The sequence below is a fragment of the Jatrophihabitans fulvus genome, from assembly GCF_054781375.1.
Genome location: NZ_BAAGUN010000008.1, coordinates 69,948 through 124,534, shown reverse-complemented (window position 1 = coordinate 124,534; position 54,587 = coordinate 69,948). Strand labels below are relative to the sequence as shown.

Sequence of the window (54,587 nt, the reverse complement as noted above, 5' to 3'; positions counted from 1 at the left end):
GGCGTCGACGTAGGGGAGCTCCCGCTGCACGAGCGAGGCGGCGCGCACGCTGCGGGTCACGATGGGCACGAACGACAGTCCGATGACGAGCACGAGCACGGGAGTCGACCGTCCGAGCAGTGCGACGAACAGGATGCTCGCGATGATCGCGGGGAAGACGAGCACCACGTCGAGCACCCGCATGATCACGGCGTCGACCACGCCACCGAGGACGCCCGCGAGCAGGCCCAGCAGCGTGCCGCCCGCGACGGCGATCAACGTGGCCAGGGGAGCGACCTCGAGCACCGGGCGCGCCCCCGCCAGCATGCGCGAGAACGTGTCGCGACCGAACTGGTCGGTGCCCAGCAGGAACTCGCTACCCGGCGCCGCGAAGCGGCGGGCGCTGAAGTCGGCCGGGTCGTGCGGCACCAGCCACGGCCAGGCGATCGCCACGACCACCCACGCCATGACGACCGCGAGTCCCGCCGACAGCGCGACCGGACGCCGACGCCGGGTTGCCGGCGTGACGACCTCCGGCACCGCCACCGGGGCGTCCTTGTTGAGCACCACGCTCACGACGTCACCCCCGCCGCGCGGATGCGCGGGTCGAGCAGCCGGTAGGCGACATCGACGGCGAGCATGACCAGCAGGAACAGCAGCCCGAGCACGATGGCGGACGCCTGCAGCGTCGGCAGGTCCTTGTCCAGGGCCGACGACAGCAACAGCGCCCCGATGCCGGGATAGTCGAACAGCAGCTCGACCGCGACCAACCCGCCGAGGAGGAACTGCGCCTGCACGCCGAGCGCGGCGGTCGCCGGGACGGTGGAGTTGCGCAGCACGTGCCGTCGCACGACGAGACGCCACGACAGGCCGCGCAACACGGACGCACGGACGTACGGACTCTCGACGGTGGTGATCGTGCTGGCGCGGACGTGCCGGGCGACGTAACCCGTGCACAGGAGCACGAGGCTGATCGCGGGCAGCACCAGGTGGTACAGCCGGTCGGGCAGGTTCGCGCCGTCCGGCGCCTGCCCGGACACCGGGAACCAGTGCAGCGACACCGCGAAGACCACCAGCAGGATCACGCCCGTCACGAACTCCGGGATCGCCGCCAGCGCCAGCCCGACCGTCGAGATCACCCGGTCCAGCGGACGGTCGTGCTTCAGCCCGGCGGCGACGCCGAGGGCGAGCGACACCGGGATCAGCAGCACGAACGCCACGCCGGCGAGCAGCAGGCTGTTGCCGAGGCGGTCGAGGACGAGCGAGCGCACCGGCACCTGCAGCGTGTACGAGGTGCCCCAGTCGCCGGTCAGGAAGTCGCCCAGCCACCGCAGGTACTGCGAGGCCAACGGGTCGTCGAGGTGCAGTTGCCGGCGCAGAGTGCGGACCGACTCGTCGGAGGCATCGCGGCCCAGCACGACACGGGCGACGTCGCCCGGCAGCACCTGCGTGGCCACGAAGACGAGCGCCGAGACGGCGAGCAGGACCACCGGCAGCGCGAGCAGCCGGCGGGCCAGCATCCGCACCACGGGTCAGACCCGGGAGACGTCGGTGAGGTCGAGGTACGACGACGGGTGCGCCCGGACGCCGCGGAACGTCGTCCGGTCGTAGGCACGCGCGGCGCCGTTCCACACCGACACGATGACGGGGACGTCCTCGTGCAACGCCTTCGCGATGATCGCGGCCTGCGCATCGCGTTCGCCCTGGGACGTCGCCGCGTCGTAGGCGAGCAGTGCGTCGTCCAGGGTCTTGTTGGCGTACTTGGAACCGTTCCACACGCCCTTGCTCGTCACCATCGGCGCGATGAGCGGACTGGGGATCGCCCGTCCGGCCCAGCCGACGAGGTTCGCCGTGGTGAACAACCACGGGGTGTCCTTCTCCTGGTCGCCGCCGTAGAACGCCTGTGACGTCTGCTGGTCCAGCTCGACGGTGATGCCGACCTGCTTGAGCTGGTCCTGGATCGCCAGCGCCCAGTTCTTGTTCGGCGGGTCATAGGTGAGTGTGAACGACAGGTTCCTGACGCCCGCCTGCTGCAGCAGCTCCTTCACCTTCGCGCGGTCCTGCGCCCGCTGCGCGATGTCCTTCGGCGCGGCGGGGAACAGCGGGGCCAGCAGGTGGTCGTTGCCGATCTGCCCGATGCTGTTCTGGGCCGCCAAGTTCACGCCGGGCCGGTTGATGCCGAAGGCGACGGCCTGCCGCACCTCCTTCTTGTCGAAGGGTGCCTTGTCGGTGCGCAGCGTGAAGGTGGTGAGGGCGGTGCCGGGCGTCTTGTCGATCGCGATGTTCCCGCCCGCCGGGATGTCGGCGATCTGCGTGAGGCCGAGGATGTCCACCGAACCGCCCTGCAGCGCCAGCGTCTGAGCCTGGCTGTCGGCGTAGAACCGGATCCGGACGCCGTCGACGTACGGCTTGCCCTTCTGCCAGTACGACGGGTTGCGGGTCAGGGTCGCCCCGGCCGACGTGTCATAGGTCTTGAGCAGGAACGGCCCGGTGCCGACGGGGTTCTTCGTGAAGTTGCCGGCGTAGTCCTCCTTGAGGATCACCGCGTTGTAGTTGCCGGCCGACACCAGGTACGGGAAGTCGGAGAATGCGCGCTGCAGCGTGAACACGACGGTGTCGGCCCCCCGCACGCTCACACCGCCCTGCGCGAGGATCGTGTCGAACGCCGACAGCGCGGACGACTTGTTCTTCGGGTCCAGGATGCGGTCGAACGACGCCTTGACCGCCGCGGCGGTCAACGCGGTGCCGTCGGAGAAGGTGACGCCGTCGCGCAGCGTGAACGCCCAGCGTTTCCCGTCGTTCTCCGAGCTCCACTTCGTGGCCAGGCTCGGCACGAGCTTCAGGTCGCTGTCCAGCCAGATGAGGTACTCCGCGACCTGCTGGACGACGATGATCGCCGACCCGTCGTACATCGTCACCGGGTCGACGGCCGTGGGCGGCGCCGGGATGCCGACGGTGACGGTGCCGCCCTTCCGGCGCTCGCCGGAGTCGGCGGACGAGCTGGTGCCGGGTCCGGCCTCGTCGGTGGTGCCTGAGGAGCAAGCGGCGAGCAGGGCGAGCATTCCGGTGGCCCCCACCCCGGTGAGGAACGTGCGGCGGGTCGGATCGGGCAGCGGCGACTGGGCCATGCGAACTCCTGCGAAGTGCGAGCGGAGCCGCTTGTCTATCACACTCGTAGAGTTAATAGGCAAACTCGTGAGGCGGTCGGCCGATCGACCGCCGGGGTGACTGTCGGGTCCGTGTCAGGCGGAGCGCGCGAGCCACCGGCGGGCGCGAACGGCCGCCTGGTAGCCGCACATGCCGTGCACGCCGGCACCGGGCGGCGTGCTCGCCGAGCAGAGGAAAACGCCGGGCGCGCCCGTGGCGTACTGGTCCACCGCCGGTCGCGGCCGGGCGAGCAGCTGCACGAGGTCGACGGTGCCGCCGCCGACGTCCCCGCCGACGTAGTTCGGGTTGTGGGCCTGCAGGTCGGCGGGCAGCATCGTCGCGCTCGCGACCACGCGGTCGCGGACGCCCGGCGCGAAGCGCTCGAGCTGGTCCATGACGAGGTCGGTGCCGGTCGCCTCGTCGCCGTTCCACGCGTGCGGCACGTGCGCGTACGCCCACACCGGGTGCACGTCGTCGACGGCGCGGCCGGGGTCGGCGAGCGACTGCTGGCCGACGAGCACGAACGGCCGCGGCGCGAGCCGTCCGCCCGCGGTGTCCTTCTCGGCGGCGGCGATCTGCTCGATGGTGCCGCCGACGTGCACGACACCGGCGCGGCGCGCGGCCTCGGCCGTCCACGGCACCCCGCCGCGCACGGCGAGGTCGACCTTCACGACACCCGGACCGTGCCGGTAGCGGCGGTAGCGGGCGGCGATGCGATCGGGGAGGGCCTCGCCCAGGACGTCCGCCGCCGCGGCCGGTGCGAGGTCGAGCAGGGTGGTGCGCGCGGCGGGCAGGTCGGCGCGCGACGTCACGCGGTGCCCGGTGACCACGGTGCCCCCGTGCGCCTCGAGCAGCGACACCAACGCCCGCGACACCGCGGCCGAACCGCCTTCGGCCACCGGCCAGCCGTGCACGTGACCGGCCGCGGTGAGCAGGGCGCCTGCGGCGCTGCTCGCGAGCGACGACAGCGGGGCGAAGGAGTGTGCGGCCGACCCGGCGAACAGCGCTCGGGCCTGCGGGGTGCGGAACGCCTTCGCGAGCACCGCGGCCGGCGGCATCGCGCGCAGCCCGAAGCGGGCCAGCGACACCGGGTGCCGCGGCACGTGCGCGATGGGCCCGAGCACCTCGCCGAGCACCGCGTCGAGATTGCGGACGACCGGCCCGAACACCCGCCGCCAGGCCGCGCCGTCCGCGCCGAGACCGTCGCACGTGGCGTCGAGGTCGCGGTGCAGCACGGCGGCCGAGCCGTCGTCGAGCGGGTGGGCGAGCTCGAGGTCGGCCCACCGCCACCGCAGACCGTGTTCGGCCAACGGCAGGGACGAGAACAGCGGCGACGCCAGCGCGAGCGGGTGGAAGGCCGAGCAGATGTCGTGCACCACGCCCGGCACGGTCAGCGAGTCGCTGCTGCGGGTGCCGCCGCCCACCTCGTCCGCCGCCTCGAGCACGGTGACGGAGTGACCGGCGCGGGCGAGCACGACCGCGGCCGCGAGCCCGTTGGGGCCCGATCCGACGACGACCGCGTCGAGCTGTGCTGCCATGCGTCCATCCTCACCGCGGACGGGCGGGCTCAACCCGTCAGGTGACGAGGACGATCTGCAATGTCCGCGGGCCGTGCACGCCCTCGACGCGTTCGAGCTCGATGTCGCTGGTGGCACTCGGCCCGCTGATCCACGTCATCGGCCGCTGCGGGTCGAGGGCGGCGACGGCGTCGGGGACGCCGAGCACGACCTGGTCGGCGCGCACGATCACCACGTGCCGGTCGGGCACGAGGCTGAGCGCGCGCCGGCCCTGCCCCGCACCGTGGTCGAGCACCACGGTGCCGGTGAGCGCGATCGCGAGCGCGCAGGTCGTGACCACCGCGTCGACGCCGTCGAGGTCGTGTGCGCCCAGCGGCGGGTCGTCGGGCACCTGCTCCACGCCGAGGTCGGTGACGCCGGACGGGTTCACCGCGCGGCGGACGTCCGCCTGCAGCAGGAGGGTGCGGACGGTCGTGTCGACCTCGGACGGCGCACACCGGTGCACCTCGGCCCGGTACTCGCCCGCGCGCTCGGCGAACAGGGCGACGACGTCGGTCGCACCGTCCGGCAGCTCGCCGTCGCCTGCGCCGCGGTACTCCCGCGGGACGGGCGGCACGGTCATGCCCGCACCCGCGCGCCGGATGCGGTCCAGGATCTCGTCGCGGGCGCTCACCGGTCGCGCCGGGAACGGAACGGGCGGCGCGCGGGCAGCGGCAGGTCGCGGCTGCGGGTCCACCCCGCGACGGGACCGGGGAGGCGACGCGACAGCGGGCCGAGCACGCGTCCCGCCCGCGCGGAGCGCACGAGCGCCGACCACAGCCGCGGCCTGGCCATCACGCGGGCCAGCGCACCCATCGCGGCGCTCTCGGCGGTGCGCCCGTGGCGCTCGTTCACCCGGGCGCGCAGGTGTACGAGCATGGACGGGATGTCGATCGCCACCGGGCAGACGTCGTAGCAGGCGCCGCACAGGGTCGAGGCGAACGGCAGCGTGTCGTTCTCGTCCACCCCGGTCAGCTGCGGCGAGAGCACCGCACCGATCGGGCCGGGATAGGTGGAGCCGTAGGCGTGCCCGCCCGTCCGCTCGTACACCGGGCACACGTTGAGGCACGCCGAGCAACGGATGCAGCGCAGGGCCGCGCGGCCGTCCGGGTCGGCGAGGGTCGCGGTGCGGCCGTTGTCCAGCAGCACGAGGTGGAAGTCCTGACCCTCGACGGCGCCCGTCCACATCGAGGTGTACGGATTCATCCGCTCGGCGGTGGACGAGCGCGGCAGCAGCTGCAGGAACACCTCGAGGTCGCGCCAGGTGGGCACCACCTTCTCGATGCCCATCACGGTGATCAGGGTGCGCGGCAGCGTCAGGCACATGCGGCCGTTGCCCTCGGACTCGACCACCGCGAGTGTCCCGGTCTCGGCGACCGCGAAGTTCGCGCCGCTGATCGCGACCTGCGCGTCGAGGAACTTGCGGCGCAGGTGGGCGCGGGCGGTGGCCGCGAGCTCGGCGGGGTCGTCGCTCAGGTCGGCGGCCGCCGTGGGGATCCCACGACGGAAGATGTCGCGGATCTCGGTGCGGTTGCGGTGGATCGCGGGGACCAGGATGTGGCTCGGCCGGTCGTGCCCGAGCTGGACGATCAGTTCGGCGAGGTCGGTCTCGACGGCGTCGACCCCTCCCGCGGCGAGCGCCTCGTTCAGGCCGATCTCCTGCGTCGCCATCGACTTGACCTTGACCACCTCGCGTGCGCCCGTCGCGCGGACGAGGTCGAGCACGATGCGGTTGGCCTCGTCGGCGTCGCGGGCCCAGTGCACGGTGCCGCCGCGGGCGGTGACCGCGGCCTCGAGCCGTTCGAGGTGGCGCACGAGATCGGCCATCGCGGCGTCCTTGACGGCGGCGCCGGCGGCGCGCAGCCGGTCCCAGTCGTCGAGCTCGGCGACGGCACCGGCCCGCTTGCGACGGATGGTGCCGGTCGCGTGGGCAAGATTTGCGCGCAGCTGCGCATTCTCGAGTGCGGTCTCGGCCGCCACCGGGAACGGGCTCTCGCCCGCACCGAGGTTGCCCCGTCCGGCCGGCATCCCCAGGAAGGTCACGACGCCAGCACCTCGGCCAGGTGGATCGTCCGCACCGCGCGCTGCTGCCGCGAGAGTCCGCCCCCGATGTGCAGCAGGCACGACGCGTCGGCCGACACGCAGTACTCCGCGCCGGTCGCCGTCACGTCGGCGCACTTGTCGGCGAGCATCGCGGACGAGACGCCGGAGTTCTTCACCGCGAAGGTGCCGCCGAACCCGCAGCAGCTCTCGGCCCCCGGCAGGGCGAGCAGCTCCAACCCGTCGACCCGGCGCAGCAGTCGCAGCGGCCGGTCGCCCACGCGCAACAGCCGCAGCGAGTGGCAGGTGGGGTGGTACGTGACGCGGTGGGGGAACCGGGCGCCGACGTCCTCGACGCCGAGCACGTCGATCAGGAACTCCGACAGCTCGTACGTCCTCGGGCCGAGCGCGGCGACGTCGGCCTCGAGCGCGGCGTCACCGGTGGCGCGGGCGAGCGTCGGGTGCTGGTGGCGGACGCTGCCGACGCACGAGGCGGACGCGGCCACGACCGCGTCGTAACCGGCGAACGTCCGTGCGTGGTTGCGCACCAGGTCGGTGGCCATCGCGGGGTAGCCGGTGTTGACGTGCATCTGCCCGCAGCAGGTCTGGGTGCGCGGGACCTCGACCTCGACGCCCACCCGGCGCAGCACCGTCGTCGTCGCGGCGAGCACCTGCGGGGCCATGACGTCACCCAGGCAGGTCATGAACAGCGCGACCCGCATCGTGCCTCCTTCGCCGGCAGGACCGCCGACGCTTCGGCGTGGTCACCCCGCCCACTGTGCCACCGCGACGACGATCAGGGCCGGTCGCGGCGCCGGGGCTGGGGCCGCCGGGGACGCCAGCTGTACGGCTCGGGCAGCGACCACCCCCGCCGCCGGGCCCCGAGCACGAGCACGGCGCCGACGAGGGTCGACACGACGAGCCCGATCGGCGCGAGGTCGGCCGACCAGAAGCCCACCATCACCGCGCTCGCCAGCACCGCGCAGCTGGCGTAGAGCGTGTTGCCGCCGAAGATCGCCGGAATGCGCTGCAGCACGACGTCGCGCACCAGCCCGCCCCCGACCGCGGTGATCGTGCCGAGCAGGATCGCTGGCAGCCAGCCAAGTCCCACGGCCAGGGTCTTCTGCGACCCGGCCGCCGCCCAGCAGCCGACGGCGACGGCGTCGACCACGGCGAAGGTGCGGTTCCACGTCCGTCCCTCGACGCTGACGGCGAACGCCACCGCCGCGCCGCCGAGGGCGGTGAGCACGTAGGCGTAGTCGGTCAGGGCTATCGGGGTGCCGCGCTGCAGCAGCGTGTCGCGGATCAGTCCGCCGCCGAGGCCGGAGAGCAGGGCGATGATCGCGAAGCCGACCGGATCCAGCCGCAGGGCCCGCGCGATCACCCCGCCGAGCACGGCATTCGCGAAGACGCCGGTGAGGTCGATGGCCCGGAAGACGTCGGTGAGCGCGGTCGAGGAGGTCTCCTGCGCGCTCACCGCGAGCACCATCGTCGACACGTCCGCATGATGCCACCGGAGCGGACGGTGACGCGGAGTCGCGGCGCTGTCAGACTGTCGCAGTGATCGACGACGAGCCGCTGCCGTCCGCCCTGCGCGACGGCATCGCCGTCGCGGGTTCGGCGGCTCTGTCGCGAGTGGTCGCCGACGCCCCGTCGGCCGTCCTGCTCGTCGATCTGGACGACGGCCGGGTCATCTACGCCAACGAGCTCGCGCGGCAGTTCGCGCCCGGCCTGGACCTGCCCGTCGACGTCGCCGCCTGGTCCGAGCGGGCCGGGCTGCGTGACGGCGACGGCGAGGAGCTCGAGTTGACCTCCACCCCGCTGTCGCGGGTGGCGGCGGGCAACCCGGTCAACGGCGAGACGGTCACCGCGCTGCGCAGCTCGGACGTCAGCGAGGCGCGAGAGCAACTCTGGGTGATCGGCACCCCGCTCGTCGACGCCCCCGAGCCGCTGGGCCGTCAGGCGCTCGTGCTGCTGTTGCCGCTGCGCGACGTCGACGCGGTGGCCCAGGCGCAGGCCGGCGCCGCCGATCTGCGGCACCGGGCCGTGCTCGCCTCCCAGCTCGCCTTCTCCATCTCCGACCCGACCAGCGAGGACAACCCGCTGATCTGGGTGAACCCGGCCTTCGAGCTCACCACCGGGTACAAGGGCGCGGACGTCCTCGGGCGCAACTGCCGCTTCCTGCAGGGTCAGCTCACCGACCCCGCCACGGTCACCCGCATCCGCGAGAAGCTCGCGAACGACGACGTCGTCAACGAGACGCTGCTGAACTACCGCGCCGACGGCACCGCGTTCTGGAACCACCTCGTCATCTCCCCGGTCTTCGACGCGGACGGGCGCCTGACGCACCACGTGGGCGTCCAGACCGACGTGACCGAGCGGGTCGACACCGAGCGGGCGCTGCAGGTGGCGGTGCAGCGGGCGCAGGCGAGCAGCACGCGGCAGCGGGCGGTCGCGGCCGCCGGTGCCGCGCTGTCGACCTACCTGTCGTCCGCCGAACGGTTGCTGGGCGACCTGCCGTCGCTGGTCGTGTCGCACTTCCCCGGCTGGTGTGCGGCGCTCACCCTCGACGAGGGCGGCTCCGTGAGCACGGCCGGTGTCGCGGCGTCGACCACCAACGACGGCGCGACCGCCTTCTGGCGCACCGAGGACGAGCTGCGCGGGTTCCTCGCCACGCAGTACGAGCGCATCACCGCCGCGGTGCGCAGCCCGTCGACCGAGTGGCCGGTGGTGCTGAACTTCGACGCCGCGGGTGCCGCCGGAGGGCCGTCGACCGAGAAGTTCCAGGCCGTGTTCGCGCGCATCGCCACCCGCGGTGCCGTCACCGGCCTGCTGGTGCTCATCCGCCCCGACGGCGGCCTCGACGACCCCGACGAGGTCGAGGCCATCGCCGACCTCGCGCTGCGCGCGGGCGCCGCCCTCGACAACACCCGGCTGTACTCGCTCGAGCGCGACGCGGCGCTGACCCTGCAGCAGAGCATGCTGCCGGCGCTGCCGACGCTCGACCGGTTCGACCTCGCCGCCAGTTACATCCCCGCGTCCGAGGCGGCGGTCGGCGGCGACTGGTTCGACATCGTCGAGCTGCCGGGGCCGTGGATCGGCGCTGCGGTCGGCGACGTCATCGGTCACGACATGAAGGCGGCGGCCGCGATGGGCCAGCTGCGCTCGATGGTGCGCACCCTCGCGTGGGAGGGCCACGAGCCGGCGCAACTGATCACGAAGCTCGACGCGCTCGTCCGCGACCTCGGCATCGCCACCTTCGCGACGTTGCTCTACCTGCTCATCGACGAACCGACCGAGGTCCCTCACGCCGACGGTGGTCTCGGGCTCACGTACACGTCCGCCGGTCATCTGCCGGCGATGCTGCGGCGTCCGGACGGATCGGTCGAGCGGCTGGACACCGCACGCACCTCACCCATCGGTGTCGCCGACCCGCGCCTCGTCGAGCAGGCGCGCGTGCGGCTCGAGCCCGGCAGCACCCTGGTGCTCTACACCGACGGCCTGCTGGAGCGCCGCGGCATCGACCTCGAACACGGGTTCGTCGAACTCGAACGCATCCTGGCGGCAATGCCGGCCGAGGCCGACGCCACGTCGGTGCGCGACGCGATCACCTCGCAACTCATCGCTGCCGACCTGTCCGACGACGCGTGCGTGCTCGTCATCCGGGTGCGGGACGACAGCACCCGCTGAGCCGCTACCAGCGGTCGTGCACGAGCGGCCGGACGGTCCGGTCGTAGAGCCTGCGGACGGCGTCCTGGGTGGCGTCGTCGAGCGGGGCGAGGTCGGCGGCGGCGGCGTTCGCCCGTGCCTGCGCGACCGAGCTGGCGCCGGGGATCACGGTCGTGACTCCCGGCTGGTCGATCACCCAGCGCAGCGCGAGCGCCGCGGGTTCGACGCCGAGGTCGTGCGCGATGCCGGCGAAACGCTGCGCGGCATCGACGCCGGTGTCGTACGGCACGCCCGCGAACGTCTCACCCACGTCGAACGCCTCGCCGTGGCGGTTGAACTGCCGGTGGTCGTTCGCGCCGAACGTGGTGTCGCGGGTGAACCGTCCGGACAGCAGGCCCGAGGCCAGCGGTACCCGCGCGATGATCGCCACACCCGCCTCGCGGGCGGCCGGCAGCACCTGCTCGAGCGGCTTCATGCGGAAGGCGTTGAGGATGATCTGGACGCTGGCGACGTGCGGCCGCTCGATCGCGGCCAGCGCCTGCGCGCAGGTCTCGACGCTGACGCCGTAGCGGGCGACGCGGCCCTGCTCGACGAACTCGTCCAGGGCGTCGAACACGGCGTCGCTGGCGTACACGGCGTCGGGCGGGCAGTGCAGCTGCACCAGGTCGAGCGTGTCGACGCCGAGGTTCGCGCGGGACCGGTCGTTCCACTGCCGGAAGTGCGCGAGCGAGTAGTTCTCGAGCGTCTGGTCGGCGCGACGGCCCATCTTGGTGAACACGGTGACGTCGTCGCGGCCCTTCGTGAAGGCGCCGATGAGCGACTCGCTGCGCCCGTTGCCGTACACGTCGGCGGTGTCGAACACCGTGACCCCGGCGTCGACGGAGGCCTGCAGGATCGCGGTCGCGTCCGCCTCGCTCACCTCGCCCCAGTCGGCGCCGAGCTGCCAGGTGCCGAGGCCGACGACGGAGACGGGGCGCCCGAGGCGGGAGGTGTCGCGGTGTTCCATCCGTCCGACTGTAGGGGTCGGTGGGGCTCGCGGTTCCGGGGCCGCCGCCCGGCGGGACGGCGCACCACGGCGAGCCGGCGCGGTGGACCGGATAGCAGAACGGACGAACAACCCGTTCCGGCCCGAGTTCCGGAACGTGAGCGCCCGGACCGGACCCTGCGCTCCTGACGGCTCAGCTCGCGGCGGCCAGCGTGTCGAAGGCCCAGCCGAACCCCTCGGCGAACGCGGCGTCGATCTGCTCGACGGTGAGCTGCGAGCGGGTGTCGAGCGCCGTGGCCCCCACCGGTCCGCCGGGACGGTAGCGGTACTCGGCCGCGTCGCGGACGAGGCGGCCCAGCGGGCTGGTGCCGCCGAAGGCCGCATCGTGCAGGTCGGGGCTGAGCGTGAGGTGCTCGGCGATGTCGGTGGCGGGCATCTCGAGGACCTCGTCGAGCGCCGACAGCAGGCCGGCGGTGAACGCCATGTCGGTGTCGGCCCCGGGCAGGTGGGCGGCGAGCAGTTCGCAGGCGCGGGCCCGGATGAGCACGTTCACGAGCGCCTCGTCGCGTCCGCGGGCCGTCGTCGGACGGGCGAGCAGCAGGGTCAGCCAGCGCCGCACGGCGGTCAGCCCGGACACCACCATCGCCTGCCGCACGGACGTGATGCTGCGGCGCGTGTCGCCCAGGCGGCCGTACGAGGCCATGCGCATGATCTGGTGGGCGAGCGCCGGGTCGCGGCGGATGACGTCCTCGTAGGTGTCGAAGTCCGGGTCCTGGCCCAGCGTGCCGACCGCCGCGCGCAGCCCGGCCACGTCGGCGGCGGCCAGCGAATGTCCGGCCACGAGAGTCGGCCGCTCGAGCGCATAGCCCTGGAACAGCGTGAAGCCGAGCCCGGCGAGCGCCGGGATCGCCGCCCGGTCCTCGATCCGTTCGGCCAGCAGCTCCACCTCGACGTCGCGGCAGCGCTCGACGAGCCGGCGCAGGTCGTCGCGCGGGGTCAGGCCGACGTCGATCTTCACGACGGACGCGTGCGGCAGCAGTGACCAGGTCGTCGCGGCGGGACCGAACTCGTCCAGCGCGATGCCGAAGCCGGCTTCGACCAGAGCTGCGACCCCGGCCTCGACCTCGTCGTCCACCTCGACGGTCGGCAGGATCTGCACCACCGTGCGCTCGGGCGGCAGCACGACGGGCACGATGCCGGTGAGCACCTCCCGTCCGGCGGTGCAGAACAGCAGCTTGTCGCCGGCGACCACGTCGAGGCCGATGTTGAGCGCCCCGAAGATCACCTCGGCGGTCATCTCGCCGGTGCCGGTCGCACGGTTGCCCCGCGAGGCGGTCGGACGGAACAGCAGTTCGTACCCGACCAGCTCGTCCGCCCGGAAGATGCTCTGGCGTCCGACGACGCTCTCCAGCGAACCCATGGTCCTGCCATCGGCAGCGAAAGCGATGTCCGTAGGGCGAACGGGCGGTGGGAGTGACGGTTCGGTCACCGCACGCGGCGGTACTCGCTGATCACGACGCCGGAGCCGTACCGGGTCGACCGCTCCAGCGCGAGCGGGCCGGGGGACGTCCCGTGGAACAGGGGGATGCCGTCACCTCCGATGACGACCGGGTTCACCTTGAGGACGAGCCGGTCGATCCGGTCGGCGAGCGCGGACGCGAGGCGGCCGCCACCGCACAGCCAGACGCCGCTGCCTCCCGGTTCCTCGCGCAGGTCCCGGACGGTCGCGGCCGGGTCGTCGGTGCGGTGCACGCCCGCCGGGAGCCGGCCGGAGCGTGACGTCGCGACGTACTGGCGCAGGTGCGGGTAGGGATCGTCGACGCCCGCCGGCAGGCCGACGGCGTACGTGTTCCACCCCATGACCACGGTGTCGAACACGGCGAGGTCGGGCCGCAGCCCCATCACGTCGAGCGCGGCACCCGGCACCGCGTCGCGGAAGCGCCCCGTCACGACGTCCATGTGGTCGCCTTCGGCGGCGAACATCGAGGAGTCGCCGTCGGGGCCGGCGATGCGCCCGTCGACGGAGCACGCCACGTAGTAGGTCAGTTCTCGCATCGCTCTCCCTCGTCAGTAACCACAACGTCCGTAGTGCTTCGAAACTACCACGGGTGTTGTGGTTGACTTGGTTCATGGTGCGCAACGACGGACGCAGGCAGGAGATCTGCGACGCCGGCCTCGACGTGCTCGCCGAGGAGGGTGCCCGCGGCCTGACGCACCGCGCCCTCGACCGGCGCGCCGGCGTGCCGGCGGGGACGACCGGCAACTACTTCCCGACGCGGGCCGCGCTCGTGCTCGGCCTGGCCGAGCGCATCGAGCAGCGACTGCAGCCGGACGCCGGGCAGGTGGCCGCGATGACCCGGCGGCGGCCGTCGCACCGGTTGCTCGTCGACTACATGCAGTTCCTGCTGCGCCGACTGCTCGACGACCGGGCCGTCACCACCGCGCTGTTCGAGCTGCGGCTGGAGGCGGCGCGGCGGCCGGAGCTCGCCGAGGTCATGGGTGGATGGCTGCGCTCGAACTTCGCCGCCGACGTCGACTTCCACGTCGCCGCCGGACTGCCGGGGACGCCGGCGGACCTGCTGCTCGTGCGGTTCGCGATCGAAGGACTCGCGTTCGACCAGCTCACGCTGCCGGTCGATGCGTCGCTGGACCTGCGGCGGACGGTGACCCGCCTCGTGCAGCGTCTGGTGCCGCGCTCCACCTGACCCGGGTGGCGCCGACGTCCGGGCGCCGAGGGCTCGGCGACGGGCGCCGGCCTACGGCGCGTCACCGTCGACGGCCGAACCGATCCACGGCCGCACGACCTCGTCGATCTGCTCGTCGGTGATCTCGGCGAGGGCGTCGAGGTGCAGGAAGTGCCGCGCCACGACGAGTCCGAGGATGCCCGAGACCGTCAGCGCGGCCCGCAGGTCCGCGTCCGGACCCGACAGGGTCGCGGCGAGGTTGCGGGTGCGCCCGTCCAGGAACTGCTTCATCGCCGCCGTCGCCTCCGGCGCCGTCAGCATCGAGCGCACCAGGGCCCGCGTCTGCGCGGGCGGCTCGCCCAGCCGTGCGTCGAGAACTTGGTCGAGGTGGCCGGACACGTCGTCGCCGGGGGTCTCGGTGCCGAGGTCGATGGCCAGTGCGAACAGGTCGTTCTTGCTGCCGTAGTGCTGGATGACCAGCGACGGATCGACCCCCGCGCGCGCCGCGATGCCGCGGACGGTGGTGGCCTGCAGGCCGTGGTCGGCGAACTCGGCGCGGGCGGCGTCGAGGATCTTGCGGCGGGTGCTCTCGCGCTGGGCGGCGCGTCCGGTGTGAGCCGTCATGCATTCACTCTACAAGCGTTGAGCGAGTGGCGTACCGTCAATTCGGTCAACAAGCGTTGAGCGAAGGAGACAGGGCATGACCACCACCCATCCCGACGTCCTGGTGATCGGGGCGTCGCGCGGGCTCGGACTCGCGATCACCGCCGAGTACCTCGCGCGCGGCGCGCGGGTCGTCGCCACCGAACGCCACGCCGCCCCGGGGTTGCGCGACCTGTCCGGGCCGCGGCTCGAGATCGAGCACGTCGACATCGCCGAACCCGGGCAGGTGCAGCAGCTGCACGACCGCCTGGCCGGGCGCAGCTTCGACCTGCTGTTCGTCGTGGCCGGCATCACCAACAATCGGTACGAAACTCCAACCGACGTGGCGACCGAGGTGTTCGAGCGCGTCATGGTCACCAATGCGCTCGCTCCGATGCGGACGGTCGAGACGCTGCGCGACCTCGTGCGCGCGGGCGGCACCATCGCCGTCATGAGCTCCGGGCAGGGCAGCGTGGCGAACAACGAACGGGGCGGGTTCGAGATCTACCGGGCCAGCAAGTCCGCGCTCAACCAACTGATGCGCAGCTACGCCGCCCGGCGGCGCGACGACGGGCACACCCTGCTGCTCACCGCGCCCGGCTGGGTGCGCACCGAGCTCGGCGGACCGGAGGCGGCGCTCACCGTCGAGCAGAGCATCCCCCGCCTGGTCGACGCCGTCGACGCCCGCCACGGGCAGGGCGGCCTGCAGTTCGTCGACTACCGCGGCGAGACGGTGGCGTGGTGATCGGCGAGCAGCGGCTCGTCGCGATCGAGGAGCACTGGATGCCGGCCGAGCTGGCCGACGCGCTCGACGGTCGTGACCCCTCGTGCTGTTCCGGCTCGACGGCGTCGACGCGCTCGCCCGGGTCTCCCGGCGCAGCGCGCGGGCTTCGCCGCCGACAACGCCGTCCGGCTGTTCGGGCTGCCCGGGTGAGCGCGCCCGCGGTCGGCTCCGGGATCGCGGGCGTGCCTTGACGTCCGCTTGCAGCGGCCGTCCGCCCGGGGGCACGTGACCGCAGGAAGGCGTCAAGCGCGGGGGGCGACGCTGTGCCGGTCAGCCACCGTCGAGAGGACACACGATGACCATCACCACCGACCCCGCGACCCGTGACGGGGTGCAGCGGATCAACCCGTCGACCTGGTCGGCGGCGTTCGGCTACGACCAGGCCCAGCTCAGAGCGGCGCCGACGCGGGTGCTCACCCTGGCCGGCCAGGGAGCCGTCGACGCCGGCGGGAGGTTGCTGCACGCCGGCGACGTCGCCGCCCAGATCGCGACGAGCATGCAGAACGTCGAGGACCTGCTCACCCGCGCCGGGATGACCTGGGCCGACGTCACCCGCATGACCGTGTACACGACCGACATGGACGCGACGTTCGCCGGCTACGGAGCCATCGCCGGACGGCTCGCCGCGGCCGGCGCCACACCGCCGGCGACGCTGCTCGGCGTCGCGCGGCTGGCGCTCCCCGGGATGGCCGTCGAGATCGAGGTAACCGCGGCGCGGTGAGACGGTTCAGCGATCGAGCGCTGCGGCCAGCCGGTCGCAGCGCTCGATCCACGTCGCGCCGCGGTTGCGGACGCACAGCTCGCGTGCGGTGGCGAGATGCCGCCACGCCGCCGCGGTGTCACCCTGCCGCGAGGCGAGGCGGGCCAGCACGAACCCGACCGGACCGACGACAGGCCCCTGGCCGAGCGAGACGAGGCGGCCGGCGTGCGGTTCGAGCACGGCGAGCATGGGCGCCGCGAGGTCGTCGAGCTCGAGGTCGGCGACGACCGTGCCCAGCACGAGCATGTGGGCCAGCGTCGCCCAGATCCACGGGGCCGGGGTGTCGAGCCGGGCGGCCACCAGCTCGTGCGCGCGCTCGCGGTCGCCCGTGCGTGCAGCGGTGAGCGCCGCCCACACGCCGGCCTCGTACCCCTCGTGCCCGGCGAACTCGGCGACGTCCGTCCCGCCCTCGTCGAAGGCGAGCATGCGCCGCACCATGTCGCCGAACCCGGCGTCGTAGAGCTCGGTACGCCGGTGCGCCTCGACGGCCTCGCCGTGCACCCGCCAGGCCGCGGCCAGGCCGTGGTGCCATTGGGCGTCGCCCACCTCCATCCAGCGCAGCTGGGCACGCACGACGGGAAGGCGGGCCTCGTCGCTGGCCGCCACCCCGAGACGCAGGTGGCGCTGCATGCCGGGTACGTCGCCGATCAGCACCTGCGACATCGTCCGGGCGCTGTGGGCGAAGGCGAGATCGGCGCCGCGCCGCGACCGGGGCAGCCGCAGCAGCCGCTCGAGCAGCACCTCGCACTCCTCGGCGTGGGTGGCCTCGCCGACGAAGGCGAGGACACGACCGAGGATCGCGTCGGCGAGCAGCTCGGGGTCGCCGCCCGCCTCGGCCAGTTCCAGCGCCAGGCGGGTATGGGCCTCGGGCACCGAACGGTCGGGGTCGTAGCAGAGCCCGACGCCGAGCGCGGCGAGCACGCGCACCCGCGCGGCGGTGTCGTCGGCGACGAAGTCCAGCAGCCCGCTCAGCCGCGCGATCAAGGCGCCGGGGTCCTGGTCGAAGACCGCCCACGGCCAGGTGCCGGAGGCCCGCAGCAGGGTGGCGGCGAGCCGTCCGGCGGTCGACGTCCGTCCCGCGCGGGCGGCGTCGAGCAGCCCGGCGTCGACGACCTCCATGACCCGCAGCCGGCGTCCGGCGCGGACGAGCGCCTCGACGCGTGCGACGAGGAGGTCGTCGCGTTCCTGCGGGTCCTGCTCGTGCGACGGCAACGCCTCGTGGGCGGCGATCGCGCCCTCCCACCACTCGACGGCGGTCTCCGAGGAGGTGCGCTCCTCGGCCTGCAGTGCGGCGGCCCGGCAGGCCTCCAGCAGTTCGCGCGGGTCGGCGAGCGGACCTGCGTCGGTGAGGTGGCGGGCGCGCCGGGTGATGCTGTCGCCGCCGGATGTCATCAGGTGCGCGGCCACCCGCGCGTGCAGTCGCTGCCGGCGCAGCGGAGACAGGCCGCGCAGGATCTCCTCGCGCAGCAGCGCGTGCGTGAAGCCGTAGCCCGCACCGCCGTGTCCCGCCTCGATGATCGCGGCGTCGGCGGCGGCGTCGAGCAGGTCGACGACCTGGGCGCGGGGCAGGTCGGCGACCTGCGCGAGCAGGCCCAGGTCGATGACGTCGCCGATCACGGCGGCGACCTGCAGCAGCGGGACGACGTCGTCGCCCAGGGTGTCGATGCGACGGGCGAGCACACCGCGCACGGCGAGCGGCACCTCGCCGCGGGCACGCTGGTCGGGCGGCAGCCGCGCGTACTCGCAGACGAACAACGGGTTGCCCTGGGTGCGGGCGGCCAGGGTACGTGCCTCGCCGTCGTCGATCGTCTCGCCGGCGATGCGGCTCGCCAGGGCGGCGATGTCGGACTGCTCGAGCGGGGGCACCGCGACCTGCCGGGCGCCCGGGCCGCGCAGCACGCCGCCGGCGACCGTCCGGGTCGTCGATGCCGACTCCGACGCCGACTCGGCGTCCCGCACCGTGACCACCGTCAGGACCGGGGTGTCGGCGAGCGCGGTGGTCAGGTACGCCAGGCATCCGAGGGTGGCGGGATCGGCCCACTGCAGGTCGTCGACGAGCATCGCGAGCGGTGCGCGGGCCGCGGCGGCGACGAGCAGGTCGCGCACGCGCTCGTAGACGGCGAACCGGCGGGTGTCGGCGCCGACGTCGGACGGCGCGTCGAGCACGGTGTCCGGATCGGCCCCGAGTTCGCGGACGACCTCGCGCAGCGGCCACCACGCCGGCGCAGCGGCCTCGTCCAGGCAGCGGCCGCGGACGGCGCGCGCGCCGCGGGCCGCGGCCTCCGCGAGCACCGCCTCGGCCAACCGGGTCTTGCCGATGCCGGCCGGGCCGGTGAGCACCAGGGCACGTCCGGAGCCGGAGACCATGTCGGCGAGCAGCGTCCGCGCCACGCCGAGCTCGTGATCGCGTCCCACGAGCTCCGACGCGGTGGCCGGACCATCGGGCAGCGCGTCCACCGCAGCGGCAGGGCCCGGGTCCGCGGTCGCGACGCCGTGCGTCACAGCGGCTCGCTCGTGCGGGAAGCTCGCCGTCCACTCCTCCTGGCGCAGCAGCGCCAACCGGGTCCGCTGCAGCTCCTCGGCGGGGTCGATGCCCAGGTCGTCGCCGAGCTGCGCGGCGTAGCGGGCGTAGGCCTCGAGGGCCTCGGCCGTCCGTCCGTCCTGGTGCAGGGCGAGCATCTCCAGGCGCCGGATCTCGTCGCGGTAGGGGGCGTCGAGCGCGAGTGTCCGGGCGGCGACGACCGCTTCGTCGGGCCGGCCGAGGGCGAGCAGGCAGGTCAGCCCGGCCACCGCCACGTCGACCCGTTGCCCGTCGAGGGTCTCGGCCTCGGACCGGAACCACGACGCGTCCCCGAGGTCGGCGAGCACCGGTCCGCGCCAGATGCGCAGCGCCTGCTGCGAGGTGGCGAGCGCCTGCGGCCACGAGCCGGCCGTGACGTGGGAGCGGACGGTGCCGGCGAGGGCGGTGAACTCGTCGGCGTCGAGCGTCCCGGGTTCGGTCGTGAGCCGGTAGCCGGGGGAGCGGCGGCTCACGGCCGACACGCCCGTCCGTTCGTCGCGCAGCATCGTCCGCAGCCGCGACACGTAGACCTGCAGGCCGGCCGCCGCGCTCGTCGGTTGCTCCTCGCCCCAGACGATGGTCAGGAGGCGGTCGGACGGGACGATCCGGCCGCGTGCCAGCAGCAGCGCGGCCAGGACCGTCCGTTGTTTGGGCGTCCCGAGGTCGACCGGCGACCCGTCGCGCAGGACCTCGAGCGGGCCGAGGATGCGGTAGGTGGGACCGGGTCCAGTCGTCATGGCGAGCCCATTCATACACGGCGGGTCGCGCGGCCCCGACGGGTCCGCGCGACCGGCCTCAGCGGTGGCGGGAGATCGTCACGGCGGCGGAGGTCCGGCGGGTCGTGCCGCCGCTGCCGTGCGCGGTCACCCGCACCGACACGCGGGCGCCGGCGTCGCGCCGGGTCAGGTGGTACGACGCCTTCGTCGCGGCGTGCACCGGCCGGCCGTTGCGCAGCCACTGGTAGGTGATGCGGGGTCGCATGGTCCAGTTGCCGCGGGTGGCGTGCAGGACCCGTCCGACCTTGTGGAGTCCGGTGATGCGCGGGCGTGCGGTGTTCTCGGGGGCGGGCACCGAGTACCGGGCCGCCGAGAAGCTGGGTTGCGTGGCGTCGGCGAGGACCTTGTGGGGCTGGTGGCAGGCGGTGGGCCCGTCGACCATCCAGACGGCGCCGTTCAGCGTCCAGGCGAGGGTGTGGCCGTCGGCCGAGAACGCGGGCCCGGCGAGGTCCTTCTCCACGTTGGTCTCGCACAGCGGCGTGGGAAGCCGGGGTGTGGTGCCGCCACGGACGGGGCCGTTGACCCGCGACCACAGCACGGCCTTGCTCGTGCCCCAGCCGGCGATGGTGGCCACGAGGGTGCCGTCCCGTGACACGGCGGGGTCGCTCAGGTCGTCCCAGCCGTTCTGGATCTCGCTGTCGCGGAACCAGTGACGGTGCGTGCCGTCGACGTCGTCGAGGTTGATCTCGGCCAGCTGCCCGCCGCCCTGGACGGTGCGGTCGTTGCCGATCCAGCTGGGGGAGTCGAACTCGGTGATGTCGTGCCGCTGCGGCGGGGTGAGGTGGTCTGCGGCGGTGTACGCGGTGGCGAAGCGGGTGGAGCAGAGCGCGGCCGGCGGGCACTCGAACAGGGCGTGCGTGTACGCGATCAGCCGCCCGTCGGGCGAGACGGCGACGTTCGCCGGCGTGCCGTCCATCCAGTGGCCGACGGAGTTCTTCAACGGCGGCGGGTCGATGGTGTTCAGCACCCGTCCGGACGGGGTCATCCGGTAGATCAGACCCCGCCGGGCGGCCACGACGACGCCGGTGTCGGCCTGGCTCGGTGTGGACCAGGCGGCCGCGTACGTGCCGTTCGTGGTCAGGGCACGTGCGCGGGTGCCGTCGGCGCGGGCGATCCAGACGTTGTAGTGGCGGACGAACACGAGCGTGCCGTACGCCGAGTGCGTCGACTGCGATGCCTGCGCGGGCACCGGGGCAGCGGCCGCCGGGGCGGCGACGGACACCGTGCCGGCGGCGCCGGCGATCAGGGCGAGGGTCGCCAGCGGACGGGACAGGGACGAGAAGCGTGACATGACAGGACTCCAGTGGGTGGTGGGGTCGCGGGCGCGGCCCGACGGTGGTGGGGGCGCGGCGCGGCCGGAGGACGAGAGGTGGTGCGGCAGGACGCTCAGCGGTACGGACGCAGGTGCTGGCATCCGGCGATCGTGGCGTCGGGGTCGTACGCCTCGGCGGCGCGGGCGAGACGGTGCAGCGTGGGTGCGTCGTGCACCGACCGCAGCCAGGCACCGTCCGTGCCGGGGGCGAAGTTCGGCATCCGGAACCCGGTCGACCACGGCGCGAGCGCGTCCGTCAGCCCGCGGGCGTGGGCGGCGACCGCGCCGACCGCGGGGGGCACGCCGAGACCGATCGTCAGCAGCGAGTACTCGCCGTCGCGGAAGCCGACGGCGCTCGTGGCGGCGGTGACGTCGGCGACGGCGCCGCCGAGCTGACGCAGTTCGACGATGATCTGCGGCGCGTCGATCTGCGGGCCGGCCGCGGCCAGGATCGCGTCGACGGCGGCGGCGTCGAGCCGTCCGAGCATGGCGTGTGCCTCGTGTGTCGGCATGGGGTCGACCGGGTCGGCGTGCACGACACCGAGAGCGGCGTAGGGCATCGGCGCGACGGTGTCGACGATCGGCGCCGCGACGGCACGGACGGGGGCGAGGACCTGCGCGCCGCGGGCGTGGTCGCCCGTCCACGCGAACCGGACCGCCACCGTGAGCCGGCCCGCCAGCGGCGGCGGCACGCCGGGCAGCGCCGGCAGCCGCAGCAGGGCCACCGACGTGGTGGCCTCGCGAGGCAGCGTCGTCGACCAGGCGGCCCACGCGTGCAGCACCGCGTGCGCGTCCGCGCCGTCGAAGTAGACGGCGCCGCCGTAGATCTCCGCGATCGGCAGCAGCTCGAACTCGAGCGCGGTCACGATGCCGAGCAGGCCCTTGCCGCCACGCAGCCCCCAGAACAGTTCGGGGTTCTCGGTGGGGGTGGCGCGGCGCAGCTCGCCGTCACCGGTCACGACGTCGAAGGCACGGACGCGGTCGGACGCGAGCCCGAGTGTGCGGGCCAGCGGCCCGGCGCCGCCGCCGGTGGTGTAGCCGACGACCCCGACACCGGGGGCCGACCCGGCCAGCCCGGCCAGTCCGTGGGGCGCACCGGCCTCGAGAACGGCCGCCCAGGTGACGCCGGCCTCGACACGGGCGATCGCGGTGTCCGGGTCGATCCGCAGTCCGGTCATCCGCCGGGTCGAGACCAGCAGCAGGCCGTCGAGGTCTCCGGCGGCGCCATGGCCGGTGGCCTGCACGCTCACGCGCAGGCCGCACCGCCGTGCGAGGCGCACGGCGGCGACGACGTCGTCCGCGCAGGTCGCGTCGACGACGGCCACCGGCCGCCTCGCGACCGCGACGTTCCACGCGGCGACCGCCGCGTCGTAGGAGTGCGTCCCGGGCAGGTGCAGCACCGAGGCGGTGCCGCCCAGCTGGGCGAAGCCGTGCTCGAGGGTGTCGGTGGGGCTCAAGGTGGTCATGGTCGGGTCCTCTGCTGGTGCGTTCGGTTGACGCACGCAGCCTGTGGTCCCGTCCTTGCCGATTCCCTTCGGTCCCGCCCGGACGGCCTTGCAGGAACCTTGACGCCCGCCCGCGACGCTCGGGGCGGGGTCAGGGACGCGGGTCGCCGCCGTCCGGGTGCGGCAGCATCACGGTGAGCAGGAACCACTCCGCCTCGACGATCATCTCCGCGGCCCGTACCACCAGCTCGGCGGGATCGTCGACCTGCTGCTCGTCACCCATGCGTCCAGCGTCCGCCCGGCCCCCCGGGGCCGAGGAAGAGGACGAGACCGAACAGTGACGCACCGATCGGCGGCCCGGGCCGGCCGTCCACGGGTCGGAGGTGCAGCGGGTCACATGCCCGACCCGGTTCTTGACTGTTCAGTCTAAAACTGTCTAGGTTCGAGACTGTTCAGTCAACAACTCGCTACGGAGCATCTCATGACATCAGCACTGCAGGGAAGGACCGCCCTCGTGACCGGGGGTACCTCGGGCATCGGGCTGGCGGTCGTCCGCCGGTTCGTGGCAGAGGGGGCGCACGTGATCGTCACCGGACGGCGCCAGGCGCAGCTCGACGCGGTGGCCGCGGAGTTCGGCGACGCGGTGACCACGGTGCGGGCCGACGCCTCGGACCCCGCCGACGTCGCGGCGCTGTTCGCGACCGTGGCCGCGCGCGGAACCGGCTTGGACGTCGTGCACGCGAACGCCGGCGGCGGCAGCATGAAGCCGCTGGCCGACGTGACGGCGGACGACATCGACACCGTGTTCGCGACCAACGTGCGCGGCACCGCGCTGACGGTGCAGGGTTCGCTGCCACTGCTCAACGACGGCGCCGCCGTCGTCGTGACCGGCTCGACCGCCGGATCCGGCAAGGAGCGCGACTTCGGCGTGTACGGCGCCTCGAAGGCGGCGATCGCGACCATGACCCGCACCTGGGCGGTCGAGCTCGCGCCGCGCGGCGTCCGCATCAACACCGTGATCCCCGGGCCCACCGAGACGCCCGGGCTGACCGGTCTGGCGCCCGGCCACGAGGACGCTCTGCTGCAGCAGATCGCCGCCGGCGTGCCGCTCGGACGAGTGCTCCGCGCCGAAGAGGTCGCGGCGGCGGTGCTGTTCCTCGCGTCCGACCAGAGCTCCGCCATGACGGGCAGCGAGCTCGTCGTCGACGGCGGCGTCTCCGTCGCCTGAACCACCCCCGTCCCTCGCACCTCTCCCGGACAAGGACCTGGCCATGACCATCACTGCCACTCGAGCCCACGCGTCCACTCGCGTCCGTCACGCCGGCGGACGGGACGCGGCGACCGGCTCCGCGTCACGCCGGGGCTGGCTCGGCGTCGTCTCCGTCGCCCTCGGCTCCTTCGCGATCATCCTGTCGGAGTTCCTGCCCATCGGCGTGCTGCCGTCCATCGCCGCCGGTCTCGGCGTCGGCATCGGGACGGCCGGTCTGATGGTCGTCCTCACCGGTCTCAGCGCGGCGGTCGCCGCACCGGTCGTCACCGTGGCGACCTCGCGGGTCGACCGCCGCCGCGTGCTGCTCGGTCTGGTCGTGCTGCTGATCGTGTCGGACGGCCTGGCCGCACTCGCGCCGTCCTTCGGTGTGCTGCTCGTGGCCCGGGTGCTGCTGGGGTCGAGCCTCGGTGGGTTCTGGGCCATCGGGGCCGGCATGGCCGGACGCCTGGTCGGCGAGGCGGATGCCATCCGCGCGACGGCGCTCATCACCGCGGGGATCTCGGTCGCGACCGTGGTCAGCCTGCCGCTCGGGGCGGCGGTGTCCGCGTTCGCGAGCTGGCGGCTCGCGTTCGTGATCGGCGCTGCGATCGGCGTCGTCGCGCTCGTGCTGCAGCTCGCGACCGTGCCGAGCGTTCCGTCCACGCACCGCGTCCGCATGTCGTCGCTCGGCGCGCTGCTGACCGTGCCCCGGGCGCGCGCCGGGCTCATCGCCTCCGCCTTCCTGTTCTCCGCGCAGTTCGCCGCCTACACCTTCGTCTCGCCCTACCTGCGTGATCTCGTCGTGCTCGGTCCCGCGGCGGTCACCTTCGCGCTGCTGCTGTTCGGCATCGCCGGCATCGTGGGCAACTTCGTGGCCGGCGTGACGCTCGGCCGCAGCGTGATCGGCACGGCCGGCGTCGCTCAGGTCGTGCTCGGGGCCGCCGTCGTGGCGCTGCCGCTGCTGGCGCACTCGCTGCCGTCGGTGTTCGCGCTCCTGGCGGCGTGGGGCTTCGTGTGGGGCGCGCTCCCGCTGGCCATGCAGACGTGGATGGCGAAGTCCTCGCCGGCCGGTTCGGAGACGGGCCTCGCACTCTTCGTCACCACCATCCAGCTCGCCGTGTCCGTGGGGTCGATCCTCGGTGGCGTCGCCGTCACCGCGGTCGGCATCGCAGCCGACTTCTGGCTGGCCGGGGCGGTCGCGCTGCTCGGCGCCGCGGTGTTCCTGGTGCTCGGTTCGCGGCACGCGTCCGATCGCATCGGGACCACGCCCACCCGGGACGACGCCCGGACCGCCTAGCCACCCTGCGCCCGCGCGTGCGGCACGATCGACGACGCGCCTCATGCATCCCCACCCCAGGAGGACGACGATGCCCAGACCCCGCACCTTCGACGAGGCCGACGTCGTCGCGCGTGCGCGCAAGGCGTTCGCCGAGACGGGCTTCGCCGGTACGTCCCTCGACGCCCTGCTCGAGGCGACGGGCCTGGCGCGCCAGAGTCTGTACAACGCGTTCGGCGGCAAGAAGGAACTGTTCATGCGGGCGTTCCTCAGCGACGTCGCCGAGGCCGTCGGCGCCGTGGAGGCCATTCGGCAGGGCGAACAGAGCCCCATCGTGCGCATCCGCTCGCAGCTGGTGAAGGTCGCCGTGGAGCACGGGTCGGCGCAGACGGCACCGTCGCTGTTCACCAAGGCGGCGGTCGAGCTCTCGACGCAGGACGCCGACGTCGCCTCGGCCGTGGCGGCCGCGTTCGACTCGATGCGCACGCACTACTCCGCGTGCATCGCCGAGGCCGTCGACGCCGGCGAGATCAGTGACACGGCCGACTCCGACGCCCTCGGCGCGTACTTCTGTGCGGTGATCGAAGGCATGTCGACGCTGGGTGGAACCGGGGTCGACCGCGCCACCCTGCTCGGCATCGGCCTGACCAGCATGGCGGCGATCCCGTTGACCGACCTGGGCCGCGAGCACCTCGGCACCGGCGACGGCGACTGGACCTGACCGAGCAATGCCGACATGCGTCGCGCCCGGCGGGACGGCCTGGCGGGTCGCCGGCCACGGGTCAGCGGCTGTTCGCCTCGACGCCGCGCGGCAGTCCGTCGTCGGACGGCGCTGCCGCCGCCCGGGTGCCGGCGGCCGTCCGTCCGGCGTACACCGCGATGCCGAGACCCAGCAGCGCGAGACCGGCGGCCACGAGGTTGGGCGAGCTGTAGCCGTAGCCGGCGGCGATCGTCAGGCCGCCGAGCCAGGCGCCGATCGAGTTCGCGACGTTGAACGCCGAGTGCATCGACGCCGCGGACAGGTTCGGGGCGCCGCCGGCCAGGGTGATCAACCGCGACTGCACCGCGGGCAGCATCGCCATCGCGGCGAACGGCAGCAGCGCGACCCACACGGCGGCCGTGATCTTGTTGCGGTCGGTGACGAAGAACAGCGCCGCGATCACGGCCTCCGACCCGAGCGCGAGGTAGACGGTCCCCATGAGGTTGCGGTCGGCGAGGCGGGCGCCGACCAGGTTGCCGGCCGTCATGCCGACACCGAAGAGCACCAGCAGCAGCGGCACGCTCGACTCGGCGTACCCGGCGACCCGCGTCATCATCGGCGTGATGTAGCTGAACGTCGCGAACATCGCGCCACCGCCCACCACCGCGACCGCGAGGGTGAGCCACACCTGCGACTGCGTGAACGCACGCAGTTCGTGCGCGAGGCGTGGTGCGTCCGCGCCCACGAGCCGCGGCGGCTTCGACACCGTGAACGCGATGGCCAGGGCGGCGAGCACCTCGAGCACCGCGATGCCGGCGAAGACCTCACGCCAGCCGATGTGCTGGCCCAGGATGGTCGTGACGGGGACGCCGACGATGTTGGCCACGGTGAGGCCCGCGAACACGATGCCCATGGCCTGACCGCGCCGGCCGACGTCCACCAGGCCCGAGGCGACGACCGTCGCGACCCCGAAGTAGGCGCCGTGCGGCAGCCCGGACAGGAACCGGAAGACCACCAGGGACGCGAAGCCGGGAGCGAGCGCCGACCCGACGTTGCCGGCCGCGAGCGCGAGCACCAGCCCGATCAGCAATCCCTTGCGCGGCAGGCCGACCGTCATCGCGGTCAGCAGCGGCGCGCCCACCACGACACCGAGCGCGTACGCGGAGATCAGGTACCCGGCCGTCGGGATGCCGACCTTCACATCGGACGCGACGTTCGGCAGCAGCCCCAGGATGACGAACTCGCCGGTGGCCAGCCCGAAGCTGCCGGACGCCAGCGCGAGAAGCGCGCGGCGCACCGGAGCGAGACGGGCGGGGGAGGGCACAGCGAGGCCTTTCGCAGGAGGGCAACGGTCGAGCCAACAACGCTCGTCCCCGCAGGTGTTCCCGCACGTCGCGATCACCAGCGGACGATCGAGCATCCGTCCGGCCGCGCTGCTCGCCGGCGTCGGGGACCCGATTCGTGCACCAGGTCCCACCTGCGGCGGCCCCGTGACACGCCCGCGAAGATCACACTGCGGACGACCCACGGCGCGACGATGCCGACCTAGCGTCGTCCCATGCGTCATCGTCACAGCCCGCGGGACCCGCGGCATGCCCGTCGCAACGTCGGCCTCCGCGTCCGGGTCACGGGTCGCGACGACCTGGGCACCGTGCTCAGCTGGCCGGCGAATCCCGACGGCCACACCGTCGTCGTCGTCCGGTTCGACGACGACGAGACCCGGTACTACTCCGCCCGGCACGTCCGGCTCGCGTCCGCCTGACGGCCGTCCCGCCACCGTCCGACGGGTCGGGTCATCGCACCTTCGGCGCCGAGGCGGTGAGCCGTCCGACGGCGTCGACCGGCATCCCGGTGGCCGCGGCGATGGCATCGCCCGCGCCGGATGGGGCGGACACGAGGACGCAGGTGCTCGACCCGGCCGAGATCGTCACGTCGATGCCGTGGCCATCGATCAGCTCGAGCCGCAGTCCCGCGAGGGCCGCGAGGTCGGCGGCCTCGCGGGCGACGCCGCGGCTGCCCACGGGCAGGATCTCGTGGACGTCGGCGAGCGACAGCAGCGCTGCCACCTCGCGTGGTGTCACGACGTCCGGGTCGGACTCGGCGTACGGGACGGTGAGCCCGTCCTTCGGCGTGCCGACGACGTAGACGGTGTCGCCCGGCTGCGCATCGCCGAGCCGCAATTCGTCGTCGGCGGCGACGCCGACGACGGAGACCCCGACACTGGTCTGAGTCGTGGCGATGTTGGTCTCGTCGCTGCCGGTGACGACGGGCCGGTGGCCCGACAGGGCAACACAATCGGCGATGCCGAGAAGCACGGCCCGGCCGGACGCGCTCGTCCGGTCCATCCCCAGCGTGTCGATGAGCACGACGGGCCGGGCACCTGCCGCCATGACCTCCATGAGCGGAACCTTCGCGGCCGCGAAGCCGGTGTCGCGGGGTGGCTGGTGGAGTCGGTCGTCGGGGAGGTCGCCGATGCCGGCGTTGACGTCACACGCGATCACCGTGACGAGTCGGCCTTGGCGCGTCAGCAGGAGGTCGCGCACACGGGCGACGGCGTCGCTCGCGGGCCTGTCGAGTCGGTGGGCGTCCAGCAGATCGACCGGCAGCCGTGGTGACGGGGTGATCCCGGCCGTCATCGGGCTGCGACCCCAGGGTCGATGGTGAGACTGAAGCGGGCGGCGTCGTAGAGCGCGCGGGCGTGCTCGACCGCGGTCCCGGCCGTGTCGACCGCGGTGGACGTGTACGCGAGCAGTGGGGCTCCGAACGGCAACCGGAGTTGCGTGGCGTGGTCGTCGTCGGCGCGCACGAGATCGACCCGCGCCTCGGCGTGGGACAGGTGCACATCGGCGTCGGCGAGCAGGCGGTAGAGCGAGGCGCCGGCCGCCAGGTCGTCGAGACGTCGCTCGACCAGCTCGCCGGCCGGGCGCAACAACCACGACTCGAGGAGGATCGCCGGCGCCGGGCCGATGGTGATGGAGCGCCGCAGGTGAAACGCCCTGACGCGGCTGCGCAACCCCAACGCACCGCGCGGTTCGGGCAGGGGGGCGTCCCACGCGGCCTGCAGAACGGTGACGTCGAAGGCGACGCCCGCGTCGCGGAGGCTCGACGTGGCTCCGGCCATCATGCGGATGGCATAGGGCAGCGGCCGTTGCGACACGAATGTGCCCCGTCCGGAGGCTCGCTGGATGTACCCGGCCTGGACGAGAGCGGCGAGCGCGGTGCGGACGGTGATGAGCGAGACGCCGAGATCGTCGGCGTACTGGCGTTCGGTCGGCAGCTGCGCGCCGGGCGCCAACCTGCCCTGGGTGATGTCCTGGACGATCGAGCGCCGCACCTGTTCCTGCAACGACCCCACGCCGTCGAGCACGCCGATGCCCATGATCCCCCTCCTCCCGGAACACCTTTCGCGAAAGATTATAACGTTGTAGCGTCGGCGTTCGAGAAGGTGCGAAGGGCCATAACTCCCGGGTTATCAGTGGCCGCCCTTTCGCCTTGGACGGTGCGGCAAGCGGCTACCTAGCCTTCGGCGATCTGCAGTCCCAATTTGACGGGGGAGACATGAACCGCATGTGCCGGCGGGTCGCCTTTCTGGCGATCGGCGTGACGATGGTGGTGCCGCTGGCCGCATGCGGCTCCGACGGCGGGTCCGGGGGAAAGACGACGTTGACGGTGTCGACGGGGTGGGGTGACACGCCTGCCGTCGCCAACGCGTTCAAGGGCGTGGTCGCCAACTTCGAGAAGGCGAACCCGGACGTCTCGGTGAAGCTGCAGACCCAGGGCAGCAACGCCTACAACCAGTCGATCAATCTGCGCGCCGCGTCGTCGAGCCCGCCCGACGTGTTCATGCTGTCGACCGCCGGGTACGGGCCGGGCTTCTACGATCTGGCCAAGGCCGGTCGACTGCTGGCTCTCAACAGCTACGCGGCCGAGTACAAGTGGCAGAGCCGGTTCGGCAGCAGCGCGTTGGCGCCGTTCGAGCTGGACAGGACGACGGGCCGGCTCGGCAGCGGAGCGTTGTACGGGTTGCCGCAGCAGAACACGATGATCGGCGTCTACTACAACAAGTCGCTGCTGTCGTCGGTCGGTGTCTCGTCGGTGCCGACGACGATGGCACAGTTCGAGCAGTCGCTGGCCAAGGCGAAGGCGAGGGGAATCACCCCGATCGCCGCCACGAAGGACGCCTACGTCCACGATCAGATGGCGCTCTGGAACGCGTACGAGACGTCCGCCAAGCCGATCACCGACTGGGTGTACGGCGTCGACGGAACCTTCGCCAGCTCGACCAACACGCAGGCGATGCAGACCTTGAAGTCGTGGCAGGACGAGAAGTACCTGCAGTCCGGTTCGCAGGGCGTCGACTACGGAAGCGCCGTCTCGACCTTCACCGGGGGGAAGGCGCTGTACTTCGTCGCAGGGCCCTGGCTGACCGGCACGGTCACCGATGCGCTCGGCGCGAAGGCGGGCTTCATGCAGATGCCTTCCGTGTCGGCCGGCTCACCCGTGGGCGGCGGCCCGTCCTCCCCACTGGTGGTGAGCGCGAAGACCTCGCACAAGGACGCGGCGGTGAAGTTCCTCGACTTCTTCAACAGCGCCGGACAGTCGAACTACCTGCTGTCGAAAGGCTTCGGGCTGCCGGGCACCTCGCTGCTCCCGACCAGCGGCGGCAACGCGCTCGACACCCAGATCGCGTCGCTGCTGAAGAAGGCCGAGAGCCCGAGCGGCGTGGGCGTCACCCCGTACATCAACTGGGCCTCCCCGCAGGTCAACACGGACATCTACTCCGGGCTGGAATCGGTGCTCGGCGGCCAGAAGTCGGTGGCGGACTACCTGAACGGCATCCAGACGCAGTGGCAGAGCGCCAAGAGCAAGCGCAGCGGCGACTGACCGGACCGGACGATCAGCTCATGACACAGGTGGACCTCGACAAGCGCGCGGGGTCACGCGAGTCCGGCGGACGTGGTCGGGGGGCCGCGTCCGCCGGGATCCCGCGTCGGGTCGACCCGCCGGGTACCCGCCGCACCCGGCGGCGCCACGGTCCCGGCGCGTCGCGGATGGGCGTGCTGTACGCGCTGCCCGCCGTGGTCCTCTACGTCGGCATCGTCGTCATCCCGTTCGGCCACGGCGTGTGGATCTCGCTGCACTCCTGGGACGGCGTGTCCCCGATGCAGTGGGTCGGTCTGGACAACTACGCCCAGGCTTTCGGCGACAGTGCGGTACGGGAGGCCGCGTTCCACTCCCTGGTGATCGTCGGGTTCTACGCGATCCTGCCCGTCGGGTTCGGCATCGCGCTGGCGGCCATCCTGGCGCGCAGCCGCATCTCCGGCATGAGCGTCTGGCGCTCGGTCCTGTTCCTGCCCCAGGCCATCTCGGTCGTCGTGGTCGGCGTGTCGTGGCAGTGGCTGCTCCAGGAGGACGGCCCCTTCAATCAGCTGCTGCGCACCGTCGGTCTCGGCAGCGCCACCCGGGTGTGGCTCGGCGATTTCACCTGGGCGCTGCCGGCCGAAGGGCTCATCGGCACCTGGCTGCTCACCGGCCTGTGCATGGTGCTGTTCCTCTCGGGCGTGCAGAGCATCGACACGTCCCTCTACGACGCCGCCCGCATCGACGGCGCCGGCCCGGTCCGGGAGTTCTTCGCTGTCACGTGGCCGGGGTTGCGCAAGGTCACCGCGGTCGCGGCCGTCCTCACCCTCGTCGTCGCGCTCAACAACTTCGGGCTCATCTGGGTCACCACGCAAGGCGGGCCCGGCACGGAGACCGAGGTGCTCTCGACTCTCGTGTACAAGCAGGCCTTCCAGCTGGGACTCATCGGCTTCGCCTCCGCCGTTGCCGTTCTCGTCGCCCTGGTCGTCATGATCGTGTCGTTCGCGATCTCCAAGCTCGGGGACGCCGAATGACCGCGCTCGCAGCATCGTCCGCACCCGCCGACCCGACGACCCGGCGACCTCGACGCGACGAGGGCCGGCTGCGCGTCGTGCTCGTCGCGCTCGCGGCGCTGATCACGGTCGCGCCGCTCGTCGTCGTCGCGCTGGTGGCGTTCAACCGCCCCAACACCCCGGTGTCGGGCGCGTCCTGGCCCAGTGACTGGAGTCTCGCCGCCTTCGGCAACGCCTGGACCTTCGGCGCGTTCGCGAGCGCCATGCGCGCCAGCATGATCATCAGCGTCTGCGTGGTGGCCATCGTGGTCGTGTTCGCAACACTGGCGGGCTACGCCTTCGCGATCCTGCGCTTCCCCGGCAGCACCGTGCTGTTCTACGTGATCCTCGCCGGCATGGCTGTGCCGTTCAACGTGATGATCGTGCCGCTGTACTTCGAGTTCGAGTCACTCGGGCTGTCTGACAGTCTCCTCGGCATCGTCCTGCCCGAGTCGGGCATCTATCTGGCCTTCGGTGTCTTCTGGATGCGGGCGTTCTTCCTGTCCGTCCCGACCTCGATCATCGAGTCCGCCCGCCTGGACGGTGCCAACTCCCTGCAGGTGCTGACCGGCATCCTGCTTCCGATCGGACGCCCGGCGCTGCTCACCCTGACGATGTTGACGTTCCTGTCGTCGTGGAACGAGTACCTCGTGCCGCTCGTCATGGCCAACAGCGACGAGCTGCAGACCGCGCCGCTGCGGCTGGCCGTCTTCCAGGGCCAGTACCTCTCGGACACACCGTCGCTGGCCGCCGCGGCGCTCATCGTCGCCGGTCCTCCGGTCGTCCTCTACATCCTCACGCAACGCACCTTCTTCCGAGGGTTGCTCGAAGGGGCGGTGAAGTGAACGACCATGCCGATCGGTCCTGAGTTCTACAGTGCGGTGTCACGCCGACCCGGCCCACGCGAGCACATCGCCTGCGGCGAGGAGGACGTCGGACGCTACGTCCTGCTGCCGGGCGATCCGGCGCGAGCGGACGCCATCGCCGAGCGCCTGCAGGACGCCGTCCGGGTGGCGGACCACCGCGAGTACCGCACGTGGACCGGCACGCTCGACGGCGTCCGGGTGTCGGTCACCTCCACCGGCATCGGCGGTCCGTCCACCGCGATCGCGGTCGAGGAGTTGGCGCAACTGGGTGTCCACACCGTCGTCCGCGTCGGCACCTGCGGGGCCCTGCAACCCGACGTCCATGTCGGGGACCTGGTCGTCGCCACCGCCGCGATACGCGACGAGGGCACCACCCACCAGTACGCGCCGGGTGCGTTCCCGGCGGTCGCGGACGTCGACGTCGTCGGAGCCCTGTCGACGGCGGGCACGCGCCGCGCCGGCGTGCACCTCGGTGTCGTCCACACCACCGACACCTACTACGGCCAGCACGAACCGGACCGCATGCCGGTGGCGTCCGACCTCGAACGCCGGCGCGAGGCGTGGACGCGCCTGGGCGCACTGTGTTCCGAGATGGAGACCGCCACCGTGCTGATCGTCGCCGGAGCGGTGCACCGCATGCGCGCCGGTTCCGTGCTGGCCGTCGCCGGCAACCGGTTCACCGGCGAGAATCTCGACAGCGTCGCCATGCGGGCCCGCCGGGACGGCGCGGTCGACGCTGCGGTCGGCACCGCGATCGACGCGCTACGGACGTTGATCGCCGCCGACGTCGGTGACCCCCCGTGAGCCTCGACGTCTCGTTGCGGTTGCTGCGTGCCTTCGTCGCCGTCGCCGACACCGGTCATGTCGGGCGAGCCGCGCAGCAGCTGTACGTGTCCCAACCGTCGCTGTCGCAGGACATCAGACGGCTGGAGAAGCAGGTCAGGGTCGAGCTGTTCGTCCGCACCTCCAAGGGCATGGAGATCACCCCCGCGGGCGACGCGCTGCTGCACGGCGTGCGCTCGGGACTGCTCGCCATCGACCGCGGCGTCACCCACGCGGCTGCCGTTGCCGGCATCGGCGAACGGGCCGCGCGCATCGGATACACCCCCAGCGTCGGCAACCGGCTGATGCCGGCGCTACTGGCCGCGTTCGCCGAGCATGCGGCGGCCGTCCGCATCGACGAACGCGAGGTCGACACCGGCGAGGTCGGACCGGGCGTCGCCGCCGGCAGGTTCGATCTCGGGTTCGCGCACTGCCCCGATCAGCACGACGAGCTGCACCTGGACCTGCTGCTGTCGGAGCCGGCCTGCGTGGCGGTGGCCGCCGACAGTCCGGTCGCCGCCCGTGCGCGCGTGACCGTCGCCGATCTGACCGGGCTGGGTTTGCTGCTGTGGCCGCGCGATACGGCTCCGGCCTACTTCGACCATCTGCTGCAGATCTGTCGGCGCGGCGGCTACGACCCGCCGGTGGTCCCCGGGCCCCGTCGCGCGATGATCCGCGGGTACCTGCTGTCGACCCGCAACACGTTCTGCCTGCTGCCGCGGTCGACGTCGACGCTCAGCGTGCCCGGGGTGACCTTCGTCGACTGCGCCGACGATCACGCGACCATTCCGCTGCACGCGGTCCGTCGTCGGGACGACCGGCGGCCCGACATCGAGGTACTGCGCTTCATCGCCTCCGCGCACGCCCACCAGATCGTCGGCGGCGTCGGCGATAACCGATGAGTGCGTCGGCGATGCAGCTTCGTCTTGGACCGGGTCACGCCGCCCGACCTAGCGTGACGGCGCCGCACCCGTCGACGAACCTGCGAGGTCGTACCGTCATGAACCCGTCGCCCAGCCCGTCCCGCCACCCGATCGTCGAACTCGGCGCCGAAGTGCGCGACGCGCTGCACACCGGACGTCCCGTCGTCGCGCTCGAGTCGACCATCATCTCGCACGGGCTGCCCCGACCCCGCAACCTCGAGGTCGCGCGCGAATTCGAGACCATCGTCCGCGACAGGGGTGGGTGCCCCGCCACCATCGCCGTCGTCGACGGACGGCTGCGGGCCGGGCTGGACGACGACACCCTCACCCGCGTCGCCATGGACGACTCGGTGGCCAAGCTCGCCATGCGCGACCTGCCCCTGGCAGCCGCACTCGGCCGCACGGGCGCCACCACGGTGTCGGCGACCGCCTTCATCGCCGCCCGGGCGGGCGTACGCGTGTTCGCCACCGGCGGCATCGGCGGCGTGCACCGCAACTGGACCGCCACCTGGGACGAGTCGGCCGACCTCGACGTCCTCGGCAAGCACCGCATCACCGTCGTCTGCGCCGGCGTGAAGTCGATCCTCGACGTGCCCGCCACGCTGCAGCGGCTCGAGACCCTCAACGTCACCGTTGCCGGCTACGGCACGCACGAGTTCCCGGGCTTCTACCTGCGACGGTCCGGTTATCCCACCGACTGGCGCCTGGACAGTCCCGCCGCCGTCGTGGCGGCCATGCGCGTACAGGATCTCGTGGACATGCCCGGTGCGCTGTTGCTCGCCAACCCGGTGCCCGAGAAAGACCAACTCGAGCCACGACTGCACGACCGTGCGCTGGGCGAGGCGCTCGCCGCCGCGGAGGCCGAGGGCGTCCACGGCCCCGCGATCACCCCGTTCCTTCTCGCGAAGCTCGTCGAACTCACCGACGGCGCGTCGCTGCGCGCGAACCTCGCCGCCGTCCGCAACAACATCGCGCTCGCGTCCGACGTCGCCGTCGCATGGAGCGTCCCGACCGCAGCGGATGACCCCACGCACGAGCTTCCGGCCCCGGAGCTGACCGTCCCGTCCCCAGCCCGCTGAAAGGCAACCGTGACCACCATCTCGCGCATCGAACAACTCACCTCGGACATCGCCGAGAACCGCGTGCCCGGCGGCAGCGCATTCGCGCGTGCGGCCGCCGAACTGATCGCGTTGCGTGTCGAACGCCTGCCCGCCGGTGACACGGCAGACGAGGTCCGCAGCACCGTGACCGACGTCAGCCGATGGGTCACCGTGACCAAGCCGTCGATGGCGGTCGTCCGCAACGTGGCCGACCTCGCCCAGACGGTGTCGACCGACCCGCATCTGCGCACCGGGGCGGACGTCAAGTCCTCGGTGGTGGCGGCGATGCGCGGTTTCATGCAGCGTTCCGAGGGGGCCATCGCTGCACTCGCCGAACACGCCCGACCGCTGATCGCGGACGGCACCACCGTGCTCGTCCATTCCTACAGCGCCTCCCTCGAAGCGATCCTGCGTGACACCGTCGCGCGCGGAGTCCGCTTCACCTTGCTCGTCACCGAATCCCGCCCGTACCGCGAGTCGCGCCGCCTGATCGAGGCCGTCGTCGATTCCCCTACCGACGTCGTCCTCTACTCCGACGCCGCCGTCTTCGTCGCCGCGGCGTCCGCCGATCTCGCCCTCGTGGGCGCGGACACGGTGTTCACCGACGGTTCGTTCGCCAACAAGACCGGCAGTCTCCCGCTGGCGATGGCATGTCTGCGTGCCAACGTCCCGCTCTACGTCGCCACCGAACTCGCCAAGGTGTATTTCGGCGACGTCGACGACATCGAGATGGAGTTGCGCCCGGCGGGAGAACTGTCCGACCAGTGGCCACCCATCGAGTCCGGACGTGTTCGGGTGTGGAACCAGTTCTTCGAACGCGTCGAAGCCGAACACGTGCGTCGATACGTCACCGAGTCGGGCCTGATCTCGCCCTATGAGGTGAGCGAAGCCGCCTCGCGGACGTGGCAGTCGGACCCGCTCCGCCCGACGGCAGCGCACACGCCCGGGTAGGCGACACGACGGCGACCGGAAACACCGGCGTCCGGCTTCCCCTCCATCTCTCCCGACCCGTTCGCCCGTGTTCGGGCGACCGACCGAGAAGGTCCACGTCGATGACCCAACCCGATACCCGTCCGCCGAACGTCATTCACGGCGGCGACAAGCTCGCCTTCGTGATCCCCGGTGCGGTCAAGCAGACGCCGCTCGGGCTGAAGGCCGCCGGCACCATCACGTTGCTCCGGGACAGCAAACGCGCGGTGAAGAAGCGTCTCGAGGACGACAAGGAAGCGAAGCTCACCAAGCACGACCACATCGAGAAGGCCATCCGACACGCCAAGCGCCTGCTGGTCGCCAACGGCAAGACGAAGGACCCACTGGCGGCCGAGGTATTGAAGGCCTACCTCACGTCGAAGGACCAGACATGGAAGGACCATGTCGCTCCGACGGATCACAGGAAGTTCCTGGAGCTGTTCACGAAATTGACCGCCGAGGAACGGAAGATCCTCGACGGCCTGTCGGTGACCGAGGACAAGGTCCGGGAGGAGGAGCGCAAGAAGATCCTCCGCGAGTTCGACGCGCAGGTCGGAAAGACCGCAGGCTGGAACCTCGATGAAGTGGCCGCCTCGTTGCGCAAGCTCGGCCTGAACTGCGACGGGACCCTCGACGCCAGGGCGGACGCCCGGTACGAGTTCGTGGGCGACGTCGACGGCGAGACCCGAACCGTGGTGCGCGTGTACACCGGCGCGATGAAGTACAAGCCGTCCGACGAGGACCCGGAACGCCTGCTCCGAACCCGTGGCTCGCGCATTCAACCGACGACCGAGGGGGAGGCCAAGCGCGACGATCCGCGCAAGCAGTACGTCAAGGACCACCACGGCACACCGACCCGCCGGTACGTGACCCGCGCAATCAACTTCTATCACCTGGCCAGCATGTTCGGATTCAAGTTCGAGAAGGAGGTGTGGACCTCCGGCCACAAGGAAGGCCAGTTCCCGCGGGCCACGACGCGGACGCTGAAAGAAATGCAGGGCACCTTTCGGACGGGCAACGCCGCGGTCACGGACCCGTCCAAGTGGGCCTCGACCTACGGCGAGAGCACGGAGACACACGTGCCCGGCATGAAGTCCGGCGAGGAGCGAAAATCGGGCGCCATGTACTCCGGGCCGAACGCGACGAACGTCGTCTCGACGGCGAACGATCCCTCCCGCGAACTGTCGCTCGACGAACAGGCGTCGATGCAGGTCCGCGACGGTTCGGGAGAGCGCCAGCAGATGCTGTCGGCGACCGCTGCCCAGGAGGGGACGTCGGGCAAGGAGCGCGCCGTCATCAGGGGGAACAAGGGCGAGCGTTTCGACATCGGGCCCGAGACGGTCGCGGTCGTCGAGATCGACCTCAGGGAGCTGCTCAAGAAGGAGCTCGCGGTGCTGAACCAGCACTCCGTCGACTCACAGCAGTACAAGATCGCGTTCGACCGCTGGGTGGCCGTCAAGGAGGACAACAAGGTCCCCACCGAGATCAAGAGACAGGCGTTCGACGAGCTCGCGGAGTACGTCTACAGCGCCCGGAAGAACCGCGAGGTCGTCGTCAGCGAGATCCCCAACTCGGCGTTGACGCGGATCCAGATCTCCGGGACGAAGAAGTGGGGCGAGGTCGGCCCTCCGCTGGCCCCCAAGCAGTGGCACAAGTGGGCCGACGCCGAGCAGGCGCTACGAGAATTCATCCAGGACCTCAAACGCCTCAACGCCATGCGCGACCGCGCCGTGCCGAAGATGGCCGAACGCGAGTCGCGAACCTGAGCGCCGCGACCCTTCTGCTCCGGGGCCGGGGGCGCGACCGTCTGCTCCGGCGAGGTGTCGTTGCGACCGGAGTGGGAGGGGAGTTTTGATGACGACGCCGCGCCCGCTGCCGCCTTCTCGATCGCTCGGGTGCCGCCCGGCACCATCAGATCGGCGGTATGACGCTGCGGCGGACCACGCCATGCGGACGAGTTGCGAAACGGCTCACTGCCTGGGGTTCTTCGCCCATCGCGTGCACACCAGCTCGGTCGTGGCGTAGGCGGGCCGCGGAGGACGTGTGTGCAGTACTCGCGGATCGCGCTGAAAGCCCTGCCGACGACGAAGGCCCGGACGGAGAACCGTCCGGGCCTCGCCCTTGTAGCGGGGGCAGGATTTGAACCTGCGACCTCTGGGTTATGAGCCCAGCGAGCTACCGAGCTGCTCCACCCCGCGTCGCAGGTGCAACGTTACCGGGCCGGTCGACCGAACTCCAAACCGGGTCGGTCAGGCGGCGTCGTAGGCGAACAGGTGGGTGATGCCGCTGAGCTCGAGCAACCGCCGGACGGGCGGTGGCGGCGAGACCAGACGCACTTCGGTGGCGTAGTTGCGGGCGGCGAGCAACTGGGCGATGCCCTGCGAGTCGAGGAAGGTGACGGTGCTGAGGTCGACGCGCACCGGCACGTCGTGCACGTCGCCCATCTCCTGCACCAGGTCGAACTCGGTGGTGACGACGAAGTCGATGTCGCCCTGCATGGTGATGACGACCTCGTCCTGCCGCACCGCCACGTCGATCCGTCCGCTGCGTCGCACGAGTTCCCGCGCCGTCATCCCGTGCCCTCCCGCGTCGTGGAGGGGGCGCCGCCGGCACCGGCCGCGGGCCGCTCGTCGATCTCGACCCAGATGGTCTTGCCGACGGCGTGACGCTCGATGCCCCAGCGGGTGGCGAGCTGCTGGACGAGCATCATGCCGCGCCCGGTGGTGGCGTCGCGGTCGGGATCGCGGTCGGTGTCGGGCAGCCGGTCGCTCATGTCGGTCGTGGAGATGCGGACGCCACCGGCCAGCCGCTGCACCTGCAACGTGCCGTGTGATCCGGTGTGCCGCAACACGTTGGTCGTGAGCTCGCTGATCGCCAGGGTGACGGCGTAGTCGAAGTCCTTGAGGTTCCAGGCGCGCAGCAGGGCCCGGCCCTGGGCGCGCAGCGGCGCGACGGCGTCGGTCGGACCCGAGATGTGCGCCGTCCACACCTGCTGGGTGCGGCCGTCCCGGGCCCGCGGCAGCGCGATGTCGGCGACGAGGATCGCGATGTCGTCCTGCACCTGCCGGCCGAGCTCGTCGACGACCGCCTGCGCGAAGTCCTCCAGCGGCCGTCCGACGCTGCTGCGGACGAACTCGCGCAGGTCGGCGAGTCCCGCGTAGATGTCGCGTCCGCGCCGTTCGATGAGGCCGTCGGTGAACAGCACGATCCGGTCGCCGCCCGACAGCGGCAGTGCGGTCGTCTGCCAGGTGCCGTCGGGGACGGCGCCGAGCGGAAGGCCGACCCGGTCGGGCAGCAGCCGGGGCGCGCCGTCGCTGCCGATGCAGATGGGCATGGGATGGCCGGCGCGCACCACCCGCAGCTCGCCGGCGTCGCGGTCGACCTCGGCCAGGCAGCACGTCGCGATCATGTCGTCGGTGAGCTCGAGCATGAGGTCGTTGGCGCGCGCGACCGCGGAGTCGATGGGGTGTCCCTCGGCGAGGTAGGCGTGCAGCGCGGTGCGCAGCTGTCCCATGAGGGCGGCGGCGGTGAGGTTGTGGCCCTGCACGTCGCCGATCATCAGCACGCAACCGCGCTCGGTGGAGATGACGTCGTACCAGTCTCCGCCGACCTCGGCGTCGCTGCTGCTCGCCTGGTAGCGCACCGCGATGGCGACGTCGTCGAGGCGGGGGAGGGCCCGCGGCAGCAACGCGCGCTGCAGTGTCCGTGACGTCTCGGTCGCGGCGCGGATGCTCGCGTCCAGCTCGGCGCGGGCCGCACGTTCGGCCTCGAACAGCCGGGCCCGCTCGACCGCGGACGCCAGCTGGGCGCCGGTCGCCATCACCGTCTCGATGTCGGCGGGCGTGAGCTCGCGCTGCTCGTCCCACGACAGCGTCCACACCCCGATCACCTGACCACCGACGGTCAGGGGCACCGCGACCACCGTCGCGGGCACACGGGCGAGCATGCTCGCGAGCTGCGGGTAGTCGGCGGCGAACCGTTCGGCGCTCGGGACGACGGCGACGCCCTGCGTCGTCTCGGCGGTGCGAACGGGGTTGGGAACGTCGTCGCCGAGCTGCGTGAGCATCGGGACGTGCGGCGACGTCGTGTCGCCCGGCACGTGCGTGAACTCGTCGCCGGTCCGCAGGAACATGCCGGCGCGGGCGGCCCCGAGCGGTCCGACCAGCACCTGCGTCACCGCCGTGCTCGCCTCGGCGATGGTGAGGGCGGACGACAGCTTGGCGGTCACCGACTGCAGCAGCGCGAGCCGCGCGGTAGCCTCCTCCGCCCGGTGACGGGCCTTCTTCTCCGCCTCGTAGAGCCGGGCGTTCTCGACCGCGACCGCGGCCTGCGCGGCGACCACGAGCATCACCCGCTCGCTGCGGGCGTCGAAGCGGCCGACCTCCTCGTGGCCGAACAGCAACGACCCGATGACCTCACCCGTCCGGGTGACGACCGGCACCGCGAGATAGCTGCGGACGGGCAGGTGCCCCGGTGGCAGCGCGGTGAACCGCGGGTCGGTGGTGACGTCGTCGACCCGCACCGTCGACTCACCGCTGAACGTCGGCTCGAACAGCGCCGTGATGCGTGGCTGCGGCATCGCCGCGAACGTCTCGAGACCGGCGCCCGACACGACGTGCAGCTGGTAGATGCGCCCGTGCGCGTCCCGGTCGTTGTAGAAGAAGGCGCCGAAGCGGGCGCGGACCACCTCGGTGCCGACGTCCGTCACCGTCTGCAGCACGCGCCGCAGGTCGAGGTCGGAGTTGATCGCCTCGGCCAGGGACGACAGCAGATCGCGCTCGAAGGCCAGCGTCTCGGCGTCCGTCCCGTGCGTGCCGATGGCGTCGACGGGCTGCGCGGCGGCAGCCGTGCCGCCGACGGCCGTCTCTTCGTCACCCAACGTAAGGACCTCGATGCTGTGCGTACCCACCGCGCAATATCCACTTGATGTCGAGCATGCCCTGAGAAGGGCGTCGCCACGTCGGGCCCAAGGTCCTGATGTGAGTCCCGTATGAGTACCGACGCGCAGCTCGCTCGGGTTCGCCCGGTTTGAATAACCAACTGACGATGTGACGTCTCCGGTCTCCGGTCACCGCTCGACGTCCGTGACCGGTGCATGCCAAGCTGTCGCGCGTGAACGGCTTCGGAATGCAGGCCGCGCGTGAGGGGTCGCGCATCCGGTTCGCGCTCAGCGGCGAACTCGACGACGCCGCGGCGCGTCGGCTGCGCGACATCGATCTCGACGAACTCGCCGGTTCCGGCTGCATGAGCGTCAGCATCGAGCTGGGCGAGCTCGAGTTCATCGACTCGAGCGGCATCGGCTCGCTGGTGAACCTGCGCAACCGGGCCACCGCCCGCGGGGTGATCTTCGAGGTCGGCGCGGTGCCGACGCCCATCGAGCGCACGCTGGTGATGGCCGGGCTGGCCGACCTGTTCGGTCTCGACCCCCGCGCCTGACGTCGCGCCCGATATCGCCGGGTGCTAGCCGCCCCACACCTCGGACGCGGTCTCGACGATGAGCGCCAGCTTGCGCTTCTCGTCGTCGATGGTCAGGTCGTTGCCCTCGACGGTCGACGAGAAGCCGCACTGCGGCGACAGGCACAGCTGGTCGAGCGGCACGTGCTGCGACGCCTCGTCGATGCGTCGTTTCAGGTCGTCCTTGCTCTCGAGCACCGGCGACTTCGAGGTGACGAGCCCGAGCACCACCTGCTTGCCCTCGGGCACGAACCGCAGCGGCGCGAACGTGCCCGAGCGCGCGTCGTCGAACTCGAGGAAGAACCCGTCGACGTCCAGGCCGCCGAACAGCGCCTCGGCCACGAAGTCGTAACCGCCCTCGGCCGCCCACGACGAGCGGTAGTTGCCGCGGCACATGTGGGTGGTGACGGTGAGCCCGTCCGGACGGTCGGCGAGCGCGGCGTTGATCTGGCGGATGTAGCGCTCGTGCTGGTGCTCGGCGTCGCGTCCCTGGGACGCGAGCTGCTCGCGCTGCGCGGGGTCGTTGAGGTACGCGAGGCTCGTGTCGTCGAACTGCAGGTAGGTGCAGCCGAGCGCGGCGATCTCGCGCACCTGGTCGGCGTAGGCCGACGACAGGTCGTCCCAGAACGCGTCCTCGTCGGCGTACACGTCCGGATCGATCGCCGCCGCGCCGCCGCGGTAGTGGACCATGCTCGGCGACGGGATGGTCAGCTTCGGCGTCTGCCCCTCGGCCACCGTGTCGCGCAGGAACGTGAACGCGTCGCCGAAGATCGGCCCGTCGATGCCGAGCCTGCCGTCGACCTTGAGCGCGGCGGATGTGAACGACCGGTCCTCGGCCGCGTTGTGCATCCTCACCTCGATGCGCTCGTCGGTGCGCGAGATGCCGCGCAGCGAGTAGATGAAGTCCATGTGCCACGACGTGCGGCGGAACTCGCCGTCGGTCGCGGTCTGCAGCCCCAGCTCGGCCTGCAGGCGCACGACCTCGCGGACGGCGTCGTCCTCGGCGGCGCGCAGGCCGGCGTCGTCGAGGGCGCCCTCGGCGTGACGGGCGCGGGCGTCGAGCAGGGCGCGCGGGCGCAGCAGGCTGCCGACGTGGTCGGCGCGGAACGGCGGCTCGGTTCGCATGCCCCGATCCTTCCCACTTCGTCCGTTCCCGTCGAGGGTGACGCAGGTGCGGACCGTCCGAACGGATAGGTCCGCGGTTGCGGTGGTGGACGGCTAGGCTCGTCCGCATGCCCAGCTACCGCATCCGCGAGGCCGCCGAGCTGCTCGGGGTCAGTGACGACTCGTTGCGGCGGTGGGCCGACAGTGGTCGCGTCGCCACCGAGACCGACGCCACCGGACGTCGCGTCGTCGACGGCGTCGAGCTCGCGCGTTTCGCGCAGGACCACGCCGGGCCCGTCCGCCCGGCCGGCGCCGCCAGCCGCGCGTCGGCCCGCAACCGCTTCGTCGGCCTCGTCACCCGGGTGACCAGCGACAAGGTCATGGCGCAGGTCGAGATGCAGTGTGGTCCCTACCGCGTCGTGTCGCTGATGAGCGCCGAGGCCGCCGAGGACCTCGGGCTCGCGCCCGGGGTCACTGCCATCGCGTCGGTGAAGAGCACCAACGTCGTCGTCGAGATCCCCGAGGAGGGTTCGTGAGGTACCGGGCGGTGGCGGCGCTGGCCGCCGGTGCGCTCGCCCTCGCCGCCTGCGGGTCCGACGGCGGCAGCGCCCCGGCCTCGGGCGGCAGCGGGGGTGTCACCGGCTCGATCACCGTGTTCGCCGCCGCGTCGCTCACCGAGGCGTTCGGCACGATCGAGAAACGTGTCGAGGCGAAGTACCCCGGCGCGAGCGTCACGATCGAGTACGGCGCGAGCTCCGACCTGTCGACGCAGATCACGCAGGGCAAGCCGGCCGACGTGTTCGCGTCCGCGTCCGCCAAGAACATGAAGACCGTGACGGAGGCCGGCGACGCCGACAGTCCCACCGACTTCGTGTCGAACACGCTCGAGATCGCGGTGCCACCGAGCAATCCGGCGAAGATCACGCAGTTGTCGGACCTCGCGAGGTCGGGCGTCAAGGTCGGAGTGTGCGACCCCGCGGTTCCGTGCGGTGCCGTGGCGAAGGAGGTCTTCGACAAGGCGAAGCTCACGGTCGAGCCGGTGGCCAGCCTCAAGGACGTCAAGTCGACGCTCGCCGTCGTCGAGTCCGGCGAGGTCGACGCCGGCCTCGTCTACGTGACCGACGTGCGCAGTGCCGGCGCCAAGGTCAAGGGCATCGAGATCCCCGACGACGTCAACGCGAGCACCACGTATCCGATCGCCACGTTGAAGGGCTCGAAGAACGCGGCGCTCGCCAAGGCGTTCGTCGACTACGTGCTGTCGTCCGCCGGGCAGAAGATCCTGACCGCGGACGGCTTCGACAAGCCGTGACCGCGCGGGCCCGCGCCCGCCGGGCGGCGGGGGCGGGCACGCCCTTGCTCGTCGTCCCGCCCGGCCTGCTGGCGCTGCTGTTCCTCGTGCTGCCGACGTTCGCGCTGGTCTGGCGCGTGCCGTGGAGCGACCTCGGCGCGATCTACCGCGACCGGCAGATCTGGACGGCGCTGCGCATCTCGCTCGAGTCGTCGCTCGAGGCCACGGCGTTGTCGCTGGTCCTCGGTGTCCCGCTCGCGTGGCTGCTCGCGCGCGTGCGCTTCCGCGGCATGGCGTTGGCCCGGGCGATCGTGACGATCCCGCTCGTGCTGCCGCCCGTCATCGGCGGTGTCGCCCTGTTCGACGCGCTCGGCCGCGTCGGCATCGTCGGGGAGCCGCTCGACCGGGCCTTCGGCCTGCAACTGCCGTTCACGTATCCCGCGATCGTGGTGGCGCAGACGTTCGTCGCCATGCCGTTCCTCGTCGTCACCGTCGAGGGCGCGTTCCGCATCGCCGACCGCGGCGTCGAGGAGGCCGCCGCCACCCTCGGCGCCTCGCGCACCCGCATCTTCCTGCGGGTGACGGTGCCGCTGGTGATGCCCGCGATCGTCGCGGGGACGGTGCTGTGCTGGGCGCGGGCGCTGGGGGAGTTCGGCGCCACACTGCTGTTCGGGGGCAACACCCCGGGCACGACGCAGACGCTGCCGACCGCGGTGCTGTCGGTGTTCAACGACGACCCGTCCGAGGCGCCGGCGCTCAGCCTGCCGCTCATCGCGGTCGCCCTGATCGTGCTTGGTCTGCTGCGCGACAAGTGGTTGCGTCCGGTCGCGTCGGCGGGGACGACGTGACCGTCCGGGTCGAGGGACGCGTGCGACGGGGCGGCTTCGAGCTCGACGTCTCCGTCACGGCCCGTCCGGACGAGGTGCTCGCGGTGCTAGGCCCAAACGGCGCCGGCAAGTCGACCCTGCTGCGCGTCGTGGCCGGTCTGCTGCCGCTCGACGACGGTGTCGTCGAGATCGGCGGCAGCGTCGTCGACGACATCACGCGAGGGACGTACCTGCCGCCGCAGCAGCGGCGGCTCGGTGTCGTCTTCCAGGACCACCGCCTGTTCCCCCACCTTCGCGTGCTCGACAACGTGGCGTTCGGCGGCCGCTCGCGCGGGATTGCGCGGTCGGCGGCGCGGGCGGACGCGCGGGCGTGGCTGGACCGGCTCGGCGTCGGCGACCTCGCGCGCCGCCACCCGCGGCAGCTGTCCGGGGGACAGGCGCAGCGCGTCGCCCTCGCCCGGGCGCTGGCGTGCGAGCCGGCGGCGCTGCTGCTGGACGAACCGCTGGCGGCGCTCGACGTACAGACGAGGGCGGACGTCCAGGGCGAGCTGCGCGACCACCTCGGCGCGTTCGGCGGACCCACCCTGATCGTCACCCACGACCCCATCGAGGCGCTGCTGCTCGCCTCGCGCATCGTCGTGCTCGAACGGGGACGCGTCGTGCAGGAGGGCACGCCGGCGGAGATCACCACCCGTCCGCTGACGCCGTACGTCGCGCGGCTCGTGGGCATGAATCTCTACCGCGGCACGGCGCGGCACACGCTCGTCGAACTCGACGGCGGGGGCCGGCTGATCGCGTCCGACGCGCTGGACGGGCCGGTGCTGGCGGCGGTCCGGCCGTCCGCGATCACCGTCCACACCGCCCCGGACGAGCACTCCAGCGCCCGCAACCGCTGGCCGGTCACCATCGCGTCGCTGGCGCCGCTGGGCGACCGCATCCGGGTCACGACCGAGGGGGCGCCCGCGGCGACCGTCGACGTCACCGCGGCGGCGGTGGCCGAACTCGACCTCGCCCCCGGACGCGAGGTGTGGTTGTCGGCCAAGGCCACCGACGTGTCGGTGTATCCCGCGCCGTGACACGCTGGGCGGCATGGCAGCCGTCCGCGTGCGCTACTGGGCCGGTGCGAAGCGCGCCGCGGGCACCGGGCACGAGGACGTCTCGGCCGCGACCGTCGGCGACGTGCGTGCCCTGCTCGCCTCGCGTCCCGCTCTCACCGGCGTCGCCGCGGTCGCGTCGTTCCTCGTCGACGGGCAGCGCGCGGCGGACGACACCCCGCTGGCAGACGGGGCCGAGGTCGACGTGCTGCCGCCGTTCGCCGGTGGTTGATCCTTACCTCGCGGAAATCTCGCGCTCACACGCTGTCGGCAGGCTCTGTGCATGGCTGTCGACCCCGTGACCGAGTACGTGACCAACGCGGCATGGCTGCGCACCACCGGCCGTCCGGACGCCATCGACGAGATCGCCGACGCGTTCGAGCGGCGACCCGAACCGGCCGAACAGGCCTGGGTGCGTCCGCTGCCGACGCGATGGCCGGAACGTCCGCGCGACTGGCGGGCCGACCGCCGCGCGGGCTGACAGACTGCTGGGGTGACCCAGCCGTCGGACGCGAACCGGCTCGCCGCCGAGTACCTCGCTCGTGGCGACGCGACCGGGTGGTTCGACGCCCTGTACCGCGAAGCGGCCGACGGCACGGCCCGCGTCCCCTGGGACCGCGGCGCCCCCAATCCGTGGCTCGTCGAGTGGGCGGCGGGCCGTGCGGCGGCCGGCTCGGCCGTCGTGGTGGGCTGCGGCCCGGGCCACGACGCCGAACACCTTGCCCGGCTCGGCTGGCGCACGACCGCGTTCGACGTCTCGCCGTCCGTCGTCGAGCAGGTGCGCGCCGCCCGCCCCGGCACGACCGTCGACTACGTCGTCGCCGACCTGTTCGACCTGCCCGCAACCTGGGGTGACGGGTTCGACCTGGTCGTCGAGAACATGACCGTGCAGTCGTTGCCGCCGGACCTGCACGCCGCCGCCACCGACGCCGTCGCGTCCCTGGTGGCGCCGGGCGGCACGCTGCTCGTCCTCGGGCCGGTCGCCGTCCCCGGGGACGACGAGGGTCCGCCGTGGCCGCTGCGGGCGGACGAGATCGACCGGTTCGCCGCCGGCGTGCTCGAGGAGGTGCGGCGCGAGGTGCTCGACGTCGACTGCGACCGCTGGCGCGTCGAGCTGCGCCGCCCGTGACCAGCCGTCTGGTGGCGCTCGTGAGCGGTCACGTCCAGGGCGTGGGCTTCCGGCAGTGGGTCAAGCGCAAGGCGGTGCCGCTCGAGCTCGTCGGCTCGGCGACCAACCTGCCCGACGGGCGGGTCGAGGTCGTCGCCGAGGGTCGCCGCGAGGCCTGCGAGCAGCTGCTCGGGGCGCTGCGCGGCTCGTGGACGCCCGGGCACGTGGCCGAGGTGCAGGCCGAGTGGACCGACCCGCAGGGTGGGTCCGGTTTCACGACCCGCTAGACGGCGAGGTCACCGGCGTCGAGGTCCAGCCGCCGCTGCTCGATCGCGAGGCACCGGTTCTCGACGTAGAGCAGGCCGGCCTCCTCGGCGATGCGGCGAGCCTCGGCGGACGTGATGTGCAGCTGCAGCCACAGCGCCTTCGCGCCGGCTGCGACGGCCTGCCTGGCGATGTCCGGGGTCTGCGGTCCGGGCCGGAACACGTCGACGAACTCGACCTGCTCGGGCACCTGGGCCAGGGTCTCGTACGCGGTCTCGCCGACGATCTCGCCGCCGCGCGGGTTCACCGGGATGATGCGCCAGCCGTGCTGCTGCATGTGGCGCAACACCGTGTTGGCCGGCTTCGACGGGTCGGCGCTCGCGCCCACCACCGTGATCGTCCCGAACGTGCGCAGGATCTTCTCGACCGTCTCGTCACCGTCCATGCCGTCCACAGTACGGTCGGGTCCATGCAGGCTCCGGGCGTCCTCGACTGGCAGCCGGTCACCGCGTCGCTGGTCGCCGACCCGGTCGCCGCGTTCCTCACCGGCTGGTCGCGGGCGCACGACGTCCGCGTCGCCGCCATCGATCCCGATCTCGCCGACACCGCCGAGTTCTGCGAGCGGTACGAGGTGTCGCTCGAGGACTCCGCGAACTGCGTGGTCATCGCCGGACGGCGCGGCGAGGTCACCCGCTACGCGGCGTGCGTCGTGCTCGCGACGACCCGCGCCGACGTCAACAACGTCGTGCGCAAGCGGCTCGACGCCCGCAAGGCGTCGTTCGCCCCGATGGACGACGCGGTCTCGGCCACGGGCATGGAGTACGGCGGCATCACGCCGCTGGGGGTTCCGTCCGACTGGCCGGTGTACGTCGACGCCGCGGTGCTGACCCGCGGCAGCGTCGTCATCGGCAGCGGGCTGCGGCGCTCGAAGCTCGCCCTGCCCCCGGACGCGCTCGCCGACCTGCCCGGCGCCGAGGTCGTCGAGGGGCTGGCGCGCTGATGTCCACCGAGGTCGCGCGCCGCATGTGGGCGCTGTTCGAGCCGCTGCACGATGTCGTCTACTTCTCGCCCGAGTCCCCGGCCGCGGCGAAGGACCTCGGGCTCAAGGGCTTCTGGATGGGCTACTTCGCGTTCCGGGCCGCGCCCCCGGCGCCGTGCCCGCGGCGCCGGTGACCGCGCTCTTCCACGGCTTCCCGGCCGCGCAGGTCGAGCGGGCACTGCCGGACGCGTGGACGTACGCGGGCCCGGCTACGTGCTCGCCGCCCGGGCGCGGACGCGCTCGCTGATCAGGTCCGCAGCGGCGCGGGCAGGTACGTCGCACCCGGCCCTCCCGCGGCCGCGACGTCACCCGGATTGCTCATCGCGCACCGCTTCAGCGACAGGCAGCCGCACCCGATGCACGAGTCGAGGCCGTCGCGCAGCTTCTCGAGGGCGGTGATCTGGTCGTCGAGCCGGCGGCGCCAGGTGCGGGACAGTCGCGTCCAGTCGGCCCGGGTCGGGGTCCGCCCGTCCGGCAGCGTCGCGAGGGCGGCGGCCACCTCGTCGAGCGACAGGCCGACGTTGCGCCCGGCCCGGATGAAGGCGAGACGGCGCAGCACGCCGCGTTCGTAGCGGCGCTGGTTGCCCGACGTGCGGGTGGCGTCGATGAGACCTTCCCGTTCGTAGAACCGCAGGGCGGACGGTGCGAAGCCGCTGCGCTCGGACACCTGGCTCACGGTCAACAGGTCGGTCGTCCTCAGTGCAATCAGCTCCTTGACTTCAAGTTGACTTCAACTACAAGCATGTCGGCATGACATCGACATCGCAACCCACCGCCGTGGTCACCGGGGCGTCGCGCGGCCTCGGCCTCGCCCTCGCCTCTGCCCTGCTCGACCGTGGCTGGCGCGTCGTCGTCGACGCCCGCGACACGTCCGGCCTCGCCGCGCGCCTGCCCGGCGCGGTCGTCGTTCCCGGCGACGTCACCGATCCGCGTCATCGCGCCGCGCTCGCGTCCGCCGTCGACGCCGCGGGACGGCTCGACCTGTTGGTGAACAACGCGAGCGACCTCGGGCCGAGCCCGCTGCCGGCTCTGGCGGACGTCCCGCTCGAGGCGCTGCGCACGGTGTACGAGACGAACGTGATCGCGCCGCTTGCCCTGGCCCAGCTGCTGCTGCCGTCGTTGCGCGCGACCGGCGGAACCGTCATAGCCGTCAGCTCCGACGCCGCCGTCGAGGCGTACCCGACCTGGGGCGCGTACGGCGGTTCGAAGGCGGCGCTCGACCACACGAGCGCCGTGCTCGCGGCGGAGGAGACGGCCATCCGGGTGTACGCCGTGGACCCGGGCGACATGCGGACGGCGATGCACCAGGCCGCGTTCCCCGGCGAGGACATCGGTGACCGCCCCGAGCCCGTGTCCGTCGTGCCGTCGCTGCTGCGGCTGATCGACAGCCGTCCGCCGAGCGGGCGCTACCGCGCCGCGGACTTCGCGACCGCCGGGAGCGCGACGTGAGCGCCGCGCTGCGCTTCGAGCTGCCGCCCGGCCTCGAGGCCACCCGTCCGCCGCTCGTCCGTGACGGCGTGCGGTTGCTCGTGGCGCACACCGGCGGGGTGGAGCACGCGACGTTCCGCGACCTCGGACGGTTCCTGTCGCCGGGGGACCTCGTCGTGGTCAACACGTCGGCGACGCTCGCCGCCGCGGTCGACGGCACCCGGCCGGACGGCCGCCCCGTCACCGTGCACGTCGCGTCCGCGCTCGACGACGGCACGTGGGTGGTCGAGCTGCGTCCGCGCGGACGGGCGGCGGGCCCGGTCGACGACGTGCTCGCCGGCGAGCAGGTGCTGCTGCCCGACGGTGTGGTGCTCGAGGTCGAGGCACCGAGTCCCGCTGGCCAGCGCCGGTTGTGGCGCGGGAGCGTCCGGGTCGAGGGTGGTCCGGTCGCGTACCTCGCGCGGGCGGGCCGTCCGATCCGCTACGCGTACGTGCCCGAGCAGTTCCCGCTCGCCGACTACCAGACTGTGTTCTCGCGGGACCCCGGCAGCGCCGAGATGCCGAGCGCGGGCCGGCCCTTCAGCGATGCGCTCGTGACGGACCTGGTCACGCGGGGGGTCGGCGTCGCGCCCGTCACGCTGCACACCGGGGTCTCGTCTCCGGAGGCGGGGGAACCGCCGCAGCCGGAGCGTTTCGCCGTACCGGCGGCGACGGCGCGGCTCGTCAACGCGACCGTCGGGTGGGGCGGACGGGTCGTCGCGGTCGGCACCACCGTCACCCGCGCGCTCGAGAGCGCGACGGACGACGGCGGGGCGGTGCACGCGCGGCGCGGCTGGACCGACCTCGTGCTCGGCCCGCAGCGCCCGGCCCGGGTGGTGAGCGGGCTGGTCACCGGTTGGCACGAACCGGGCGCGTCGCACCTGAGGTTGCTCGAGGCGGTCGCCGGACGGTCACTCGTCGAGCGGGCCTACGCGGCCGCGGTGCCGGCCCGCTACCTCTGGCACGAGTTCGGCGACAGCTGCCTGCTGCTGCCGTGACGCAGGCGGCCGCTCAGGCGGGGCGCAGGGCGTCGAGCAGCGCGTCGTGCAGCAGGCCGTTGCTCGCCGCCGCGCTGCCGCCGCGCACCCACGGTCCGCCGTCGACGGCGGTGAACCGTCCGCCAGCCTCGGTGACGACGGGGACGAGCGCGGCCATGTCCCACAGCGACAGCTCGGGTTCGGCGGCCACGTCGACGGCTCCCTCGGCCACGAGCATGTACGACCAGAAGTCGCCGTACGCCCGGGAGCGCCACACGCGGTCGGCGACGGCCGCGAGATCGACGCCGCGTTCGCGCCACCCGCCGAGCGAGGAGTAGGACAGGCTCGCGTCGGCGAGCGCGCCGACACGGCTGACCGCCAGCCGGACAGGGTCGCCGCCGAACGTGGTGCCGTAGGCACCGTGGCCGGTCGCGCCCCACCAGCGGCGTCCGAGCGCGGGCGCCGAGACGACGCCGACGACGGCGTCGTCGTTCTCCAGCAACGCGATCAGGGAAGCCCAGACCGGCACGCCACGGACGTAGTTCTTCGTCCCGTCGATCGGGTCGATCACCCAGCGGCGGGAGCCCGTGCCGGCTGAGGGTCCCGAACCGAACTCCTCGCCCGACACCGCGTCGCCCGGACGTTCGCGCGCCAGCTCGGCGCGGATCGCCTCCTCGACGGCGCGGTCGGCGTCGCTCACCGGGGTCAGGTCGGGCTTGGTCTCGACGATCAGGTCGGACGACCGGAACCGGGCCAGCGAGATCGCGTCCGCCCGGTCGGCCAGACGGCGGGCCAGCGCAAGATCGTCGGCGACGTCGCCGGTGAAATCGGGCACCGGCAGAGGCTACCGTCGGGCTGTGCCCAAGACCGACGACCCGGACCTCGTGCTGCGCCGGTACGTGCGCGACGGTCGACTGATGACGATGCCGAAACCGGGACCCAAGCGGCAGGTCGTGCTCGAGCACCTGGTGCAGCGCTTCGAGCCGGGTGTGCACTACGCGGAGGTCGACGTGAACCTCGAGCTGCGGCAGGTGTGGTCCGACACCGCGGCGCTGCGGCGCTACCTCGTCGAGGCGGGGCTGCTCGACCGCACGCCGGGCGGCGAGTACTGGCGCAGCGGCGGTCCCGTCACGGCCGGCGAGTGATCTCGCAGCGCGGCGCGGTGCCGCCGTTCCAGGTCATGCGGGTGCTCGACGCCGTCGCCCGCCGCCGGGCCGCCGGACTGCCGGTGATCGACCTCTCGGCCGGCCAGCCCTCGACGCCGGCCCCGGCGCCGGTACGCGCAGCAGCGCACCACGCCCTCGACGCCGACCGGCTCGGCTACACCGGCGCCCTCGGCATCGCCCCGTTGCGCGAGGCGATCGCGGCCCACTACGCGGTGCGAGCCGGTGTCGGGGTCGATCCGCGCAACGTCGTGGTCACGACCGGATCGTCGGGTGGCTTCCTGTTCGCGTTCCTCGCCGCCTTCGAGCACGGCGACACCGTGGTCATGGCGCGTCCGGGGTACCCGGCGTACCGCAACATGCTGGCCGCGCTGGGCTGCCGGGTGGTCGAGCTCGAGTGCGGTGCCGAGACGCGGTTCCAGCCGACGGTCGCGCAGCTGGACGCGCTGCCCGAACCGCCGGCCGGACTCGTCGTCGCGAGCCCGGCCAATCCGACCGGCACGATGGTGCTCGCCGACGAATTGTGTGAGATCGCGCAATGGTGCGCGTCGTACGGAACGCGCCTGATCAGCGACGAGATCTACCACGGCATCACCTACGGCCAGAACGCCTCGTGCGCATGGCAGAACGACCGCAGCGCCGTCGTCGTCAACTCGTTCTCGAAGTACTTCTCCATGACGGGATGGCGCATCGGCTGGCTGCTCGCGCCCGACGACCTGCTCGACTCGGTCGACCGGCTCGCGGGCAACTTCACCATCTGCCCGCCGGTGCTGTCGCAGCACGCCGCCGTCGCGGCCTTTGGCGCCTACGACGAGCTCGACGCGAATGTCGCCCGCTACGCGCAGAACCGGGCGGTGCTGCTCGAGGGTCTGCCCGCGATCGGGCTCGACCGGCTCGCCCCCGCGGACGGCGCTTTCTACGCCTACGCGGACGTGTCCCGGTGGACCGGCGACTCGCTGTCGTGGTGCGCCCGCGCGCTCGACGAGACCGGCGTCGCGCTCGTCCCGGGTGTCGACTTCGACCCCGTCGACGGCGGGCGGTTCGTGCGGTTGTGCTTCGCCGGCGACGGGGACGAGCTGCGCCGGGCCGTCGAGATCCTCGGCGCCTGGCTGCCGACGCAGCCCGTCCTCGGGTGACCTACCGCCAGCGGACGATGATCGCCCAGACGCATTGGGTGAACACGTGGAGCCGGAACTTGCCGGCGCCGGTGAGGTTCCAGACCGCGGTGTCCGTCGAGTCGATGTCGTTGTTCAGGTTCTCGCCGTCGTACCGACCCTCGCCCGGGCGCAGGACGTCGAGGATCCAGTTGCCCTGGGGGTAGTCGTTGACCGTGCAGTCGTAGGAATACCCGAGCTTCCAGTGCTTCGGGACTCGGAAGTACGAGGTGTAGAAGTCGCGGCCGAATTCCCCGCCGTACCCGGAGAAGACGCGCTCGTAGCCGCCGTCGTGGACGACCAGCGCCCGCGCCCGCGTCACGAAGCTGCGGTAACCGATCCAGGTCTTCACCTTGTACGCGACCCGCTTGGTGGACGTCGTGTAGTAGCCGGCGAAGCTGACGTCGGAGGTCGTGAGCCGCGTGCCTACCTGGGACGTCGACAGGTCGGTCACGAACTCGCCGGACGCGTCGTAGAACGTGTCGGACCGGAAGTCGTCCGCGCCGATCGTGACCGACTGCTTGGGGTAGCGGGCGTTGGTGCAGGTGCCGCCGGTGGGGTCGCCCCGGCCGTCACCGGCGGTACCGGTGCCACCCGCTTCGGAACCGTCGTCGAGAACGGCGGTGACGACGCAGGCCGTGCTGTCCGGCATGCCACCGGGATGGAACGTGCGGGTGGTCACGGTGCGGTACTTGGTGACGTACGTGTACGCGCGGTAGCGCACCGAGACCTTCTGCGTGTAGCGGCCCGCACGGACACGGACGGTGGCGCCGTGAGCGATGCGCCGCTTGCCGGAATAGACCGAGATGCTGCGCTTGGCGATGACCTTGTGCACGCCCTTGTTGACCGCGACCTTCGGCGTCACGGCGAAGGGGCGCTTGTTGTAGACGGTGGCCGAGGTGGGCACCGAGATCCTGATGCCGTAGGCCGAGACCGTGCCGCGGTGCACCGCGTGTGCGGCGAACGCACGCTGCGTGTGCGAGAGGCTCGCCCGCAGCGGTGGGTCGGTGTCGGCGTGGGCGGCCGGAACCGCCGTGATCGTCAGGGCGGCGGCGGTCATCACGATGCCGGTCGCCGTCAGGGCGCGCTTGAGCAAGGGGTCCCTCCCGAGGACGTCGCGGCCCGGATGGCCGCGGCGAACCGGACCGTACGCAAGGCTCACGACAAATCCCAGCCGAGTGCCCGGGTTGCCCGGAAGATCGTTTATGCTGCCTCGCTCCTGCCGCAGCGCGAGAGCCGGTTCGAGCAGCCGCTTCGCGCTCCTCGGCGTCGATCGCGGCCTATGCAGCGACGCACGGCGGCCTCGCCGGCCGACTCATCCCTTTCAAAAAAATTGAGAGGGCCTCACGAGAGGGCTTCACGAGAGGGCTTCACGAGACCGTCTCGTGAAGGGGTCTCGTGAAGGGGTCTCGTGAAGGGGTCTCGTGAAGGGGTCTCGTGAAGGGGTCTCGTGAAGGGGTCTCGTGAAGGGGTCTCGTGAAGGGGTCTCGTG

Annotated in this window: 58 protein-coding genes and 1 tRNA gene (1 of these 59 only partly in view); 32 read left to right on the top strand and 27 right to left on the bottom strand. The window is 72.4% G+C overall.

Going from position 1 to position 54,587, the window contains the following annotated elements; translation table 11 throughout:
• The 8 genes from ACYVP9_RS21810 to ACYVP9_RS21775 all read right to left on the bottom strand — a co-directional run.
• Positions 1-555: the 5' portion of an ABC transporter permease gene (locus ACYVP9_RS21810; protein WP_460607076.1), read on the bottom strand. 306 nt of this gene lie to the left of the window's left edge; the window shows 555 of its 861 coding nt (coding positions 1-555); it begins with the start codon at positions 553-555; the stop codon falls past the left edge of the window.
• Positions 552-1,499 (bottom strand): ABC transporter permease, encoded by a 948-nt coding sequence (locus ACYVP9_RS21805; protein WP_460607250.1) that lies wholly within the window; start codon positions 1,497-1,499, stop codon positions 552-554. Before ACYVP9_RS21805 ends, ACYVP9_RS21810 begins: the two co-directional genes overlap by 4 nt.
• Before the next feature lie 12 nt (positions 1,500-1,511).
• The gene (locus tag ACYVP9_RS21800; protein ID WP_460607075.1) at positions 1,512-3,107 is read right to left on the bottom strand and encodes an ABC transporter substrate-binding protein; all 1,596 of its coding nucleotides are present in this window, start codon (positions 3,105-3,107) and stop codon (positions 1,512-1,514) included.
• A 114-nt stretch (positions 3,108-3,221) separates the two neighbouring features.
• The gene (locus tag ACYVP9_RS21795) at positions 3,222-4,664 is read right to left on the bottom strand and encodes a phytoene desaturase family protein (protein ID WP_460607073.1); all 1,443 of its coding nucleotides are present in this window, start codon (positions 4,662-4,664) and stop codon (positions 3,222-3,224) included.
• A gap of 37 nt (positions 4,665-4,701) precedes the next feature.
• Complete coding sequence (locus ACYVP9_RS21790; protein WP_460607072.1) at positions 4,702-5,316, bottom strand: LutC/YkgG family protein; 615 nt, start codon at positions 5,314-5,316, stop codon at positions 4,702-4,704.
• On the bottom strand, positions 5,313-6,710 hold the full coding sequence (locus ACYVP9_RS21785; RefSeq protein ID WP_460607249.1) for a lactate utilization protein B: 1,398 nt from the start codon (positions 6,708-6,710) through the stop codon (positions 5,313-5,315). Before ACYVP9_RS21785 ends, ACYVP9_RS21790 begins: the two co-directional genes overlap by 4 nt.
• An 11-nt stretch (positions 6,711-6,721) precedes the next feature.
• Entirely contained in the window at positions 6,722-7,444 is a 723-nt protein-coding gene (locus tag ACYVP9_RS21780) for a (Fe-S)-binding protein (protein WP_460607071.1), read from the bottom strand.
• A 74-nt stretch (positions 7,445-7,518) separates the two neighbouring features.
• Complete coding sequence (locus ACYVP9_RS21775) at positions 7,519-8,211, bottom strand: trimeric intracellular cation channel family protein (protein WP_460607248.1); 693 nt, start codon at positions 8,209-8,211, stop codon at positions 7,519-7,521.
• Positions 8,212-8,282: 71 nt separating this feature from the next.
• Here ACYVP9_RS21775 and ACYVP9_RS21770 point away from each other — a divergent pair, with 71 nt between their 5' ends.
• On the top strand, positions 8,283-10,412 hold the full coding sequence (locus tag ACYVP9_RS21770) for a PP2C family protein-serine/threonine phosphatase (protein ID WP_460607069.1): 2,130 nt from the start codon (positions 8,283-8,285) through the stop codon (positions 10,410-10,412).
• 4 nt (positions 10,413-10,416) lie between these two features.
• Here the strand turns inward: ACYVP9_RS21770 and ACYVP9_RS21765 are convergent, their stop codons facing one another.
• From ACYVP9_RS21765 to ACYVP9_RS21755, 3 genes are all read right to left on the bottom strand, one after another.
• Positions 10,417-11,397, bottom strand: a complete 981-nt coding sequence (locus tag ACYVP9_RS21765; RefSeq protein WP_460607067.1) for an aldo/keto reductase — start codon at positions 11,395-11,397, stop codon at positions 10,417-10,419.
• 172 nt (positions 11,398-11,569) lie between these two features.
• On the bottom strand, positions 11,570-12,796 hold the full coding sequence (locus ACYVP9_RS21760; protein WP_460607066.1) for an EAL and HDOD domain-containing protein: 1,227 nt from the start codon (positions 12,794-12,796) through the stop codon (positions 11,570-11,572).
• 65 nt (positions 12,797-12,861) lie between these two features.
• Positions 12,862-13,431, bottom strand: a complete 570-nt coding sequence (locus ACYVP9_RS21755; RefSeq protein ID WP_460607064.1) for a dihydrofolate reductase family protein — start codon at positions 13,429-13,431, stop codon at positions 12,862-12,864.
• Between the two features lie 74 nt (positions 13,432-13,505).
• Here ACYVP9_RS21755 and ACYVP9_RS21750 point away from each other — a divergent pair, with 74 nt between their 5' ends.
• Positions 13,506-14,081: a TetR/AcrR family transcriptional regulator gene (locus ACYVP9_RS21750; RefSeq protein WP_460607063.1), complete on the top strand. Its 576-nt coding sequence runs from the start codon at positions 13,506-13,508 to the stop codon at positions 14,079-14,081.
• Positions 14,082-14,132: 51 nt separating this feature from the next.
• Here the strand turns inward: ACYVP9_RS21750 and ACYVP9_RS21745 are convergent, their stop codons facing one another.
• Entirely contained in the window at positions 14,133-14,684 is a 552-nt protein-coding gene (locus ACYVP9_RS21745) for a TetR/AcrR family transcriptional regulator (protein ID WP_460607062.1), read from the bottom strand.
• 76 nt (positions 14,685-14,760) lie between these two features.
• Between ACYVP9_RS21745 and ACYVP9_RS21740 the strand changes: the two genes are divergently transcribed.
• The 3 genes from ACYVP9_RS21740 to ACYVP9_RS21730 all read left to right on the top strand — a co-directional run bounded on the left by ACYVP9_RS21740 (position 14,761) and on the right by ACYVP9_RS21730 (position 16,207).
• Positions 14,761-15,447: a Rossmann-fold NAD(P)-binding domain-containing protein gene (locus ACYVP9_RS21740; RefSeq protein ID WP_460607061.1), complete on the top strand. Its 687-nt coding sequence runs from the start codon at positions 14,761-14,763 to the stop codon at positions 15,445-15,447.
• Positions 15,444-15,677, top strand: coding sequence for a hypothetical protein (locus tag ACYVP9_RS21735; RefSeq protein ID WP_460607060.1), 234 nt, complete (start codon positions 15,444-15,446; stop codon positions 15,675-15,677). The genes ACYVP9_RS21740 and ACYVP9_RS21735 overlap by 4 nt, the downstream gene beginning before the upstream one ends.
• 104 nt (positions 15,678-15,781) lie before the next feature.
• Positions 15,782-16,207, top strand: coding sequence for a RidA family protein (locus ACYVP9_RS21730; RefSeq protein WP_460607059.1), 426 nt, complete (start codon positions 15,782-15,784; stop codon positions 16,205-16,207).
• Positions 16,208-16,213: 6 nt separating this feature from the next.
• Here the strand turns inward: ACYVP9_RS21730 and ACYVP9_RS21725 are convergent, their stop codons facing one another.
• The 4 genes from ACYVP9_RS21725 to ACYVP9_RS21710 all read right to left on the bottom strand — a co-directional run bounded on the left by ACYVP9_RS21725 (position 16,214) and on the right by ACYVP9_RS21710 (position 22,622).
• Positions 16,214-19,543 (bottom strand): BTAD domain-containing putative transcriptional regulator, encoded by a 3,330-nt coding sequence (locus ACYVP9_RS21725; RefSeq protein ID WP_460607058.1) that lies wholly within the window; start codon positions 19,541-19,543, stop codon positions 16,214-16,216.
• Between the two features lie 58 nt (positions 19,544-19,601).
• Complete coding sequence (locus ACYVP9_RS21720; RefSeq protein ID WP_460607057.1) at positions 19,602-20,996, bottom strand: TolB-like translocation protein; 1,395 nt, start codon at positions 20,994-20,996, stop codon at positions 19,602-19,604.
• Positions 20,969-22,360 (bottom strand): FAD-binding oxidoreductase, encoded by a 1,392-nt coding sequence (locus ACYVP9_RS21715; RefSeq protein WP_460607056.1) that lies wholly within the window; start codon positions 22,358-22,360, stop codon positions 20,969-20,971. Before ACYVP9_RS21715 ends, ACYVP9_RS21720 begins: the two co-directional genes overlap by 28 nt.
• Before the next feature lie 130 nt (positions 22,361-22,490).
• The gene (locus tag ACYVP9_RS21710) at positions 22,491-22,622 is read right to left on the bottom strand and encodes a hypothetical protein (protein ID WP_460607055.1); all 132 of its coding nucleotides are present in this window, start codon (positions 22,620-22,622) and stop codon (positions 22,491-22,493) included.
• Positions 22,623-22,820: 198 nt separating this feature from the next.
• Here ACYVP9_RS21710 and ACYVP9_RS21705 point away from each other — a divergent pair, with 198 nt between their 5' ends.
• The 3 genes from ACYVP9_RS21705 (at position 22,821) to ACYVP9_RS21695 (ending at position 25,585) form a co-directional block, all read left to right on the top strand.
• Entirely contained in the window at positions 22,821-23,567 is a 747-nt protein-coding gene (locus tag ACYVP9_RS21705; RefSeq protein WP_460607054.1) for an SDR family oxidoreductase, read from the top strand.
• A gap of 43 nt (positions 23,568-23,610) precedes the next feature.
• Positions 23,611-24,885, top strand: a complete 1,275-nt coding sequence (locus tag ACYVP9_RS21700; RefSeq protein ID WP_460607053.1) for an MFS transporter — start codon at positions 23,611-23,613, stop codon at positions 24,883-24,885.
• A gap of 70 nt (positions 24,886-24,955) precedes the next feature.
• Complete coding sequence (locus ACYVP9_RS21695; protein WP_460607052.1) at positions 24,956-25,585, top strand: TetR/AcrR family transcriptional regulator; 630 nt, start codon at positions 24,956-24,958, stop codon at positions 25,583-25,585.
• Between the two features lie 61 nt (positions 25,586-25,646).
• Here the strand turns inward: ACYVP9_RS21695 and ACYVP9_RS21690 are convergent, their stop codons facing one another.
• Entirely contained in the window at positions 25,647-26,888 is a 1,242-nt protein-coding gene (locus tag ACYVP9_RS21690; RefSeq protein ID WP_460607051.1) for an MFS transporter, read from the bottom strand.
• Positions 26,889-27,122: 234 nt separating this feature from the next.
• On the opposite strand from ACYVP9_RS21690, the gene ACYVP9_RS21685 reads away from it, so the two are divergent.
• Entirely contained in the window at positions 27,123-27,326 is a 204-nt protein-coding gene (locus tag ACYVP9_RS21685; RefSeq protein ID WP_460607050.1) for a hypothetical protein, read from the top strand.
• 31 nt (positions 27,327-27,357) lie between these two features.
• On the opposite strand, the gene ACYVP9_RS21680 is transcribed toward ACYVP9_RS21685, so the two are convergent.
• Entirely contained in the window at positions 27,358-28,200 is an 843-nt protein-coding gene (locus tag ACYVP9_RS21680) for a transcriptional regulator (protein ID WP_460607049.1), read from the bottom strand.
• Entirely contained in the window at positions 28,197-28,943 is a 747-nt protein-coding gene (locus tag ACYVP9_RS21675) for a GntR family transcriptional regulator (protein ID WP_460607048.1), read from the bottom strand. Before ACYVP9_RS21675 ends, ACYVP9_RS21680 begins: the two co-directional genes overlap by 4 nt.
• A gap of 179 nt (positions 28,944-29,122) precedes the next feature.
• Between ACYVP9_RS21675 and ACYVP9_RS21670 the strand changes: the two genes are divergently transcribed.
• The 8 genes from ACYVP9_RS21670 (at position 29,123) to ACYVP9_RS21635 (ending at position 37,922) form a co-directional block, all read left to right on the top strand.
• Positions 29,123-30,448, top strand: coding sequence for an ABC transporter substrate-binding protein (locus tag ACYVP9_RS21670; RefSeq protein ID WP_460607047.1), 1,326 nt, complete (start codon positions 29,123-29,125; stop codon positions 30,446-30,448).
• A 20-nt stretch (positions 30,449-30,468) separates the two neighbouring features.
• Positions 30,469-31,458: a carbohydrate ABC transporter permease gene (locus tag ACYVP9_RS21665; protein WP_460607046.1), complete on the top strand. Its 990-nt coding sequence runs from the start codon at positions 30,469-30,471 to the stop codon at positions 31,456-31,458.
• The gene (locus ACYVP9_RS21660) at positions 31,455-32,321 is read left to right on the top strand and encodes a carbohydrate ABC transporter permease (RefSeq protein WP_460607045.1); all 867 of its coding nucleotides are present in this window, start codon (positions 31,455-31,457) and stop codon (positions 32,319-32,321) included. The genes ACYVP9_RS21665 and ACYVP9_RS21660 overlap by 4 nt, the downstream gene beginning before the upstream one ends.
• A 6-nt stretch (positions 32,322-32,327) precedes the next feature.
• Positions 32,328-33,146 (top strand): nucleoside phosphorylase, encoded by an 819-nt coding sequence (locus ACYVP9_RS21655; protein ID WP_460607044.1) that lies wholly within the window; start codon positions 32,328-32,330, stop codon positions 33,144-33,146.
• Complete coding sequence (locus tag ACYVP9_RS21650) at positions 33,143-34,066, top strand: LysR family transcriptional regulator (RefSeq protein ID WP_460607043.1); 924 nt, start codon at positions 33,143-33,145, stop codon at positions 34,064-34,066. Before ACYVP9_RS21655 ends, ACYVP9_RS21650 begins: the two co-directional genes overlap by 4 nt.
• 98 nt (positions 34,067-34,164) lie before the next feature.
• Positions 34,165-35,166 carry a pseudouridine-5'-phosphate glycosidase gene (locus ACYVP9_RS21645; protein WP_460607042.1) on the top strand — a complete coding sequence of 334 codons (1,002 nt, stop codon included), beginning with the start codon at positions 34,165-34,167 and terminating at the stop codon, positions 35,164-35,166.
• Between the two features lie 9 nt (positions 35,167-35,175).
• Positions 35,176-36,138: an eIF2B alpha/beta/delta subunit family protein gene (locus tag ACYVP9_RS21640; RefSeq protein ID WP_460607041.1), complete on the top strand. Its 963-nt coding sequence runs from the start codon at positions 35,176-35,178 to the stop codon at positions 36,136-36,138.
• A gap of 101 nt (positions 36,139-36,239) precedes the next feature.
• Positions 36,240-37,922, top strand: coding sequence for a hypothetical protein (locus ACYVP9_RS21635; protein ID WP_460607040.1), 1,683 nt, complete (start codon positions 36,240-36,242; stop codon positions 37,920-37,922).
• 358 nt (positions 37,923-38,280) lie between these two features.
• Here the strand turns inward: ACYVP9_RS21635 and ACYVP9_RS21630 are convergent.
• From ACYVP9_RS21630 to ACYVP9_RS21620, 3 genes are all read right to left on the bottom strand, one after another.
• Positions 38,281-38,354 (bottom strand) — tRNA-Met (locus ACYVP9_RS21630).
• Positions 38,355-38,405: 51 nt separating this feature from the next.
• The gene (locus ACYVP9_RS21625) at positions 38,406-38,729 is read right to left on the bottom strand and encodes an STAS domain-containing protein (protein WP_460607039.1); all 324 of its coding nucleotides are present in this window, start codon (positions 38,727-38,729) and stop codon (positions 38,406-38,408) included.
• Positions 38,726-41,035 carry a SpoIIE family protein phosphatase gene (locus ACYVP9_RS21620; RefSeq protein ID WP_460607038.1) on the bottom strand — a complete coding sequence of 770 codons (2,310 nt, stop codon included), beginning with the start codon at positions 41,033-41,035 and terminating at the stop codon, positions 38,726-38,728. Before ACYVP9_RS21620 ends, ACYVP9_RS21625 begins: the two co-directional genes overlap by 4 nt.
• Before the next feature lie 233 nt (positions 41,036-41,268).
• Between ACYVP9_RS21620 and ACYVP9_RS21615 the strand changes: the two genes are divergently transcribed.
• Positions 41,269-41,592: an STAS domain-containing protein gene (locus tag ACYVP9_RS21615; protein ID WP_460607037.1), complete on the top strand. Its 324-nt coding sequence runs from the start codon at positions 41,269-41,271 to the stop codon at positions 41,590-41,592.
• A gap of 24 nt (positions 41,593-41,616) precedes the next feature.
• On the opposite strand, the gene ACYVP9_RS21610 is transcribed toward ACYVP9_RS21615, so the two are convergent.
• Positions 41,617-42,735 carry a uroporphyrinogen decarboxylase/cobalamine-independent methonine synthase family protein gene (locus ACYVP9_RS21610; protein WP_460607036.1) on the bottom strand — a complete coding sequence of 373 codons (1,119 nt, stop codon included), beginning with the start codon at positions 42,733-42,735 and terminating at the stop codon, positions 41,617-41,619.
• A 107-nt stretch (positions 42,736-42,842) separates the two neighbouring features.
• Here ACYVP9_RS21610 and ACYVP9_RS21605 point away from each other — a divergent pair, with 107 nt between their 5' ends.
• Genes ACYVP9_RS21605 through ACYVP9_RS21570 form a run of 8 tightly spaced genes read left to right on the top strand, consistent with a single transcriptional unit; the run spans position 42,843 to position 47,318 of the window.
• A complete protein-coding gene (locus ACYVP9_RS21605; RefSeq protein WP_460607035.1) occupies positions 42,843-43,250 on the top strand; it encodes a TOBE domain-containing protein in 408 nt (135 codons plus the stop codon).
• The gene (gene modA, locus ACYVP9_RS21600; protein WP_460607034.1) at positions 43,247-44,023 is read left to right on the top strand and encodes a molybdate ABC transporter substrate-binding protein; all 777 of its coding nucleotides are present in this window, start codon (positions 43,247-43,249) and stop codon (positions 44,021-44,023) included. Before ACYVP9_RS21605 ends, modA begins: the two co-directional genes overlap by 4 nt.
• Complete coding sequence (gene modB, locus ACYVP9_RS21595) at positions 44,020-44,850, top strand: molybdate ABC transporter permease subunit (protein ID WP_460607033.1); 831 nt, start codon at positions 44,020-44,022, stop codon at positions 44,848-44,850. The genes modA and modB overlap by 4 nt, the downstream gene beginning before the upstream one ends.
• Positions 44,847-45,905, top strand: a complete 1,059-nt coding sequence (locus tag ACYVP9_RS21590) for an ABC transporter ATP-binding protein (protein WP_460607032.1) — start codon at positions 44,847-44,849, stop codon at positions 45,903-45,905. The genes modB and ACYVP9_RS21590 overlap by 4 nt, the downstream gene beginning before the upstream one ends.
• A gap of 13 nt (positions 45,906-45,918) precedes the next feature.
• On the top strand, positions 45,919-46,155 hold the full coding sequence (locus ACYVP9_RS21585; protein ID WP_460607031.1) for a MoaD/ThiS family protein: 237 nt from the start codon (positions 45,919-45,921) through the stop codon (positions 46,153-46,155).
• A gap of 51 nt (positions 46,156-46,206) precedes the next feature.
• Complete coding sequence (locus ACYVP9_RS21580; protein ID WP_460607030.1) at positions 46,207-46,404, top strand: hypothetical protein; 198 nt, start codon at positions 46,207-46,209, stop codon at positions 46,402-46,404.
• A 12-nt stretch (positions 46,405-46,416) separates the two neighbouring features.
• On the top strand, positions 46,417-47,052 hold the full coding sequence (locus tag ACYVP9_RS21575; protein WP_460607029.1) for a class I SAM-dependent methyltransferase: 636 nt from the start codon (positions 46,417-46,419) through the stop codon (positions 47,050-47,052).
• Positions 47,049-47,318, top strand: a complete 270-nt coding sequence (locus ACYVP9_RS21570; RefSeq protein WP_460607028.1) for an acylphosphatase — start codon at positions 47,049-47,051, stop codon at positions 47,316-47,318. The genes ACYVP9_RS21575 and ACYVP9_RS21570 overlap by 4 nt, the downstream gene beginning before the upstream one ends.
• Here ACYVP9_RS21570 and ACYVP9_RS21565 read toward each other — a convergent pair.
• Positions 47,315-47,740, bottom strand: coding sequence for a CoA-binding protein (locus ACYVP9_RS21565; protein WP_460607027.1), 426 nt, complete (start codon positions 47,738-47,740; stop codon positions 47,315-47,317). The genes ACYVP9_RS21570 and ACYVP9_RS21565 overlap by 4 nt on opposite strands.
• Positions 47,741-47,764: 24 nt before the next feature.
• On the opposite strand from ACYVP9_RS21565, the gene ACYVP9_RS21560 reads away from it, so the two are divergent.
• Both ACYVP9_RS21560 and ACYVP9_RS21555 read left to right on the top strand, forming a co-directional pair.
• A complete protein-coding gene (locus ACYVP9_RS21560; RefSeq protein ID WP_460607026.1) occupies positions 47,765-48,295 on the top strand; it encodes a YbaK/EbsC family protein in 531 nt (176 codons plus the stop codon).
• A complete protein-coding gene (locus ACYVP9_RS21555; protein WP_460607025.1) occupies positions 48,295-48,468 on the top strand; it encodes a helix-turn-helix domain-containing protein in 174 nt (57 codons plus the stop codon). The genes ACYVP9_RS21560 and ACYVP9_RS21555 overlap by 1 nt, the downstream gene beginning before the upstream one ends.
• A gap of 113 nt (positions 48,469-48,581) precedes the next feature.
• Here the strand turns inward: ACYVP9_RS21555 and soxR are convergent, their stop codons facing one another.
• Entirely contained in the window at positions 48,582-49,034 is a 453-nt protein-coding gene (soxR, locus tag ACYVP9_RS21550; protein ID WP_460607247.1) for a redox-sensitive transcriptional activator SoxR, read from the bottom strand.
• Positions 49,035-49,084: 50 nt separating this feature from the next.
• Here soxR and ACYVP9_RS21545 point away from each other — a divergent pair, with 50 nt between their 5' ends.
• Positions 49,085-49,783 carry an SDR family NAD(P)-dependent oxidoreductase gene (locus tag ACYVP9_RS21545; RefSeq protein WP_460607024.1) on the top strand — a complete coding sequence of 233 codons (699 nt, stop codon included), beginning with the start codon at positions 49,085-49,087 and terminating at the stop codon, positions 49,781-49,783.
• A complete protein-coding gene (locus ACYVP9_RS21540; protein ID WP_460607023.1) occupies positions 49,780-50,799 on the top strand; it encodes an S-adenosylmethionine:tRNA ribosyltransferase-isomerase in 1,020 nt (339 codons plus the stop codon). Before ACYVP9_RS21545 ends, ACYVP9_RS21540 begins: the two co-directional genes overlap by 4 nt.
• Positions 50,800-50,812: 13 nt before the next feature.
• On the opposite strand, the gene hisN is transcribed toward ACYVP9_RS21540, so the two are convergent.
• Positions 50,813-51,613 (bottom strand): FIG domain-containing protein, encoded by an 801-nt coding sequence (gene hisN / locus ACYVP9_RS21535; protein ID WP_460607022.1) that lies wholly within the window; start codon positions 51,611-51,613, stop codon positions 50,813-50,815.
• A gap of 22 nt (positions 51,614-51,635) precedes the next feature.
• Between hisN and ACYVP9_RS21530 the strand changes: the two genes are divergently transcribed.
• Both ACYVP9_RS21530 and ACYVP9_RS21525 read left to right on the top strand, forming a co-directional pair.
• A complete protein-coding gene (locus ACYVP9_RS21530; protein WP_460607021.1) occupies positions 51,636-51,923 on the top strand; it encodes a DUF2087 domain-containing protein in 288 nt (95 codons plus the stop codon).
• A gap of 35 nt (positions 51,924-51,958) precedes the next feature.
• The gene (locus ACYVP9_RS21525; RefSeq protein ID WP_460607246.1) at positions 51,959-53,077 is read left to right on the top strand and encodes an aminotransferase class I/II-fold pyridoxal phosphate-dependent enzyme; all 1,119 of its coding nucleotides are present in this window, start codon (positions 51,959-51,961) and stop codon (positions 53,075-53,077) included.
• Position 53,078: 1 nt separating this feature from the next.
• Here the strand turns inward: ACYVP9_RS21525 and ACYVP9_RS21520 are convergent, their stop codons facing one another.
• Positions 53,079-54,191, bottom strand: coding sequence for a hypothetical protein (locus ACYVP9_RS21520; RefSeq protein ID WP_460607020.1), 1,113 nt, complete (start codon positions 54,189-54,191; stop codon positions 53,079-53,081).
• Positions 54,192-54,587 lie beyond the last annotated feature (396 nt).

Excerpts from the sequence above, each read along its gene's own strand:
- ACYVP9_RS21670 (WP_460607047.1), top strand. The coding sequence starts at position 29,123 with ATGAACCGCATGTGCCGGCGGGTCGCCTTTCTGGCGATCGGCGTGACG.
- ACYVP9_RS21565 (WP_460607027.1), bottom strand. The coding sequence starts at position 47,740 with ATGGACGGTGACGAGACGGTCGAGAAGATCCTGCGCACGTTCGGGACG.
- ACYVP9_RS21805 (WP_460607250.1), bottom strand. The coding sequence starts at position 1,499 with ATGCTGGCCCGCCGGCTGCTCGCGCTGCCGGTGGTCCTGCTCGCCGTC.
- ACYVP9_RS21705 (WP_460607054.1), top strand. The coding sequence starts at position 22,821 with ATGACATCAGCACTGCAGGGAAGGACCGCCCTCGTGACCGGGGGTACC.
- ACYVP9_RS21755 (WP_460607064.1), bottom strand. The coding sequence starts at position 13,431 with ATGCGAGAACTGACCTACTACGTGGCGTGCTCCGTCGACGGGCGCATC.
- ACYVP9_RS21635 (WP_460607040.1), top strand. The coding sequence starts at position 36,240 with ATGACCCAACCCGATACCCGTCCGCCGAACGTCATTCACGGCGGCGAC.
- ACYVP9_RS21795 (WP_460607073.1), bottom strand. The coding sequence starts at position 4,664 with ATGGCAGCACAGCTCGACGCGGTCGTCGTCGGATCGGGCCCCAACGGG.
- ACYVP9_RS21555 (WP_460607025.1), top strand. The coding sequence starts at position 48,295 with ATGTCCACCGAGGTCGCGCGCCGCATGTGGGCGCTGTTCGAGCCGCTG.
- ACYVP9_RS21675 (WP_460607048.1), bottom strand. The coding sequence starts at position 28,943 with ATGGGCATCGGCGTGCTCGACGGCGTGGGGTCGTTGCAGGAACAGGTG.
- ACYVP9_RS21760 (WP_460607066.1), bottom strand. The coding sequence starts at position 12,796 with ATGGGTTCGCTGGAGAGCGTCGTCGGACGCCAGAGCATCTTCCGGGCG.
- ACYVP9_RS21785 (WP_460607249.1), bottom strand. The coding sequence starts at position 6,710 with ATGCCGGCCGGACGGGGCAACCTCGGTGCGGGCGAGAGCCCGTTCCCG.
- ACYVP9_RS21655 (WP_460607044.1), top strand. The coding sequence starts at position 32,328 with ATGCCGATCGGTCCTGAGTTCTACAGTGCGGTGTCACGCCGACCCGGC.
- ACYVP9_RS21665 (WP_460607046.1), top strand. The coding sequence starts at position 30,469 with ATGACACAGGTGGACCTCGACAAGCGCGCGGGGTCACGCGAGTCCGGC.
- ACYVP9_RS21645 (WP_460607042.1), top strand. The coding sequence starts at position 34,165 with ATGAACCCGTCGCCCAGCCCGTCCCGCCACCCGATCGTCGAACTCGGC.
- ACYVP9_RS21525 (WP_460607246.1), top strand. The coding sequence starts at position 51,959 with ATGCGGGTGCTCGACGCCGTCGCCCGCCGCCGGGCCGCCGGACTGCCG.
- ACYVP9_RS21800 (WP_460607075.1), bottom strand. The coding sequence starts at position 3,107 with ATGGCCCAGTCGCCGCTGCCCGATCCGACCCGCCGCACGTTCCTCACC.
- ACYVP9_RS21730 (WP_460607059.1), top strand. The coding sequence starts at position 15,782 with ATGACCATCACCACCGACCCCGCGACCCGTGACGGGGTGCAGCGGATC.
- ACYVP9_RS21725 (WP_460607058.1), bottom strand. The coding sequence starts at position 19,543 with ATGACGACTGGACCCGGTCCCACCTACCGCATCCTCGGCCCGCTCGAG.
- ACYVP9_RS21660 (WP_460607045.1), top strand. The coding sequence starts at position 31,455 with ATGACCGCGCTCGCAGCATCGTCCGCACCCGCCGACCCGACGACCCGG.
- ACYVP9_RS21700 (WP_460607053.1), top strand. The coding sequence starts at position 23,611 with ATGACCATCACTGCCACTCGAGCCCACGCGTCCACTCGCGTCCGTCAC.
- ACYVP9_RS21745 (WP_460607062.1), bottom strand. The coding sequence starts at position 14,684 with ATGACGGCTCACACCGGACGCGCCGCCCAGCGCGAGAGCACCCGCCGC.
- ACYVP9_RS21545 (WP_460607024.1), top strand. The coding sequence starts at position 49,085 with ATGACATCGACATCGCAACCCACCGCCGTGGTCACCGGGGCGTCGCGC.
- ACYVP9_RS21710 (WP_460607055.1), bottom strand. The coding sequence starts at position 22,622 with ATGGGTGACGAGCAGCAGGTCGACGATCCCGCCGAGCTGGTGGTACGG.
- ACYVP9_RS21580 (WP_460607030.1), top strand. The coding sequence starts at position 46,207 with ATGGCTGTCGACCCCGTGACCGAGTACGTGACCAACGCGGCATGGCTG.
- ACYVP9_RS21695 (WP_460607052.1), top strand. The coding sequence starts at position 24,956 with ATGCCCAGACCCCGCACCTTCGACGAGGCCGACGTCGTCGCGCGTGCG.
- ACYVP9_RS21775 (WP_460607248.1), bottom strand. The coding sequence starts at position 8,211 with ATGGTGCTCGCGGTGAGCGCGCAGGAGACCTCCTCGACCGCGCTCACC.
- ACYVP9_RS21560 (WP_460607026.1), top strand. The coding sequence starts at position 47,765 with ATGCAGGCTCCGGGCGTCCTCGACTGGCAGCCGGTCACCGCGTCGCTG.
- ACYVP9_RS21605 (WP_460607035.1), top strand. The coding sequence starts at position 42,843 with ATGCCCAGCTACCGCATCCGCGAGGCCGCCGAGCTGCTCGGGGTCAGT.
- ACYVP9_RS21740 (WP_460607061.1), top strand. The coding sequence starts at position 14,761 with ATGACCACCACCCATCCCGACGTCCTGGTGATCGGGGCGTCGCGCGGG.
- ACYVP9_RS21610 (WP_460607036.1), bottom strand. The coding sequence starts at position 42,735 with ATGCGAACCGAGCCGCCGTTCCGCGCCGACCACGTCGGCAGCCTGCTG.
- ACYVP9_RS21585 (WP_460607031.1), top strand. The coding sequence starts at position 45,919 with ATGGCAGCCGTCCGCGTGCGCTACTGGGCCGGTGCGAAGCGCGCCGCG.
- ACYVP9_RS21780 (WP_460607071.1), bottom strand. The coding sequence starts at position 7,444 with ATGCGGGTCGCGCTGTTCATGACCTGCCTGGGTGACGTCATGGCCCCG.
- ACYVP9_RS21720 (WP_460607057.1), bottom strand. The coding sequence starts at position 20,996 with ATGCCAGCACCTGCGTCCGTACCGCTGAGCGTCCTGCCGCACCACCTC.
- ACYVP9_RS21685 (WP_460607050.1), top strand. The coding sequence starts at position 27,123 with ATGCGTCATCGTCACAGCCCGCGGGACCCGCGGCATGCCCGTCGCAAC.
- ACYVP9_RS21625 (WP_460607039.1), bottom strand. The coding sequence starts at position 38,729 with ATGACGGCGCGGGAACTCGTGCGACGCAGCGGACGGATCGACGTGGCG.
- ACYVP9_RS21680 (WP_460607049.1), bottom strand. The coding sequence starts at position 28,200 with ATGACGGCCGGGATCACCCCGTCACCACGGCTGCCGGTCGATCTGCTG.
- ACYVP9_RS21765 (WP_460607067.1), bottom strand. The coding sequence starts at position 11,397 with ATGGAACACCGCGACACCTCCCGCCTCGGGCGCCCCGTCTCCGTCGTC.
- ACYVP9_RS21715 (WP_460607056.1), bottom strand. The coding sequence starts at position 22,360 with ATGACCACCTTGAGCCCCACCGACACCCTCGAGCACGGCTTCGCCCAG.
- ACYVP9_RS21750 (WP_460607063.1), top strand. The coding sequence starts at position 13,506 with ATGGTGCGCAACGACGGACGCAGGCAGGAGATCTGCGACGCCGGCCTC.